Genomic DNA, 57,671 nt, shown 5'->3' on the forward strand with positions numbered 1-57,671 from the left:
ATCATCACCGCGACACTGCCGGAAGGCACGACCCAAGCCACTTATAAATCGACACTTTCTGCCAGTGGAGGCAACCCTCCTCTCCAATGGGCCGTCATTGAGGGAACTCTGCCCCCCGGGTTGGGATTGAACCCCGACTCAGGTATAATTTCAGGTAATCCCGTAGTGGCCGGATCATTTTTATTTGAAGTCCAGGTCACAGATGTCGATCACTCCAAAGACCAAAAGAGCCTGTCCTTGGAAATCAGCGCAAAAGAACCCCCATTGATTTTGCAAAGTCCGTCTGATACGACTGCTTGCGAATCTCAAATGGTTATTTTCCAAGTGACTGCCCGCGGCTCAGCGCCTCTTTCTTATCAATGGAGAAAGAACGGACTGCCTATTAACGCCGCGGATGGTCGGGAATTGATTCTGGGTGGGATCGAATCCTTCGATGCCGGCACCTACGATTGCGTCGTGACTAATCCGCATGGAAGCATGATTTCCTCTCCGACGTCTCTGACAGTGGTCGAACCCGTAACAATTACAGAGCAGCCCACGGGTCAGATCATTTGTCCCGGTGAAGATCTGGTTTGGTGCATCGGGGTGAACGGCGCCGACCCTTTCCAATACCAGTGGTACCACAACGATAGCCCCATACCCGGCGCCCAGGCCTCATGTCTCTCCATCGATGAGGTCTCTCTGGGAGATGAAGGCTCATATTACTGTGTAGTAACCAATCCTTGTGGCCAGGAAACTTCCGTTCAGGCAACGATGACCGTAGGCGGCCCTCTGAGAATCCGCATAAGCTCACCGGGGGCACGAGGTCTGGATCCCCCCGTGTTACAGGCATTTGCAGAGTGTGCCCAAGGTCCTGTGACGTTCACTTGGCAAAACCTGACAACCGGAGACACATCTAGTCTGAATCCTTTCGAACTCGATCCACCCCCCAAGGTAACTACGACTTACGGCCTATCCGCCAGTGATAAAACGGAAACGGTGACTGAGCAAACCACGATTCTGGTTGCCCTGAATGCTCTATATCTCGATCTAGATGGAGATGGTTGCAATACTCTTAGGGATCTTCATTTTCTCATCCTCAGTTGGCGTTCTCCCAATTCTGATGATGTTAATGGCGATGGTTTTATCGATGTCCGGGACCTGCTCTACATCAACACAAGTGAACCTGCGCCTTGCGATCCTAAACTAAAGTAACGGGGGATGACCAAAGATCGTGAGACCGGTAACACTGTGCAGCACCCACAGGTGCTTCAGCGGCGCCCGGATACATTTCAATCCACATCAACGGCATGAAGAACGTGGGAAAACCATTTGTGATCGGGCCATAGAATGAGGGTTTCCGTTTCCCCAGGGGTTCTCTTCATACCTTATGTTTTTCGCTCCAATTGATGGCTCTCCCGCACTTTTGGTGATGGTGAATGAGGTGTTGGTACTCATGGCCTTGATCATCGAAAAGCTTCAACCAAATGATCTCCGTTTCCGTATAGAGTGGCGCTCTCGCCAAGCAGTGCCGGAAAGACCCGACTAGTTTTCCACCCTGGCAATTCGCGGTCTCGCCTCAAGTCTCGTTAGGTCGGGGGAATAATCCTGAAAAATCAGTCAAATTGAGGGAAGAGTCAAAAACCCAGCACAAAAGCCTGCCAACACAAATGCCTGATAAATACTCTACTTAACGTCTCTTTCGAGCTGTTGGTTGAATCTGACGCAATTACCCGGCCGACATTTATTGGTTGCCTTGGCTATTCACAGGCCATTTGGTAAATGCATTCAGGAAGTCTACAAAAGCGCTGACTGGTGCAGAATTTTGAAATGCCGTTTTATTGAGTAATCCAGCTTGATCGATGATCACATTCAACGATCCGCCTGGTTTCTTTTTTTGACCCATGGTAGTCAAAATTGCTTTTTTCCGTTTGCAAGCTGCAGAGAAGGCTTCTTTCTCTTTTTCATTGTCGGTCTCCCAGGAAAACATGTCATCAATGATCGTTTCGGCTTTGGTGTAAAGTTCGTCTTTACTCTCCCTGAACATGGGTGAGACAAGATCCTCCAAGCTTCCACGATCCTGATTGTTCGCCCAAATATAGAATCCCTTGTTGTCTTTGAAGGTACCATGTTGTTGTTCTTGCAATGTCATCGTTTCCAGGGACCACAGGGTATCCTCGATATCTTCAATATTGGCCAAAGCCTGGCTCATAGTTCGCACTGTATCGGTTGCGGGTAAGTGATCAGCATCATAGGTAAACAAATAGTGAACTTCACCAAGAATCTCACCGGCCCCACTCGCAAAAGTAGCCGCATCTGGATGTAAGACTAGAAAATCCTTCAAAAACCCTTTGATAATTTCGGTTTTGTTTTTTCCGCCTGAATTGAACAACAAAATGTAACAATCATTTTTACGCAGCAACCTGTCAGGGAGAAAAAATTTGTGGGCCATGTCCAGCGAAAGGTCTCCCATGGCATGTTTTTCCATACTGGTTTTGAAGAGCTTGTCGAGTGGTGCCGGAAACTCACTAAAGGTAGGATCTTTTCCATTCGCGCCTTTTGCCCGAGTGACTCCGAAGCAGTATTTAAGAACTTGGCGGACGAAGGCCACATCGTGAGGGCCCTCGCAGAAAATGAAAAGGCCCGTCACATGTCGGGGATTCTGGTCCACCATCAGCGAGCCCTCCGCAGGTCTACATCACCCGCCTCCACTAGGCGGCGGAACCTCTCTCCACTGAACTCGCAGGCTTCGATTCTTACCGCTTTTTCGACGAGGGCGCAAGCCGAAAAACCAGTGCTTTCTGGTAGATTTTTAACAAAGGCATCGATACACTCTTTGCTGTGGGTGGTTAAAAATACCTGGACATTGAAGAGTAGGGAAAGCTCGGCAATGAACCCTGCGAAGCCTGTGATCAAATTTGCGTGGATGGCGTTCTCGAATTCGTCGATTAAAACCACACCGTTTCTCGCCGAAGCGAACAAGAGCGAAATGAAAAAGATGCGCTGCAAACCTTCTCCATACTCGGTAAGGTCGAGGGTACTTTCGAATTGGCTGTCGGTGACCAGGAATCGTTGCCATTCATCCACCAACCGCACATCGGTGAGTGTCGGCACAACCTTCTCCTCAATAAATTTTAGGATCATTGGCAGGGACTTGGACTGCACACTTTTGTGATAGAAGCCCATGTAGCGATGAGGTTCATTGAGAAAAAAAGGACTGCTAAAAATGGAGGCGCACAGAAGCTTGATACCATCGGCTCGCGTTTCCCGTTTTCGCCCCTTAAACATCCGTGTAACAGATTCCTGATTCCTACCACCGAAATTAGTAGTTATCTCAATGCTTTTAAGGTAATGAGCCCTGTCGATTTCGCTGTTTTCCTCCAAATAATTCCGAACTTCCACCGAGCATTTTGTGTTGTCGTAAACACCTGAAACGCAGATTTCGTCGGGCAAATTTTCGGCGAACCATTCGGCGTCGAGCTTGTCCTCCGGGATTTTTCCACGCCGTCGCTGGGTTTCCAACAACCCGCTGAAATCATTCTGGCGGCACAGCAAATAAATGGCCTCCAGTAGTGTCGTTTTTCCAGTGTTGTTCAGTCCGGCAACTAGATTGATACGCGAAAGCTTTTCCAGCGACAATCCCTGTAGACGCTTATAAGCTATGACCTTAATCTTCGAAAAATGTCTGTCAATTCGGTCATGAAAGACGGCACGTTGCTCGACACCTGTTGTATCAGTCGCTCGCGTTCGCTCCACGATTGACTGTAATCGGCCGAGATTCTGTTCCAGCTCGGGCACATGATCACCCGCCACATTCAATTGGGAAAGAGTCTCAATTGCTCTGGAAACTTCTTCAAGGGAGGCCTTTTGACGCTCTCTGAAGACCAGGTTGCTGGCACGGTAAGCGGCATTCAAGTCCCTAGAGTGAATGATTTTGTCCATTGCCCTGTCGTCATCCAGCAGTTCGGATAGAGTACGAAGGTCGTCCCGTTTGGTAATGGCGGGTTCTAGGTAATGGTCTGCATAGCTCGCACGACCTTCGTCATCGGTCGTCTCATCCGGCTCCTGTGACATTAGCGAGAACAGCAGGTTGCGGTGCTCCTCATTGTTCGCTTTGTAAGTTCTATCATCCCATTCGAGCCACTCTTTCAACTTTTGGAGGCGGACAGCTTCGCGAAAGATGGAAAACAATGATTCCTGAAATTGATCACCATAATCCGAGTCGCGGTACTGGGCGCAAAGGGATAGAGCTCTTAAACTGCGCCGAAGTTCCACTTTACTGATACCGATGCGGCTGCAGATTTCCTCTTCGTCAAGTTGATATTCATTCGAAAGTTTCTCTAGCAGCTTTGCTTGGTTCCACTCCGCCCATTTTTTATTACCACTGATATGTTTCAAGGCCATTAAAGTCAAATGATGAAGCTCGTTGCTGTCTTCGTAGATGACGACTGGCACATTCTGGAAGATCTCAGGATTGAGTTCGCCCAACTCAATCCCTTTTTCCTTTCGTTCGGTTTCCAAATGCTTTAGAGCGGCGATACGTCGGTTGCCTTCAACAATGACAAATCCGTCGCTGGGCAATCTTCGAATTTGAATTTGATCGACAGGAAGATAGCCGTTTTTCTTGAAGCTGTTAAGCAGGTCTTGAATGTGCTGGTTTTTGGGGCCGCAGAGCAGCTTAGCTGTTCGTCGTTGAACATCCCCATTTTGGATGTCTGCTTCTTGAACTTCAGTAAAATCGGGGTGGTTGATCAGGCGGTAGTTGTTGGGGTCCAGGTAAAGATCGTGGAGATCGTAACGCTTGGGCGCCGGGTCGAATGAGTCTATCTCTGACTCATGGATAGGAAATTCATCAGACATGAAAAACTCCTAGACTAGCTCATTCTGATGCAAACTTGCGAAGTGGTCAATGCGAATCCTGAAAGAATGAATTGGTGAAAAAGCAGAAACTGAGTGTGGGCTCATCTAGCCGTCGGGAGCCATCGTTGAAAAAAATCCATGGATTTATTGAGCTTCCTCAATCGAGATCGATGGAAGCGCCTCAATGGTGAGGCTGCCCCCTCTCTCACTTCAGCTTCGAGCTTGCGACTCACATGTATGATGAAGAAATGTATTCAACAACTCCTTCCCGCAATTGTTCCTCATAACTCTTGACCAACACCGCACCAAGCACGTTCATAAACTTGGGAAGTGCTGCCTTTCGTGCCGCTTCCGGCGTAGCGTATTCCATGGTGTGTCGATTGAAATCATGCGCCACTACCTGTCCAAACTGTCGGATCGTCCACGTGTACCCCAGTCCGAAAGGTATGACCACAATCTCCGGAAGTCCGGCCGCACGTCTGATGGGCTCACTCATCACGCCACCTCCCCAATACGCTCTGATTGGGAAGTGAGCATGTGCAGGGCTTCCACTGGCTCAAGTCCCAACTCCAAAGCGTATCGCTGCAATTTCCGCAATGCCTTGGTCTTGTCAAAGGTGACAGATTCCCGTTTGATTGCTCCAAGGTATTCGGCTCGCCGTTCAAGGATAAAGTCACACACCTTTTGGAAGTGAACCCGCTCTTTGGTGGGGTTGAAGTTGGGGGAAATGTAGCCACCGGTCACACCCCCTTCAAAGTGGTGATTGAGGAGTCTCTTGACTTTCAAAAAGCCCAGTCCCACTTCATTGGCAATGCTGGCAAAGGTTCTTCTGGTGGCATGGGGTGAGAAGGGAGAACCAACCAGATCAGCAATCACCGGAAACAACTGTTTGGTTCGGGAGATCGGTTTGTTTGCGTGATGAACGCCGGGGAGGACATACGGATTGGTTGAGGTGCGGTTTTGATGAAGCCGCTTGAGCAAGTCGAGTGGATAGGAACTCAACGGCACGATGTGGTCACATCCGTTCTTGGTCCCTCTGAACGCTTCCGGTGACCGATTCTCTTGGTCTGGGATGGTTCCCGGCAGACGAATCAATCCTTGTTCCAAATCAACGTATTCCCACTTGAGGTATCGAGCCTCAGAAAAACGAAAGGCACAAAACAGCGACAACAAGAGGAGATCACACGTGCGTTGGGTAAGTAGCGTGGTTTCTCACCACATCATTGGTGATGTCACTGGTGGTCATGCCACTGGCGGTGATGTCATCCTTGGTGATGACGCCGATGGCGGGACACTCGATGAGGGTATTGGTCTCGTTGTTTGCGTCAACCGAAAGAAAACCGTCTCGGAGTCGTTCCAGCGTCACCACAAATTTTCCCAACAGATGCGAGGGAATGACGGGACGGTTTGGACGGTTTTTTTGAACGCCGTCGAGTAATTCCCGCACTTCGGGAATGGGACTGGTTCCGAGCAATCTTTTTTCATTGGAGTCTTTGAAGATCGGCGCACAGGTCGTCCAGATATTGCCAAAGACCTTGAGCATCTCAAAACAACGCTCACGAGCCGTTTCCTGTACGAGGTAAAACTGGGCTTCGATCATCTCGGGAGTGATCGAACGGATATCTCGACTCATCCAGTTGGGAGCAAACTGGTGGGTGATGACGTTGCGATACTTCTTGAGGGTCATGGGAGCTAGTTTTTTCTTTTCTTTGATTGCAAAGAACTCATCAACAGCATCCTTGAGCATGATGCGTTGCGATGCTTTGGCCGCTTGACGTTGTTTTTTTTCTTCTCTCGGGTCAATGCCCCGCTCACAGAGGTTGGCGAGTCTCCGGGCTTCTTGTCTGGCTTCTTCGATCGAAACAGCCGGAAAGGCACCGATCGTCAAGGTAACCGGAGAGCCTTTGCGTCCGGATATCCGTTTCTCGAATTGAAACACTGATCGCTTCAACCCAACCCGGAACTTGAGACCCGACACTTCGGTGTCCTTCACGCTCGAATCAAAAGTTTCCCCATTGCCAAAATCACGCATAAAGCTGGAAAGATTGGTTTTGTTGAATCTGATTGCTTTGGTTTTCATGAGAACTTCTCCTTTTGTCTTCAGATTGCAAAAAGGAGAAAAGCGCTTTTCTCTGTCCGACTCATGTCCGACAAATCCAGTCTAATCCTTTGGATTTACCAAGATCAAATCAGCACTCACCGGTCTTCTTTACATAGCACAACTTACTTAAAACAATTGTGTTACCAGCAATCAGGAGACCATCCCCGAAACGGACGTATTTCATATCTGTGGCCCGCCCAGGGCGCCGGGCCGACATTTTTCGACGAACTCCCCGCACATCCGCCTCTTTATGTTTTCGTCTTCATCTTTGAACTTTACGTATTTTGCCACACAAGAGAAAAACCAAAAAAACAGGAACACCCCCCCAACCAAAAAACCAAGAAAAAAATACTCAAGTACATTTTTTTTAAAAACCACCCCACCAGCAAGGGCTGTCCCCCGAGCGATATAGGCTGAAAAGGAGGAATCCATTTACATCGGGGGTGCACCATGACAAAAGCCCGTTCGAGCATTGTGAAAGATGGCGTCGAGGGAATCTACCACTGCATCTCCCAGTGCGTTCGTCGAGCCTTTTTGTGTGGCAGAGATACTCATACCGACCGAAACTACGAATATCGAAAGCAATGGCTCCGCCACCGTTTGATCGACCTCACCGACATTTTATTAATCGATGTGTGTAGTTACGCGTTTATGGGCAACCATCTACATGTTATCTTGCGAAATCGCCCCGACCTTGCCACAACCTGCTCCGGACAAGATATCGCGCGCCGTTGGCTATGCCTGTTCCCCAAGCGTCGCAATGCTATAAATCAACCCGAGCAACAGAGTGCCGAAGAACTTGCAAGCATTCTGGTGGAGAATGGACGGGTTACCACCAGAAAAAGTGAGGTAATGATGCAAGTTACTTGGAGCGATCTGTATAAACAGATTGACACGGTGATTCCTTCGTTTTCAAAAAAAGCAGAGAATTCTTTTTTCTTCACTCCAGATCGGTTAGACGAAATACTCAAGTCCGAAAATTTCACTTGCTCACCATTAATCCCCACTTCAATAAACAACGACACAGATAATCAGTTATTCAGAAAGCACTTTAGCAAAATCTTCCCAAGTGGATTGATATACCTTGTAAACGATTCGTGTTTTTCTTCGGGTGGTTCACCTTATGCAACTGATGCAAATCAGATAGGTACTTTTTTTGAATACTATCTAAGTAAAAGGAAAAGATGTTTTTTTGACGGAGGGGACGTTATTATTCTCAACTTTGACACATTAAGAGTAGGTATATATCATCACTCGGAATATACATATCATTATTCAGTTTCTCCAAGCTAGACGCCAGCCGGAAAGGCTGGCGTCTTCCCGTGAACGTATTTCGTCATTTTCTTAAATGTTCGAATGCGAGTGTATTTCCGAGAGAAGCATCGCGGGATAAGGTATTCTCTTCGGGTCAACATCAATGTTCGCAGGTTGCTATCTCTCATGGACCCTATGACTCCCTTCCCACATCAACTCGAATTGATCTCCTTTCCCGATTCCGACTTCGCCTACGTGATTGACGAACTCCTCAATCTTCTCCATTCTTTCCCGGAGATCCTCGAACGGCTCGAAGCTGACCTCGACCGCCATGCACTGGTCTTGAAACAAGCGCGCCTCAATCACCGTCGCGCTTGTGCTGGAACCCCACATCTTTCCGGGCTCGACGATCCCAATTCCGTCGAGGCCATGACTCCCAGCGAACTGAAGCTGGGCATCGGGCGACGCCGAATGTCCCCCCAAGACGTCCTGTTCTGCTTGGTCTGCCGGTATTATCTCGATGGCGTGAAATCCGTTTCGGCCCGGGGTTTCTTTGCCGAATCCCGCACCGTTGCGCGCTATTTCTGGCAGCAGGGGCGGTCATGCCCGGCGGGATCGACCATCACGCACAACGTCAACCTCGTCAGTCAGGCCACGCTGGTTTTGGTTTTGGACCGGATCGTCACAACGATTCGATCTCGGAACCTCGATGACTTCGCCGAGGTCACCCTCGATAGCACTGCCGTTCGGGGCAACACGGCCTGGCCTGCCGATTCCGAGCTGATCGCCAAGATCGCCCGGCGCCTTCACCGAGGCCTCTGCCAGCCGATCCTGGAGAACGTCGCTACTTCGATGGCATCACGAATCGGCGTCCGGTGCGAAGACATCGAAGCAGCCCGCCGATCGATTGCCTTGGCTTCGGGTAAGGGCGCGAAGGTGGTTCGCCAACACCACTACGGGCTCATGATCGATGCGGCCGAGTACCTGTCCCAAGAGATGGGCGGGATCCTTGACCACCTTGCCACCTGGGAGCACGGCCACCGGCCTGGCAGCCGGGGCTATCAGCGTTGGATGGAATGGCAAGCGCGGATGACCGAAGATGTGTCCCAGCTCGATTCGTTGATTCACACGACGTGTCGTCGGGTGATCGAGCAAGAAAAAGTCGGGACTGCCGAACGGGTTCTCAGAGTGGTCGATCCGTCGATTGCGTGGATTGAGAAAGGGGGACGCGAACCCGAAGTGGGTTACCGAGTCCAGGTCGCCAAAAGCGCCCGTCAATTTGTCGTGGCGGGCTCGAAACCCCGACTACTGGCGCCGCCGCCCACCCCGGAAGCGCCCTCCGGCGAAGTTTGCACCAGTCCCCAAGCCGCGTAAACCAACCCAAGCAGGCCGACCGTCTCATCGCGATCGCAATGAGGACGCGTCAACACAGCAACTCACTGTGAATATTCAGGTTCTGGGACGGCAGGGCGACAGAATGCGCGTCAATGAGGACGTGTCGAGATGCCAACCTGCTGAAAGTGAACATCTTATACGGATCCACGTGAGCGGTATGGCAGCGGTCAATGAGGATGCGTGACTGCATGAATTCAACGCTATTACCGAATGTTGATCGACCAGCAACACGCCGGTGTCAATGAGGACTCGTGCCCATCCTCCGCCGCACCGTTTAGGCTGGGACGCATGACTGCCACCAAACCCCTTCACCGCGCATTGGAAGTCCATCAACTCCAACGACCCTTCGGCCATCACCGAATCTTCGATGGTGCCGCCATCGATGCACTTGCTCGCGATCTCGATCGCCGAGGCCAACTTGTACCGGTCTCGGTGGCTCGAGGCGCCGACGGCCAACTGGTGCTGTTGGACGGCTATCGTCGGTTGGCGGCACGCGACAAGCTGCGTCGTGACACGGTGCAGTGCGAAATCTGGCCGGGAGACCCGACTCAGGGTCTCCTGACCCTGCTGGCACGGATGGGCGGCCGTTGCTGGGACGCACTCGAAGAAGGCCTGACCCTGCGCTATCTCCACGAAGAACGGGGCATGACGGCTGAAGCGATCGCGCAGCAATCCGGCCGCAGTCAGAGCTGGGTGCGGAGTCGGTTGCGGTTGGTCTCGGAAGTGCCCGAGGAAGGCCGCACGGCGGTGATGCAGGGACGGCTTTCTCCCTGGGTCGCCGTTCGGGTGATGGCGCCGTTGACTCGCGCCAACCCGGCGCATGCGCGCCAGGTCATCGAAGCGGCGGCCAAGAACGGGCTCAGCAGCCGCGAGTGGCGTGATTGGTTCGAGGCCTACCGGGGCGCCAATCAAGTGGTGCGCCAACGTCTGGTTGACCAGCCGCGACTGTGGATTGAAGCCAAGCGAGAACGCGAGCTGGCTGGTGAAGGCCGTCAGCTCGCGGAAGGGCCCGAGGGAAAGTGGCGAACGACCTGTCGCCGCCTGGCGAATGGACTTCGCGGCTTGCGCCGGCAACTGCCGAGTCTGTGCCAGGGCCTGGACGAGACGGGTTGGGCCGCCGCGATGAGCGACGTCGCGAAGGTGACGCGGGAGTGGGAGGCATTGCAGAAACAATTGGAAAGGAGACAGCACGATGTTGTCAGAACCCATTCGGGAACAGATCAAGAAACTTCATCAGCAGGGCACGCCGCTGCGGGAGATCAGCCGTCAGACGGGTGTCTCGCGCAATGCGATTCGACGCCTGATCCGTCGCCGAGCGGAGGAGACCCCGCCTCCGGCCACGAGTCGACTCCATCGCCACAGCGAGCTGATCCACGAAATCTTCCAGCGCTGTCGCGGCAACGGGACGCGCGTGCACGAAATCCTCGAACAGGAACACGGAGTTCGGGTCGCCTACAGCACTCTGACGCGGTTTCTTCGCGAGGTTCACCTACGTAACCCGCCCGCTTGCAAAGGGGTGTATACCTTCCAGCCCGGCGAGGAAATGCAGTTCGACACCTCGCTCCACCGAGTCCTCATCGATGGCCGCATCCAAACCCTGCAGTGTGCCGCCTTGGTGCTGGCCTACTCGCGCACCCTCTTCGCCGCCTACTATCGCCGATTCCGAATTTTGATACCGACGCTGGAGGCGAGGGTCTTCGACCAAGGCTTTGAGTTGCTGGAGTCGGTCTCGGGGTTCTGTATTCTCGAAATACTGCTCCAACTTGGAGAAGAAGTCGATGTTGGGGTTTTTGATGAGTTCGGTTTCGGACACGGGGGCGATGCGGATTTTGTGGGACTCGATGTGGAGGACTTGATAGACCTCCGGTCTTCCTTCAAGAGTGATGAAGACATCATGGCCGCCGCGGAATTCTTTGCATATCTCATAATGGCCTGGCGACCTCACCGGCTCGAAGGGATAGTCCTGCACCCGGGATTCAATGTGATCGGCAGTGAGTATGCCGATGAGTCCCCAATTCGGGAATTCGCACTTCCATTCTTTTTCGACAATCATACACTGCCCTACCCATCAACAACCTGATTAGCCATATGGATGTGTATATGGCAATAGCCTTTTTTGGAGCTCCGATCAGAATTTCTCGGAGAATATTTTGGCGCGAAGTATAGCGTTATCCCAAGGCCTTGCATATCAGTTTTTAAGAACGTCCATAATTCCCGAAAGTCACACAACCCCAATAACATTTCAAACTACCGCCGACACAGATTTACCTGCCCTTTCATGGTCACCACTGCTAACATGCTTCCCCAAAAACGCAGCCATCTGATTCCCGCGGGCAGAGTTCCGCGCTGCGGCCTCTCGAGGTTTCGTCATTAAGGCGAGCATTACCACGAGTGGGGGATTGCACCGAAAATGACTCGATTGCCCCGCTCCTCAGCATTCTGAGTTCAAACAACTCACACCAGATAGCGGTGAGAGGGATTACAGCCAATCAAGACCACTTAAAGCAGTCTTTTTCCAAACACATTGACGCTATTTCGAGATATAATTCCAACATTGATTTTCCCTGGTGGGCACGCGTTGGTAAAAAACGGATTTGTCCTGTGCATTCTATTCTCGGTGGGATATCCCTCTTTTGGACGGTTCATCTCCGTGGATCCCGAAAGAGAACTGCACAATCCCTATAGCTATGTGGCAAATTCCCCGTTGAAGGCCACCGATCCCACGGGAAAATTGATCGAGCTGGTGTTCATCCTCAATGACGAGGATAAAAAAGCGTTTGCCAAACGAGGGATCTCCGAATACTCGGTCATAGAGGGGGTTCTTCAGGTGTACCAACAAGCCGGTGTCGATGTTCACGTCCGCATCAAGGAATCTTGGGATCCCTTTGAAATTGTCCCATTGAAATACGGAAGCATCGGATCGTATGACCTCCATAAGCAAACCGGACCGGACAAACCCTATGCCCGCGCTCTGATTGTATTTGACTGGGAAGGCCGGAAATCGGAAAGTTACTCCAGAAAGGTCGTGATCGCCCCTCGTGAAGCGGGGATTGGGCTTTCCAAAGAAAAGTTTGTGAACTGGCTGATCAATGTAGTCACCCATGAAACGGGGCATGAATTTTTGCCCGGGCACTCCGGCGATGCCTTAGGGCCCACTTATTGGTACTAGGAACCGGGAACGGTGATGGATAACGTTCAAGTCGGGCAAGAAGTAACCAAAGGCGAGAACAGAGAATACTTTTCCGAGAAAGATGCCGAACGCCTGAGACTGTTCAATGAAGATCAGTTCGAGCCGCCCAAACCCGTTCCTCAAAGTAAAGTGCAATGAGAGCACTCCAATTGAGAGACACGTTCGCCAGGACCACCAAGAGGAAGGTCTTCTTCTCCGTCCTCCTTCTGGGGCTTTGTGTCTGGGTGGGATCCGGGTGTATTTTTGGCGCTCGGGCTATCCAGCGATCATATCCGGAGGCCTTCACCGGGCAAATGGAACTCCTGGGGGAGCTGGCAGCAGACTACCGTATCGATACCTCTGCCCAAGAATACGGATTAAGTCCAGAAATACAGGAGCTTTTTCCGGATGAAAATGATCTGAGCAGAGTGCTTGCGGAGTCCGAACGACAAGGCTTTTCTATTTCTCCCGATCTGAATCCCTCCCGCCACATCATTATGAAACGCTATGAGGTTCCCATGCTCAATCTCTTTGTGGGAGGCGTGCAAGAGGGATTTGAAGCCAGCCAGGTTTCACAACTGTATGGCTGGTCGCCAATAGGATGGGTACGGCTCTTTTCGGCAAAGGAAAACGAGAGGAGCATTTTTAAAAACTGGATGATGGCGATGATTCGGCGATACGGAAAAGATGCAGGCAACTCCTAATTCCTCCAGCTTTCCGGCTGCTGTTTGATTGGAGAAACCTTTTGTGGCTCCTTATCCGGTGACTCCGGCTGCCACCCCAATGCCCTCGCCTGCTCGATGAGCTCCTGCCCTTCAGCACTGTACCAGGGGATGAGCTCTCTTTCCTTACCTGGCTGATTCAGCCCTTTTCGTAGTACCCAAGTGGAAAAAACCATGCTCTTCATACCAACTTTTTCCTCTTGGCGCGCCTCGCAACATTACAGCCCATCTCCCAGACTTCGAATATCGTCTACTGGACCCTGTTCAGCACTCTGGATACTGTATCAAATTCGGATGACCGGGGCGATCCACTGGAATCCTGTATCGAACATTTGACCGTTTCCGGCAGTCATCTTCAACTGGCCAAATAAAGGCCCAATCCAATCTCACCAACTCATACAAGTGCAGCGCAGCATTCGCCATCCCCACTCCAAAGGACAACCTCCATCCAGGGCTCAGGATCGGCAGTTCTATCGCACGCGCCGAGAAAAACGTAAAAACCACGCCGCTATTTATAAAACTTCGGTAATCCGCCCTGATGTCGGAAATATGTCGGACAACTAAATCGCCAAATCTACAATAGATTAATTTACAACAGCTTACACAAAAAAAGGCGCCCGCATGAGGGCGCCGGAAAGGTACTAAGGGAAACCCGAGGGCTCCCCTTAGGAGGATGAAAAAAGGTCCTAGGAGATTATTCCGCGGTTACCGGTACGGTGACGTACAGGAAGGCGGGCGACACACCCGGGTAGGTACCGCGCAGCAGCACGACGGAGGCGGGCTGGGTGCTGGTGACCTCGATCAGGGAGCCGGGGTTGTCGGACAGGTTTTGTGCGGTGAAGGTGTAGAGCTGCTTGGCGCCGGAGGCCAGGCCGTCGACGATCGTCGCGGAGGCCAGTTCGTTGCCCATCGCGTCGCGCTGCGTCACGGTGACAGTGGCGGGCTGCGGGCCGACGTTGATCAGGGCCAGGCCGTCGAAGACCAGGTTCCAGTCCGCGGCGTAGAAGCTGAATTTGGTGTAGGCGGCGCTGCTCTCGTTGAGTTCGGCGGTCGCTGCGGCGTCCACGTCGGCACGGTAGGAGGCGGTGACGGTCACGGCTTCGGAACCCTCGATGAAGAAATGGCTGACGTCTTCACCGAAAAGGTCGTTGTTGGAACTCACGACGATTTCACCGGCAGGTACGTTCGCGGTGCGCGGCGTCAATGCGGAACCGTCCAGGGCATAGGGATGCAAGGTCATCGAAGCATCGGCCGAACCAGTGTTGTACATGTGCAGGTTGGTTTGGAAACCGGCGTTCAGGCGGGTGACGTGACCCACCCAGCGGTCGGTGGTGACACCGGTGTTACCGCCGGCGCCAGTGTGGTCGTTGACGTCCAGAGCGGTCCAACCGTCGGTCCAGAGCGCGCCGGAGGGGCTGAAGGCACCGCGGTAGGAAACGGTGGTGAAGAAGGTGTCGTCGGGCTGGGTCGCACCGGAAGCGGCCGGACCGCCAGCGGAAGGACGCGGGTTCAGGCCTTCGTCCTGAGTACGGCTGATGCCGCCCAACTGGGGATCGGCGAAGCTGTTGCTGTTGTCGGTCAAGTGGGTGCGGAGGAAGTCCTGGGGTACGGCGGTTTCCACGGTGTTGCCCGCGGCGAAGCCCCACCACAGGTTGTTCTGCAGCGCCAGATCGCCACCTTCCAGGCGTTCGCGGCTGTCGGCACCCTCGATGTCTTCGACGCTCACGGCGTTGCCGCCGTTGGCACCGTTGTAGTCGGTGATGATGGAGCTCATGTAGATGCCGCCCGCGTTGTCGCGGAAGATGATGGCTTCGGAACCGTCACCGGAGGGGAAGGCGTTCACGCCGGGGCCGATGTAGGTTGCGTTGACGATGTAGGGGCGAGAGAACGGCTCGGCGGTTTCCTGAACGGTACCACCGTCGTGCTCACCGACACGACCAGCGGAATCGGCGGACTGAACGGCGAACCAGAACTGGTTCTTGCCGCGCCAGCCTTCGTCGTAGTCGAAGCCGTCGTCACCGCAGAACGCGGCGATCAGGTACTTGGTGTTGACGGTGCCGCCAAACCACTCGAAGCCGTCATCCAGGTTGGCGTAGACTTCGACGTACTCGATGGTGGTCCCGGAACCGACGGCACCCATGGTCAGACCGTTGATTTCGTCACCGGTACCCAATACGGAACCGGCGTGACGGATGGACACGTAGCGCAGGCTGCCGGAGTTGTCGGCATCGTTGGCGTCGGCGGCATCGGCCACACCGTAGGCGCCGCGCGCCTCGTCGGTGGGAATCCCTTCGATTTGACCTTCACGGCCACGGTTGGTGGAAGCGCGACCCAACAGGATGATGCCGCCCCAGAGGCCGCGGTCGGTGGGACCCAGGTCGGTGGGGTTGCTGATGTCGTCCAGGTTGGAAGTGAACACGATCGGGTTTTGGGCGGTACCGTTGGCGATAAGCTGACCACCGCGAGCCACGATCAACGCGGACGTGTTGTCGTCGCTGCTGGTCGGGGTTTGCAGGGCTTTGATGACGGTACCGGGTTCGATGGTCAGGGTGGCGCCTTCCTCGACGAAGACGAAACCGTCGAGCAGGTACTCGGTACCGGCGCTCAGGGTGCGGTTCTCACCGGCGTTGATGAACGCGTCGGTGATGGTGACGGTTTCGCCGGCGGGGGTGTGGCCGTTGTCGGACAGCGCGGTCCAGCCGTTGGTCCACAGGTCGGCGCTGGGCGCGAAGGCACCCTTGTAGTCGGTGGCGGTGAAAAAGGAGTCGCTGGGAGGCGCCACGGCACCGCTGGTGGCGGCGGCGTTGCTGGGACGGGGGTCGAGACCGCCGTCGTTGGTGCGGCTCACGGAACCGTAACCGGGATCGCCGAACGCGTTGTTGTTGTCGGCGAGGTGGGTGCGGAGAAAGTCCTGGGGTACGGAATCTTCCAGGGTGTCGCCGGCGGCGATCATCCACCACAGGTTGTTGGTCAGGACCAGGTCGCCCTGCTCCAGGCGCTCGCGGCTGTCGGCGCCTTCGATGTCCTCGACGGTCACGGCGTTGCCGCCGTTGGCACCGTTGTACATGGAGATGATGCTGTTGCCGTAGGTACCACCCGCGTTGTCGCGGAAGATGATGGCTTCGGAACCGTCACCCTGCGGGAAGGCGCCGGTGCCCGGACCGATGTAGGTGGCGTTGTAGATGTTGGGAGTGGAGAACGGCTCGGCGGTCTCTTGAACGGTACCACCGTCGTGCTCGCCCACACGGCCGGCGGAGTCGGAAGACTGAATGGCGAACCAGTACTGGTTGTTGCCGCGCCAGCCTTCGTCGTAGTCGAAGCCGTCGTCACCGCAGAACGCGGCGACCAGCCACTTGGTGTTGACCGTACCACCGAACCACTCGAAACCATCGTCCAGGTTGGAATAGACTTCGATGTGCTCGATCACGGTGGAAGAACCCACGGCACCGAAGGTCAGACCGTTGATCTCGTCGCCGGTACCCAACACGGCCCCGCCGTGACGGATGGACACGTAGCGCATGACACCGGAGTCGTCGGCATCGTTGGCGTCGGCTGCATCGGCCACACCGTAGGCACCGCGCGCTTCGTCGGTGGGAATCCCTTCGATCTGTCCCTCACGGCCGCGGTTGGTGGAAGCGCGACCCAACAGAATGATGCCGCCCCAGAGGCCGCGATCGGTGGGACCCAAGTCGTTGGGGTCGTTCACGTCGTCGGCCTTGGCGGTGAAGATGATGGGGTTTTGGGCAGTCCCCTCGGCCTGGATCTTGCCGCCACGCGCGACGATCAGGGCACTGGCGTTGTTACCGGTGGTGATTTCATTTTCAGGCAGAGCTTTAATGATCACGCCCGGTTCGATCACCAGGGTGGCGCCTTCTTCTACGAACACATAACCGTCGAGCATGTAGGTGTTGCCCGATTCCAGGGTTACGGTTTCGCCTGCATTGATGGAGGCGTCGTTGATCGTCTCCTGGGCAAAGGCCGAAATGGGTAACACGAATAGCCATAACCAGTAGGCTAACTTGGGTGACATGAAACTCTCCTTAAGGAATGTGAAATGAGTACATAAAGGGACTGCGTTTTTCCCAAGGCGACGTGGGAAATGGACATGGGAGAAGCCGGAACCGGCATCGACGAAATCATTCAATTTGAAAAATTGGGAAAAAGTTAAAGGGGAGAAAAAACGAAATTTACGAGATCGAGACGAGCCGGTGGCAGGACTTCTTCTCGCTGACCGCGATCGCCAGGAGCGCGATCCGAGAACAAGCCATGCTGGCGATGGCACATCCGATGGGCGATGCCCGGGCTCGAAAACAGGGAACGGGGGCCGGCCCATCCCGGGATGAGCCGACCGAATCGAAGTCGGGTCTTAGAAAGGCTTGAAGCTCAAGCTGAGCGAATAAGACCGACCGACTTTGTAGCGCGATTGAATGAAGTCCTGGCCCTTGAATTCCTGGACGATCTCGATCGGATCATCCATGAGGTTCTTGGCACTGAACTTGAGCTGGAGCCCACGCCCCAGGTCCTGAGAAAAAATCAGGTCGACCAAGCTACGCGGTTGTTCTTTGGCATCGGGTGCGGCACCAACACCGACCTGGTCCAGACGTTCGCCGAATACGTTGTAGTAGATGGACGCCGAGGTGTTGGTATTGAGGTTGTCGTAGTTGACGCTGAGGTTCACCAGGTAGGGTGACTGCCCCTGCAATTCACGGGTATCGTCCGCATCGGGATCGAAGTTGCGCAGCAGTGCCAGTTCGTCGGCCGGAATGTCGACGATCGATTTGATCAGCGAAACGTTGCCGCCGACGCTGACCCGGTTCGTGGCGCTGAGCGGGGTCACGACCTTGCGCGCTTCCAACTCGACACCGTAGACCGTGGCCTCTTCGACGTTGATGAAGGTCTTTTCCCCGAATTCGGAGGAAAAGGCGACGTTGTAGGCCTTCTCGATGGGATCCTGGAACTCTTTGTAGAACCCGCTGATCGCGTAGAGCTGACCGCTGTTGAGGAAGTACTCCCAACGCATGTCGAAGTTGTCGATGAGGGTGCGCTTCAGGTCCGGGTTACCGGCGAAGATACCGTCCGCGAGGAAGTCGAAGCTGGAGTAGGGCGCCTTTTCGCGGAAGGTGGGTCGCGCCAGGGTGCGGCCGTAGGAGATGCGCAGGTTCTGGTCGTCGGAAAGCTTGTAGATGAAGTGCAGCGAAGGCAACACGTCGTCTTCGTCCAACTGGCCGTCCTCCGCTTCGTTGGTCACGAACATGTCGGTCTGTTCCAGACGGGCACCGGTGATCACGCGCAGGTTGTCGTTGATGGGCACCTGAGCCATGACGTAGGCCGCGGTCACTTCCTGGTCGCCGCTGTAGTTGCCACCGCGAGAGTCGGGCGCCAACTGAATGACGTTGCCGAACGTGTACCGGCCCCGATCGGCGTCGAAGCCGATCACCCCGACGTTATCAGGGCTGAAGAACGTCTCGGGATCGCCCTGGTAGCGCACGTTGGCGTCCGACTGGTACTCGAACCGCAATTCGGTGAAATCGCGATCTTTCTTGTCGTAGGCGTAACCGAAGGAGAAGGTGCCGCGCTGGCCGTTCCACAAATTGAGGGGAATGTCGACGTCCAGGTTGAAGTTGCTACCGTCTTCCTGGAGTTCGCGCCAGTAGCGGGCGGGGTTGTTGTAGATCGAGCGGGTGATGCTGTAGATCAACACTTCCTCGCCGTTGAGGGTACGGCGCGAGAAGTTCGAGGTGAAGATCCGGGTATCGGGTTCGTCCAGATCGGTGGTGGACACCGCGCCGGTCCACTTCACCTTGGCATCCAGGAAGTTGGGGAAGTAGTGCTCGCCGCGAAGCTGGCTGGAGGTCAGGTTGCGCTCGGAATATTTGAGGAAGCGCGACTCCAGAAAGGCGTTGTCGGTGGAGAACTGTTCCGGCCATTGACCCACGTAATATTCGGAGGTCGACTCGCCGCCCTGGGTGTAGACGAAGGTGGCGCCCAACTCGTGGTTGGTGCCGGCCAGGTAGTTCAGGGTCACCAAACCACCCCAGTTGACCTTGTCCTTGCCCTGTTCGCTGTCGAAGGTGCTCTGGTTGTTCAGGGTGTTGGCCGAGGCTGCCGCTTCGGTCAACTTCCAACGCGCGCGCTCCCAGTCGTCGTAGTAGGTGCGCTTGCGGTTGTAGGAAAGGCTGGCCATGTAGCCGAGGCGGTTGATGCCGGACAACTCGATCTGGTCGCCCATGGACACCCCGAAGCTCTGGTTGATCGGCGCCTTGCTGGTCCCTGGCGACATGACCGGCTCGAAAGCCTTGGAAATCTCGTCGAGCAGTTGGGCCTTTTCCTCGTCGCGGCGCGCTTCGATCAGGGTGGGGATCTCGATGTCGCCGTTGTTGACGATGCTCGGAAGCTCCCGCAGCCCGTTGTCGCTACCGATCCAGTCGGTGCCGCTGGTGCCGTAATTGAGGTAGTCGTCGTTGAAGGTGGAGCCTTCGATGTAGTTGGTGCCGTAGTTGATTTTCAGCGTACGGCCGGGCGGATAGGCCTTGGTGCCCACGTCGATGATCCCGCCGGAGAAGTTACCGGGCTTGTTGGGCGTGAAGGTCTTCAGGGTCACGACGTTGTCGAGAATGTTGGCGGGCAGCAGGTCGGCCTGAAACGACTTGACGTCCGGATCGGGCGTCGGCATCTCGATGCCGTTGAGGTGGGTGCTCGTGTAGCGATCGCCGAGACCGCGAATGTACACGTGTTTGCCACCCACGACGGAGGCACCGGGAATCTTCTTGACGGCTTCCGCCGCATTGCCGCCGCCGGCGCGACTGATCTCTTCGGCACTGATGCCGTCGGTCACGTTGGGCGACTTCTTGCGCTTGTTGATGATGCCCAGTTCGTTGTTTTCGGCGACTTCGTAGACGACTTTGATGGTTTCCTGGAGGGATTCGCCTCCCAATTCGAAGTTGACGGTGGTGATCTGTCCGGCCTTGACCTCGACACCTTCGATCGTCATGTCGCTGAAACCGGCAAATTCGGCAATCATTTCATAAGTGCCTGCAGGCACGCCTCTTAAATTGTAAAAGCCATTGACGTCGGTAAAAACCACTTTGTCGGAGCCGACGATGCGAACCGATGCGGTCGGCAAGGTCGAGCCATCGTCTTTATTGTAAACGGTTCCGTTAACGGTTCCGGTGTCTTGAGCCAGGCCCATGCCGCCTGCCAAGAACAATATGAATAAAGCAGAGAAAATCTTGCTTTGGAGTGTCATTTTCCATCCTCAGGTTTTAAGCAAATCCCATTTGGGAAATCTTCGTACCGGCGCCGTTAGGCTAATGACGTAATATGGTGTGAAAATGAGGCATTTGTTAGCTTTTCGTTAGAGCGATAGAGTTGCATCAGGCATTGTGAATTTTCGATGAGATTACCAATACTTTTCCGTCAAAACCCCCGCAAACCAAGAGGTTTTACGGCTTATAGACCCACATCCAGGGTCTACACGCAACCCACCCGACGGGAGAAATCCACCTGTTTGAATGCCCCCCGACCCCGGGGTGTTTCGGCCACTTGGTGACGCGTCCCCTGTTGCTCTGGAAAGCGATTTGGGATAATTCAAGTCATAGGGCATATTTCCATACATTTTCCAATTCTGCCGGTCACGTTCCCGGCCATCCCGGAAGCATGGCCCCATTCCCAAACAGCGAGGTTTCCATGAGCGCCAAGTTCTCGCATCTCCACTATTTTCGCCAACGTGAAATTCCCCCCAGCTCGACGTCTCTACGCCCACTGCTCTTCGCTCTGGCGCTCGGCACCTGTGGTCTCTTCGGCCAAGGTCCCGAGGAGGCGGCGATGCACCACCCCAGTCCTGCCGAACAAACCTCGCTGGAACGCGGCGACGGGCCCAGCTTCGAAGAGCAGGTCGTGGAAATCGTGAATCAGGAGCGATGGACCAACGGGCAGCGACCGCCGCTCAAACACAACGCGATCCTGGACCAGAGCTCCGAGACCCACAGCGTCAACATGGCCACGCGGGACTTCTTCGCCCATTGCGATTTGGACACCGGCACCAGCGCCGGCCAGCGCATGACCCAGGCCGGCTACACCTGGAACGCCTGGGGTGAAAACATCGCGGCCGGGCAGCAGACCCCGGCCTCGGTCATGAACGGCTGGATGAACAGCCAGGGCCACCGCAACAACATCTTGAGCGAAACCTATCGCGAGATCGGCGTGGGTTACGCGTTTCAGACCGGCGACGGCAACAACGTCCGTCTCGATTCCGACGGGAACTGCAGCGCCGACGGCACCAGCGGCCCCTTCTTTCACTACTGGACCCAGAACTTCGGTCGCAACGGATCGACCTATCCCGTCGTGATCAATCGCGAAGCCTACGAAACCGAATTGACCGCGGTCGAACTGTACGTGTACGGCAGTGGCGAATTCACCGAAATGCGGTTCCGCAACGATGGCGGGACCTGGTCGGACTGGGAACCGTTCAGCACCGATGTGAACTGGATCCTCAATGCCGTGAACGGCGTACGCGAGGTGGACGCCGAGCTGCGACGGGGCAACGGCAGCACGGTGCAGGCTTCGGACACCATCGTGCTGACCCAGGCCTGCGTGACGGAAGCCGCCTGGTGGGGACAGGTCGCCGCCTGGCCGGTACCGAACGTCACGTCGGTATTGACGCTCATGCAGATGCAGGACAACCTCTGCGAGGTCGCGTTTTAGGCGGTGAAAGCACTTTGCCCGAACGAATGCGATGTAGGCGACTCGATTCAAAATGAGCACTGCTTCACTGAAGCACCTGAGAAAATGATACTTTTTACAAAATCTCGGTTCGTTTTTGACATGAGGATGTGATAAGTAAGGAGTGAGGGTTTCACCTTATCGATCTCGCATCGGCCACACCGGTTTTCGGCAGGCACGACGAATCTTTCGGGTAAGCCCGTTCTCTTGCAAATGCACTTGTCCACGGTAGGGATCAACGGGCATTGGGGGCTCCGCGATCCAGCTCCTGCCGTTGTCCGGGGCATTTGTCTGCCGATACCGAGCCTCTCGGTCCTTTGACCAAAAAAGCGACCGTGCGTGAATGTCACGCCAACACAACCGAATCGTCACCGACATAGCCCGGCCGACTCTGTCCGTCGGGTCATCACAGCGTACACGGAATCACGGCCTCGGTTCGCCGTGTGGGGGAAAGTGTCTCTGTCGCGATCCCTCACCCGCACCGAGCAGGGCCGTTTGGGGGGAGTAAGTATGTCGCTCGAACTCTATCTGGACTACAACGGATCCACACCCGTGCATCCAGAGGTCCTGGATACCTTCACTGCTTTCGTTGCCGGGTCCTACGGCAACACCGCGGCCGCCCACCACGAAGGACGCCGCGCCCGCCGCATTCTCGACACCGCCAAAGCCGAAATCGCCCTCGCGATCGGTGCCAAGCCGGAAGAAATCTGGATCACTTCCGGCGGCACCGAATCGAACAATTGGGCACTCACCGGCATCGCCCGCCAATACGGCCGTGGCGGCCACCTGATCACGACCGCCGTGGAGCATCGATCGGTGCTCAAGTCGGCGGAATTTCTGGTGGAGGATGGCTGGTCGGTTTCCTACCTTCAAGTGGACGAACAGGGCCGCATCGATCCCGGCCAATTGGACCATCTCTTTCAAGCCAATACCTGCCTGGTCTCGGTCATGCTGGCCAACAACGAGACCGGCACCATTCAGCCGGTAGCCGAAGTGGCGCACTTCTGCCGAGCCCGGCGCATCCCCTTCCACGTGGATGCGGTCGCCGCGCTGGGCAAGATGCCGATCGACGTCAACGACATCCCCTGTGACCTGCTGAGCCTGAGTGCCCACAAAATGTACGCACCCAAGGGGACCGGCATTCTCTACGTCCGCGAGGGCCTGCCGATTCAACCCCTGATCCAGGGCTGCGGACAGCAGGCGGGATGGCGCGGCGGCACGGTCAACGTGGAGGGCGTGGTGGCCCTCGCCAAATCGTTCGCCTTGATGAAAGCGGGAATCTACGGCAGCAAGGAACACATCGAGGACTTGCGCGAACAGATGATCGACGGACTAAGGCGCCTTGCTCCCGATCTTCGCATCAACGGTAACGCGCCGCGCCTCGCCAACACCATCAGCGTGACCTTTCCCGGGCGCAGGGCGATGGACCTGTTGCAGGCGCTGAACGGACACGGGGTTTCGGTATCGTCCGGCTCGGCCGCCACCAACGCCGCTCCCTCACACGTGCTCACGGCCATGGGATTTTCCGAGGAACAGGCGCGCAGCACCCTGCGCTTGACGCTGGGTGCCTTCAGCACCCGCGAAGGAATCGATCGAATCCTCGAGGCTTTCGCTACCGTGTTGCAAAAAGTGGCGGTACAGGATCCCGTGTGACCGCGGAAGGGCCACGTCGACGTCGGCAACCGGGTGATGCGTGCCCCGCGTCACCCTTTGTCCATCAAAGACGCCTTCGTTCTGGCCCTTTTCCGTGGTTGATTCCGCCGTGCAACCCAAGACTCGGATGGGGGGCCGTTCCCATGACTCCGGTTGAACCGGATCGAACCGCCAAGAGAAGGCCTGGCCCCACCGTCGACGACCGAATCGGGAGGACGCGAATGAGCGAGGAACGGAGACGGTGGCGACGTATCGACGCAATCTTGGGAGAGGCATTGGACATGCCGCGAGAAGCCCGCGCGGCGTTTTTGGATCGAGCCTGCGAGGGCGATTCGAGCCTCAGACGCGAAGTGGAAAACCTGTTGAACACGACCGAAGAAGACATCCCCAACCTATCCGAGCCGCTCAACCTCCTGTTCGAAAAAATCGCACGTCAGGACGAACGATTCGAGGGAGAACCCGAAACCGAAGATCAAACGTCGTCCACCACATCCGGGAACGATCGCTCGAGCTACGAACGGCCGGAATGGCTCGCAAACCTCTTCCCCGACGTGCAACTGGGGTTCATTTAAATAGTGAGCGATCCGAAACGGCGGTTTCGAGAATTATCGGGTCAGGGCTGGTTGGCCGGCACCGGCTGGGCGTTGGGATCGGCCTTGGTCTTGCCCTGGAAAGGCTCGACCGCGACGCCGTCGTAGTAGTGCGTGAGAATGCGGTCGAAGGCCCATCCCTGGGCAGCCAAACCGAAGGCACCCACCTGGCTCATGCCGACGCCGTGACCCCAACCGCGCCCGATCACGGTCAAATGCACCAACCGTCCCTTGCGATAACTGGGAATCAGGTCGATCAGGTTCTCGCGTACCCCCAGCGACCAACGAATGTTCAAGCCCTTGACGCGGAAGTTCCCCGCATCCGTGATGTACTCCAATTCGGTGACCCGACCCGTGTCCGAGCGCCGCAACACCTTTACGTCGCGTATGCCGCGAATGCCGCGCACGTAGCGACGGGCGCGCCGTTCGAGTTCGGAAACCGATTTTTTTTCCATCCAGACGTCGTAGGCGCTGAAGCGGTCGACCGAAGCCACTTTGAAATTTTCTTGGATGCGGATCATATCGCGGGAAAAAGGGCCGTCCAGCAAATAGACGCGATCCAACTCCTCCATGCGTGGCTGCTCGCGAAAGCTCAGCTTATCGCCGCGCTCGGTGAGGTAGTGCTTGATGCCCCCCAGGTTCAGCGTCCGCTGTTTGCTGCCCCGCTGCAGGGTGAGCACGTTGTTGTCCAGCGCCCGGATCTTATAGCGTTTCCATTCCGGCTCCGGACCGAACCGAACGGCCAGGGTCATCAAGGCCGTCAGCGCTTCCCGTACCGTGATCGGCGAATCGTCGGCGATGCGGTTCAGGGCGTCGCCGTCGACCAACTCGTAGCGCAACAAGAAGGCGGCGAGCGGCTGTAGCGACGAAGGCAGGTCGAGATCGCTCAAGGGCCGCACGAAATCGGCATCCTGGAACTGATGCTTTTCGACCGCCACGATCAAGGGGTAGTCGGCCACGAATTCCCAGAACGCGCGATGACTCAGCCCATTCGAGGACTTGGGAAGCGGGGGCACATCGCCCATGATCCAGGCGAGATCGCCCGTGATCGCCTTCAGGGTCTTGGCGTCGAGCGGGCCATCCCGCTCGGGTAGGTCGCGCACCCCATAGAGATAGGCGCGCACAGTGAGGTCCTCCCCCAGCGACGTGCGAATTCCGGGTGCGGGCCGCAGCGGCAACTGCCATGCCTGAAATTGGGCCAAATAACTGGATTTGCTTTTCAAATAAGGTTCGTTTCGTCCAGGAAACACGTGGGTCACGTCGTCCGTCATGCCGCCGCAGGTGGAGGTGTACAGGGCATCGATCAGGGTGTCGCCGTGATAGAGCACCAGGCCGGCCGTTTCCGCGACGGCCTGATCACTCAGGGGATGTTCGTTCTTGGTGCCTTCGTAGGCCTGGCAGGCGGGCGTATCGCAAATGTCGTAGCCGTATTTCTCGAAACGGCGCAGGTTTTTGAGCGCATAGGTTCGGGCCGCCACGGCCTGGGCCTTCAGCGCCTCGAGTTCGGGAAACGCATTGGGCCCCAACTCGGTGGGCACCACCCCGCGCAGGTAGGTTTCCATCGGAAGAACGTTGATGATCTTGATCTTTCCATTCACGATGCGCAGGCGGAGGATGCCGCGGTAGCCGACCCCGTCCAGGTGGATCGGTTGCTCGGGATTGGGATTCACCAAACCGACCTCCTGCGCGCGAAGATCGAGCTTGTCGAAATGGCGGTTGACCCATTGAAAGGGATAGCGGGTCTTGGCGTGAATCAGGTAGGCGTCCTTGAAGCCCAGGTTGACCATCGAGCGGCGCACCTGTTCGGCCTCTTTCTTGGCCAGGAAGGGGCCGCCGCGCAAGGCGTGATCCTTCTTGAGCTTGACGACCTTGAAGGCCATTTCCGGATGGTTGCGGGCCAGCGTCTCCGCCATCGCCTCGAGTTTTTCCCGGTGGGGACCCGTCTTGACCTGAACCCAATAGCGCGCGGCCCCCTTGCGCTGACGCGAGCTGACCACGAAAAACGAATCGCCGGGTTTGATGGTCTGCACCACGCGGTCGCCGTCCAGGACCAGCAGGGTGCCCTTGCTTTTCAGGCGGTGGTGGTCCTGGGGTTTGCCGATGCCGGCGCGAATCCACTGGACGTCCTGGGCGCGCCAATCTTCGTACTGCTGGTGCGGGCCGGCCACGGCCGTTCCGGTCCATCCCGAAAGGAGCAGCAAACCGACAGTCACATAGGGGAACGGCACGCCGAATCGCCGCGACGGGCGGCCCCACGTGGCACGGATACGAAAACGAATCGAAAAAAACATGGCCCCACTCCGCGGCAAGATGGCGTTGATGAACATGAATCTCGGCAGCGACTCCAGCCTCACCACAAGGATCGATCGGCACCCGCCCGGGTCCACTGGAGATGCCAGCGAGGAAGGTGGCCGTCTCGAAATCTTACACCGTGACCCCAAAGGTAGCGGATCGATTCGGCACCTTTCGGCGATCCCGGTCGCGACACGGCCGGGGTGATGGTGCACGAGGCTCGAAGCGCGTCAGATGGCGGTCAACGAGGCGATGATCCGGAGCGTTTGCCTACGGTAGCGAAGGTCAGTCCGGTGGCACCAGCCTTTTTGGCGGAATCCATGACCGAGATCACCAGTCCGTGCTCCACTGATTTATCCACGCGCAGCACGACCATTTTATTCTCGTAATCGGTCAATTTCTGCTCGACCGTCTCCACCAACGACTCGTACGCCACCGTATCGCCGTCGATGACGATGTTGGACGTGCCGTCGATCAGGATCGACAGGTTCTCCGACTGCCCGCTCTGGCGACTCTCGCTCTGGGGTAGATCCAAATCCAAACCGTGATCGTCCTTGAAGCGCGTGGATACCATGAAGAAGATCAACAGGAGGAAGACCACGTCGATCAGCGGCGAGAGGTCGACCAGGATCGAGTTCTTCTTGCGATCAGGACGAAACAGCATCGTGACTCCTGAGCAACAGCAGCAATTCGATGATCCGCTTTTCCATCCTCAGCATGATGATGGTCGCTCGGCGTTCGAAGTAACTGTGCAGGACGATGGTGGGGATGGCCACGGACATTCCGGCCGCGGTGGTGATCAGCGCCTCGGAGATGCCGCCGGACAGGTTGTGGGCCTGGCTCATGCCGGCGACGTTCAGGGTCTGGAAGACCTTGATCATCCCGGCCACGGTGCCCAGCAGGCCCAGCAGCGGGGCGATGGTGGCGATGGTGCGCAGAATCGTGAGGAAGCGCTCCAGGACATCCGCCTCCTGGCGAGATTGATCTTCCAGGAGCTGGCGCAACTCGGCGGCTTCCAGTTCGCGGTAGTTGATGGCGGTTTCCATCAAGCGGTTGAACATGATGTTTTTGGAGCGACAGACCTGAAGCGCGCCCTCGAATTCGCCGCGGCCCAGGTAACCACGGATTTTTTCCATGAGTTCGGTATCGAGATACCGGGAAAAGCGCAGATTGACCAGGCGCTCGATGGTGATGGCCAGGGTCAGGATCAGGCAGATCCCGATCGGCACCATCAGCCAGCCGCCTTTTTGGAGCATTTCCATCATATGTAAAGATGCCTTCTTCGTTTGATTCGGCTCATCAGGGCCGGATGCAGTGCATTGCTGGGGTAGGTGTACCCCAAAACCAGCGTTGCGGTTTCACGCCGTCACCCGAAACGCTTCCGGCCAGGTCATCCATCATCCGGGGCGGGAAGCGTCGCATCTCCGAAGCCGCACGGCACTCGAGTTTCGCCGATGACCCGGATGGGCGGCGGGATCACCGAGTCTCCGGGTGTAAGGGCTCATTCTAGCCCTGAACGGGTGGTCGCTCAATGCTCAATTGGAAGCGGGGCGCGGTTCCGCCCGCATCGGCCCGACGTGCGTTCGACCATTTGCCGAAGGCCTTTCCGGGGTCCGGCATGACCGGGTATGACCGTGCGCAGGCGCTTTTTTCGCGTTACAATAACGAGGCTTATTTGTTATGAGATCGAGAACTTGTTCCAACCCAAGTCGATGGACGTAACCCATCATCTCACGCGGGCCTCCTTATTTCGGGGCGCACGCCCTGGGTTCGAGGAACGAGCGCAATGACGAGGACATCCCTGCTCGGGATGAGGCTGCCATGGAGGTTTACATGAATGGTGGGCGTGGCGAGGAAACGCCGGCGGAGCCGTTCCGCTCAAGACGGCTCCCCACGATAGGGTTAATGCTTTGGCTCATGGTTTTCGGCGTGGGCGGGACGATGTGGTCCCTCGCCGAGGAATCGAAACAATCCGAGGATACACCGGTCGCGCGCGCCTTGGCGCTGGGTCCGGTCACCTTTTCGAAAGATGCCGCTTGGACCTCGGGCAAGCAGGGAGACATCTTTCGCAAGAATCTGATTGCGCGTTCGAATCGCGAACCGCTCCCCAAAGCCGGCGACAAAACGCGCCTGGCCGGCAAGTCCCTTTCCTGGCGCGAAATCGACCTGGGCGGCGGCGCAGATTGGTTTCCCACCGGTGAGCGAGGCGCGCTTCTGGTGTCGCTCAACCTGGAAGCCAACCGCTTTACCAAGGGCACCTTGACATTTCGATGGCCGGACAAGGTGTTCGCCTATTTGGATGGCGCCACCCTCGCCGTTTCGGGCGAGAAGGAAAAATCGATGAGCCTCAGCCTGACCACGGGTTCGCACCGGCTCTTGATGTTGGTGGTTCGCGGTGAAGGAGACCTTTCCGCCGTCGAGAACCCCGGCTCCCTCAGCCTGTCCGTGACGACCCCCTCGGCAGGCGGCTCCGTCGCGGTCCATACCCGACCCGAACGACGGCTCACCGGGGCCCGCACCTACGCTTCCCCCATCGTTCAGGACCTGCTCGTTTCGCCGGACGGCAAACGCGTGATGCTTCAGATCCGCGAGTGGGACGCGCTTCACGGAAAGTGGCACCGAAGCGTGGAAATCCGCTCCCTGGGCAGCGGAGCGGTGCAACGTCGCTGGCGCGGCGATACGCCATCCGCCTTGGCCTGGAACCAAAAGGGCGACCGTCTGGCCTACGTGGAACAAAAGCAACTGATCCTGGAGACCGTCGGGTCGGGTGCATCCCGAATCATCTGGCCCGATGCCGGAAACGTGACCGACATCCACTGGCACCCGGATCAGCGGCGATTGCTGCTGGAGATCACCACCCGGCCCGAGAAACGCAAAGACAACATGAAGCGCTACCAGGGACCCAACGATCGCTGGAGTTATTTCCGCAGTCGCAAACAGCTCGTTCTGATGGATTTGGATAGTGGCTGGCCGGAGCCCTTGACCGGCGCCGAGCAGGACGCGTCCTTCCACGGCCTGGATGCCGAGAACCTGCTCTATTCGGTCGTCTACCAAGACCACTCGGAGCCCAACCACTTCCGCGCCGAGCTGCGCATCAAGCCGCTCGGTGGTGGTGAGGAACGCGTCGTGGCCAATCTGACCACCTTCGACGGCGCCTGGTTCTCCGGCAAGGACGTGATCGTCGCCGCCGGTCCCCTGGCCTTCGACGGTCTCGGCGCCGCGGTTCCCGACGGCATGACGCCCAACAACTACGACACCCAGCTCTACCTGATCGCCAATGCCGGTACCGAGGTCACGCCACTCACCAAAGATTTCGATCCCCAGGTGGACAAGGTCCGCGTGGCGGGGAACGGCGACCTGGTGCTGACCGCCGTCGACGGCGAGAAAACCAGCCTGTTCCACTGGAAGAAAAGCAGCAAAACCATCGCCCCCATGGAAAGCGGCGTCGAGGAGATCACGCTCGTCGACGTGGCGACCGGCAAACGCCCGGTGGTGGTATGGGCCGGAACTTCCTCCAAGACGCCGCAAAAGGTCCTGGTCGGCGGGCTCGACGGACGTCGCCCGGCCGAGGTCTTCGATCCCGGTCGCGAATCCTATGGCCAGATCGTGTGGGGCGACATCAAACCCTGGCGTTTCAAGACGGAAGACGGCACCGAGATCGACGGTCGCTATTACACGCCGCCCGGTTTCGACGCGTCCCACACCTACCCGCTGATCGTGTACTACTACGGCGGCACGGTTCCAGTGGGCCGCTCCTTCGGCGGGCGCTACCCGTTCAATCACTGGGCCGCCCAGGGGTACGTGGTCTACGTACTGCAGCCCTCGGGCGCGACGGGCTACGGCCAGGAGTTTTCCGCCCGCCACGTCAACGCCTGGGGTAAGGGTACCGCCGAGGACATCATCGCCGGAGCCAAGGCCTTCCTCGCGGCACACAGCTTCGCGGATGCGGACCACGTGGGCATCGCCGGCGCATCCTACGGCGGCTTCATGACCATGTACCTCACGACCCGCACCGACATGTTCAGTGCCGCCATTTCCCACGCCGGGATCAGTTCCCTGACCGAGTACTGGGGCCACGGTTGGTGGGGTTACCTCTACAGCGGTGTCGCCAGCCGCAACAGCTTCCCCTGGAACAACGCCGAACTCTACACCCAGCAGAGTCCGGTATTCGCGGCGGACAAGGTGAACACGCCGCTGTTGCTGCTGCACGGCAACGTGGACACCAACGTCCCGCCGGCACAGAGCCACGTCATGTACACGGCCCTGAAGATGCTGGACAAGGAAGTGGAGTTGATCGAAGTGGACGGCGAAGACCACCACATCCTCGGATTCGACAACCGCCTGGTGTGGTGGAACACCATCCTGGCCTGGTTCGACAAGCATTTGAAGGAACAGCCCGAATGGTGGCAGGACCTCTATCCGGAACCCTGAATCGAGGAACCGCCAAAGGAAGAACCGCACGGAACCGCGCCCGAGCCGCTCTGCGGCGCGGGTCACGGTCCCGTGCGGCACTCTGGTCGCTCGCTGTGTTCGGTGAAGCGGCTCTGCGAAGGGCTCCTCGAAGGTGACGGGAACTCCGCGAGGGACCGCATAGTTCCGCCCCGTTGGGGCTGGTGCTCGGGAACCCCCGACAACCAGGGTTACGGCGCCTCCGGCCCCTCACCGGATCGCCGGACCGCCTTCGCTGTACTGTGTCGTCCCTTCAGGACGCCCGCTGGTGGTGGACCTGCGGTCCACGTTTTTATCTATGGTGGTCCAAACATACGGCCGGCCATCCTTTCAGGATTGGCCGCGAACGGTGAGCCATCGAACATTCGGTTAACCGCGATGATGCCCACCCCAACATACCGCAAGGTTGGGTTGGGCCTGTCCCGGCTCGCGCTGAAGGTGCGAGCGGACGTCACTTTGGACCACCATTTATTTAAAACGCGTGCCGAAGGCGCGCCACCAGCAGGGACCCTGTAAGGGTCACACATTACAGCGAAGGCGGTCCGGCGATCCGGTAAGGGGTCGGAACGACCCCGCAACCCTGGTTGTTCGAAGAACCCGAACTCCAGCCCTGAAGGGGCGGCTCCGCGAAGGGCTCCTCGAAGGTGACGTCAACTCCGCGAGAGCAAGGGGATGCGCCGAGCGCATCCCCTGCCCGCTTCCCGAGGATTATAGTCCCGCGTTGGCTTGGATCACCGGGGCCTGCCAACCACCGCCCAACGCCTTGTAGATGCCGACCAGGCTCAGCGCCACCTCGGTTTCGCTGCGAGCCAGTCGCTCCTGGGCGTCCAGCAGGGTCCGCTCGGCATCGAGCACGTCCAGGAAGTTGTCGATGCCGGCGTTGAACCGGAGCTTCGCGTACTCGGAAGCCTGGGCGCCGGCCCGCGCGGCCAACAACAGCTTGGCCCGGCTCTGCTCGCGTTTGTTGAAATCCACCAGCGACGTTTCGACTTCTTCCAGCGCCAACAGCACCGTCTTCTCGAACGACGCCAGACTCGCGTCCGTCCGGGCATCCGCGGCCTCGATCCCGCGCCGCACTCGACCCAGGTTGAACGCGGCCCAGCGAATGCTCGGCCCGAAGCTGTAGACGGAGGTCCCGGAGGAGCCCAAGTTGTCGAACGCGGTCGCCGAAAACCCGATGCTGCCGCTCACCCTCACCTCGGGGTAGAGTTCGGCCACCTGGAGGTTGTATTGAGCGGTGGCCAACGCCAGTTCGCGCTCGGCCCTGCGGATGTCCGGGCGCCGCGTCAGCAGCCCCAGGGGGTCGCCGACATCGACCGCATCCGGCAAGGACGGCAGCGCCTTGACCTCCTGCAGCCGGGCGAACAGCGCCGTGGGCAGGGCCCCGGTCAACACGCCCAGGCGGTGCAGCACCGCATCGCGCTGGGCTTCGAGCAACGGAATGGTCGAGCGGGTCAGCTCGAGCTGGGTCTGGGCCCGGGCCACGTTCAACTGATCGCTGCGACCCGCGTCGGCCAGGTCCACCGTCAGGCGGTAGGTCTGCTCCTGGTTGTCGGCGTTGCGCTGGGCCACCTGCAGGCGGTACTGCAAGCCGCGATACTCGATGTAGGTGCTCGCGGTTTCGGCGGCGACACTCACGTAGACGCCGTGCAGGTCGGCCTCGCGAATGTCCAGGCTGGCCGAGGCGGAAGCGATTCGCTGCGACACACGGCCGAACAGATCGGCTTCCCAGATCGCGTCCAAGCCCACCGCGTAGGTTTCCCAATTGCGATCGGGCAGGGTGCCCGTCCCCGAATCGGCGCTCACCTGTTGGCGCGAGCCGCTCGCCTGCGATTCCACCGTCGGCAGCCGGTCCAGCTTGCGACTGCGGAGCAACGCCCGAGCCTCGCGCAAGTTGGCGAGCGCGGCCCGCACGTCGTGGTTGTGGGCCAGGGCGGTGTCCACCAGGTCCGCGAGTTGCGGATCGTCGAACTGGTGCCACCAGGCGGCAACCGGTTCGGCGGTTCGAAACGCTCGAGCCGCCGAATCCTCCTGGCGTTCGACTTCACCGAAGGTCCCGGTGTCGAAATTTTGCACATCCGGTTCGACGTACTTTCGACCGACGGAACAGGCCGACAGGAACAGGGTGAACACAATCGTGACCCATGCCATACGACGATTCATGACAGCACCTCCAGGGCTTCGTTCGGCAGGTTGCCGCCATCGCTGGGCGTGGCGGCCGGGCGGTTTTTGCGGAACAGGCGCATTTCCAAGTGCCGCACGAGCACGTAGAACACCGGCGTCAACATCAACCCGAAGATCGTCACGCCGAGCATGCCGGCGAACACCGTGATCCCCATGTCGTTGCGCATTTCCGAACCGGCACCGGTGGACACGGTCATCGGGAACACACCCATGATGAAAGAGAACGAGGTCATGAGGATCGGCCGCAGGCGAAGTCGGCTGGCCTCGATGGCCGCCTTGATGACGTCGCGCCCCTCGCGTTCCAGCTCGCGGGCGAACTCCACGATCAGGATGGCGTTCTTCGTCGCGAGCCCCATCAGCACGAACAGGCTGATTTGGGTGAAGACGTTGTTGTCGCCGCCGGTCAGGTGCACACCCAACAGGGCCGACAACATGCTCATGGGTACGATCAGCACGATCGCCATCGGCAGCGAGAGACTTTCGTACTGGGCCGCGAGGACCAGGAACACCAGCAGCAACACCAGCGGAATGATGTAGATGGTCGAATCACCGGCAAGCACCTGTTGATACGTGAGTTCGGTCCACTCGTAGCGATAGCCGGGCGGCAGGGTTTCGTCGAGGATCCGGGAAATGGCGGCCTGCGCCTCACCCGAGGAGTAACCCGGCGCGGCGTTGCCGTTGAGGTCGGCGGCCCGGAACCCGTTGTAGCGGGTCGCCGTGGCGGGACCGAACGTCTCGCTCACCGAGATCACCGAACCCAGCGGCACCATTTCGTTTTGGCGGTTGCGGACCTTGAGGTTGAGGATGTCTTCGGGTTGATCGCGAAACTCTTTCTCGGCCTGGGCGATGACCTGGTAGGTCCGCCCGAAGCGGTTGAAATCGTTGACGTAGAGCGAGCCCAGGTTGATTTGCATGGTCTCGAAGATCTCGTTGATGTTCAGACCCAGTTTCTTGGCCTTGGTGCGATCCAGATCGGCGTAGATCTGCGGCACGTTGATCTGGTAGCTGGAGAACACGCCCGCCAGCTCCGGCGTTTGGTAGGCCTTGGCCATGACTTGGCCCAAGACCGCGTTCAAGGCCTCGTCGCCCTGGTCGGTGCGATCCTGGATCTGCAGTTTGAAACCACCGATGGTACCCAGGCCCTGGACGGGCGGCGGCGGGAAGATGGCGATGAAGCCCTCCTCGATGGCGTTGTACTGCTGCTGCAGGGTCTGGGTGATCGCGAAACCCGACAGCGCCGGATCCTTGCGCTCGGAGAAGTCCTTCAGCGAGACGAACACGATGCCCGCACTGGAGCTGTTGGTGAACCCGTTGATCGACAGGCCCGGGAAAGCCACCGCGCTCTCGACACCCGGCGTGTTCATCGCGATTTCGGTCATTTCCCGAATCACGTCCTCGGTCCGATCGAGCGTGGCCCCGTCGGGCAACTGCGCGAAGCTGACCAGGTACTGCTTGTCCTGGGTCGGGATGAAGCCGGTCGGAACCGTGCGGAACATGAAGGACGTCGCGCCCAGCAGGATCACGTAGACCAACATGCCCACGCCGCGGTGTTTGAGAACGCCGCCGACGCTGCGTCCGTAATTTTCCGAACGACGGTCGAAAAAGCGGTTGAACCAGCGGAAAAACCAACCGAACAGGGTGTTCATCACCCGCGACAACCAGTCCTTTTCTTCACCGGCGGGTTTGACCAGGTAGCGCGACAAGGCCGGGCTGAGGGTCAGGGAGTTGAACGAGGAGATGACGGTGGAGATGGCGATGGTCAGCGCGAACTGGCGGTAGAACTGGCCGGTCAAGCCGCTGATGAACGCGATCGGCACGAACACCGCGACCAAGACCAGCGTCGTGGCGATGACCGGGCCGGTCACCTCGCGCATGGCCTTGAGGGTCGCTTCACGCGGCGGCAGTCCGTTGGAGATGTTGCGCTCCACGTTCTCCACCACGATGATCGCGTCGTCGACCACGATCCCGATCGCCAGGATCAGGCCGAACAGGGTCAGCACGTTGATCGAGAACCCGAACAGGTACATGAAGGAAAAGGTACCCACGATCGAGACCGGCACCGCCAGCAAGGGAATGATCGCCACTCGCCAACGCTGGAGGAACAGAATGATCACGATCACGACCAGCAGGAGCGCTTCCAACAACACGCGCAGCACCGACTTGATCGAGTCGCGCACGAAGATGGTCGGGTCGTAGACCACGCTGAAATCCACACCATCGGGAAAGTTCCCGCTGAGCTCCTGCATGGTGGCGCGCACGTTGTCGGAGATGTCCAGCGCATTGGCGCCCGGCGAAGCGAAAATCGGCAGGGCCACCGCGTTTTTGTTGTCCAGCAAGGAGCGCAGCGCGTATTCCGAAGCGCCCATGTCCACGCTGGCCACGTCCTTCAGATAGGTGATCTTGCCTTGCTCGTCGGTGCGGATGATGATGTCCTCGAACGCTTCGGGCGTCTCCAGACGACCGGCCGCGTTCACGGGAAGTTGAAAGTCGATGTTGTCGCCGTAGGGGGCGCCACCGATCATGCCGGCGGCGACCTGAATGTTCTGTTCGCGCAACGCGGCGACCACATCCCCGGCGGTCAGGTTGCGCTCGGCGATCTTTTCCGGATTGAGCCAAATGCGCATGGCGTAGTCGCCCGCACCGAAAATCTGCACCTGACCGATGCCCTTGATGCGCGCCAACTCGTCGCGAATGTTCAGAATCGCGTAGTTGCGCAGGTAGAGCATGTCGTAGCGGCCGTTGGGCGAATGGAGGTGAACGACCATCGTCAGGTCCGGCGAGCTCTTGACCGTGGTGACGCCCAGCCGGCGCGTGACCTCGGGCAGGCGCGGCAACGCCTGACTGACCCGGTTCTGCACGAGCTGCTGGGCCAGGTCGGGATCGGTGCCGATCGCGAAGGTCACCGTCAGCGTGAGTCGACCGTCCGCGGTGGACTGGGAGCTCATGTAGAGCATGTTCTCGACCCCGTTGATTTGCTCCTCCAGCGGGGTGGCGACGGTTTCGGCGATGACTTGCGGGTTCGCTCCCGGAAACGAGGCGTTGACGACGATCGAGGGCGGTGTGACTTCCGGGTACTCGGAAATCGGCAGTTGGAACATGGCGACCAATCCGGCGAGGAAGACCAGCGTCGAAAGGACTCCTGCGAAAATCGGTCGGTCGACGAAGACCTTGGAAAAATTCATGACGGTACTCCTTGACTAGCTCGGCCGACTCAGTTTGCGGCCAGCTCGCCGGTATCGGACGACTCGATTTCGAGAGGTTCCACGGTCATGCCCGGGCGAACCCGTTGCAGGCTGTTCACCATGACGCGGTCACCGGATTTCAGGCCGTCCAGCACCAGGCGCCGCCCGTCGATGAAACGACCGAGCCGTACCTCGCGGTAGGTGACCAAGCCGTTCGGGTCGACGACCATCACGAATTTCTGGTCCTGATTGGTGCCCACCGCGCGATCGTCCACCAGGAGCACTTCCTCTTCGGTCGCTTCGCCGACGCGGACACCGGCATACATGCCGGGGACCAGGAGGCCGTCGGCATTGGCGAACAGGGCCCGGGCGCGAATGGTGCCGGAGCGCGTGTCGATGCGGTTGTCGAAGGCCACCAGCTCACCGCGGTAAAAGGTCTCGTTGTCCTCGCCGAGGGTGAGCCGCACCGGCAAGGTTTCCTGGCGATTGCTGCGCGCGAGTTTCAGGTAGGCCTGTTCGGAGACGTCGAATTCGGCGTAGATCGAGTCGTTGGACACCACGGTCGCCAGAACCGGCGCGTTGGGACCGGCCTCGATCACGTTGCCCTGGGTGATTTCCGCACGGCTGATGCGACCGGATACCGGAGCGTGGATGTGGGCGTACTCCAGGTTGAGACGGGCGCGCTGAATGCTGGCTTCGGCGCCGTGAATCGCGGCGACGGCCACCTTGTGATCGTTCTGGGCGGCCTCGTAAATGCTCTTGGACACCGCTTTTTTGGCGAGCAGCCCCTCGAGGCGGCTCAATTCGTCCTTGGCGAGATGGGCCCGGGACTTGGCCGATTCCAATTCGGCGATCGCCATGTCCAGTTCGGCTTGATAGGGTCGAGGATCGATCACGAAAAGGCCATCGCCCTTGGCCACGATGGAGCCTTCCTCGAAAAGCACCTGGGTGATGGTGCCGCCGACGCGGGGGCGGATCTCGACGAAATCGACGGCGGCGAGACGACCGGAAAAGTCGTGCCAGATGCGGATCTTTTGAGGCTCGATGGTTTCCACTTGAACCTGGGGCGGCGGGGGTGCCGGGGCGGGCGCCTCGGGGGACTCATCGGCGCGGGCACTGAAGACGATGGAAGCCGCGGTGGCGGCGAGAAACAAAAGGAAGGTAAAGCTGAAGGTGAGCGGCTTGCGACGAGCGGTGCGAACCAGAGTCAACATGTGCGGTCTCCTTAGATGTGAAAGGCGGTCGTGAAGCGAAGCGGGAGTTCGGTATGCGACGACGCCCGAAGTTGGTGGAGGCAATATAAACAAACCGGTCGGTATGTGTCAAATCAAAAACAGGTATCCCCGTTGATTTATTGAGTAATTTTACTGATTTAAAACGAGTTATATAAAATTAAAAAATGACCAGTCAGTCGATTCCTTCAAAAGAAACCGGTCGACATTTTGCTGCTTTCACAGGTTTACAAACGTGAATTTTGTGGATCGCGATCTTTTTCACCTTGCAATTGTACCGACCGGTTTGTATTTTAAAAATCAATCGAACGCCGAGGAGGACGCCATGCGCAACGCCGCTGAAACCCGAAAGAAACTGCTCGATACCGCCATGCGCCTCATTTTCAACAGCAACTATGCCGCCGTCGGCGTCGCCGAAATCTGCAAACAGGCCGGGGTGACCAAGGGTAGCTTTTACCACCACTTCGAAACCAAGGCGGACCTCTACGTGGAGGCGTCCCGCACCTACTGGGAGGATTTGCGCACCGATTTCGACAGCGTCCTCTCCCCCATCCACGAGCCCTTGGACCAACTGGAACGCTTGATCGACCTGATCCTCAAACCCGAACCCAAATTCGCCGAAGACGACAATCCCGTGCCCGCCTGCCCCTTTTTCACACCGGGATGTCAGATTGGTTCCGGCGAAGAGAAAGTGCGTCAGGTCGCGATCGACATGGCCGAGCGAGCCAACAGATACGACACGGCCCTGGTTCGCAACCTCCAGGCGGCGGGCGTGTTGGCCAGTGACGGCGATCCCGAGCAATTGGGCCGCCTGATCCACTACCACATTCACGGGTTGATGATTTACGGACGCATCCACAAGGATATCGAAGTGGTGCGCAAGGATATTCGGGAAGGGCTGTACCGCCTGCTGGACGTGAAGCCCGAGTACCGCAAAACCCAAGTGGAAGCCTGAGCCCCAGGCCGGCTTACCGCCCCTGCCGACGTTTCGAAGGGCGCATGCAGGCAGTTCCCGCATCCCGATGAGTGTTGCCATTGCAGTAGGTTGGCCGGCCCGGCCGACATTTCGAAGGGCGGCCGTGCGCAGTTCCAGTATCTGAAGAGAGCGACCAAGCCTGTAGGCGAGGGGGCCGCCCAGGCCAGCCTGCTCCACCCATCGAAGCAACTCCCGTAGCAACAACCGATTACGTCCAAGAGCGAAGCGCAGATTTTCCCGTCGAGACGCCCCAACGAAATCGTTGAGTTCAAAGTCCCTGTATTAATAAAGACAAGGTATCCCTCTCTGAGATGCGAATGCTCCGGATTCGAATTGTATCGAAATGTCGGCCCGACCTGCTTACTGACCTTGACCGATTCAACGGCAATAGCAGCCCTCTCCAGGATGCGGGAACTCCTGGATAACGAGCTTCGATTGGTGGAGCAGGCTGGCCTGGGCGGCCCCCCTCACCTACAGGCCCCCAGCCTCTCTCTCGATGCGGGTACTTCGGGTAATGATCGCTCCGACGTGTCGGCCGGGCCGGCCAACCTGTACCATAGAGTTCAAGCTCTATGGTTAATATTCAGTTCGTCACAGCCGTAGCCTTTTTCTTTTTTTGCTTCTTTTTTTCTTTTTGTGGAAACTGTGAATCTTGTGGAAAACTTTTTAGGTAGACGGTTAGGCGACTCCGGCCGGCCGACCAGAGTCGCCGGGTGAGATGAAGCCTTCGACCAACCTGAGCGCCCTGGTGGGTAGCTCGTCTGTAGGATTTTGCTCATCTCACCCTTTCCACACCGTTGAAAACCGCAGACTATCTGGGATTCTTCAAGTCCGTGTTTTTGCAGGTTTGGCTTTTGCGGTGTGTACCGTCCTTCACCTCTTCGGCATTGTGGAGGCTCTTCATGACCAAGACCCTAACCGCCTGGACCGGCATTGACGTTAGCAAAAACACCTTCGATATCGCTTATGTTTCCACCGAGAAAGGCGTCCCATTCGAGAAAGACATCCCATTTCACCGCATTCCCGCTCGTAAATTCCCAAGGACTCTCACAGGGGCAGAAGATGCCTTGACCTGGCTTGATGAGGCTCTTGGGTTTCCCGAACCTTTCAAAGAGCATGTCTGGGTCGTGATGGAGGACTGTGGAAGATACGCCGAGGAATTACGTTTGTGGCTGTCGATGAACAAGGGGCCATCCATCTGTATGATCACCCCCTCGCTCACGGCCGCTTACGCAAAAAGCCGAGGTCTTCGAAATAAAACCGATCGGGTGGATGCTCGATTGCTTGCCCTTTTCGGTCAAGAACGCAAACCTAAAATTCAAACGATTCCGAGTCGGACCTATCAGATTCTCAAGGACTTGTGGCGATGCAGGCAGGAGTATGTCGAACTCCAGGTAGCCGAGGGGAATCGGGCAGGTCAGCCGCTGCAAATCGAAGCGGTTCAGAAGATTCGAAAAAAACATCTCAAGGAGCTACAAGACCATATCGATCGGGTCGAGAAGGAAATCAAAAAGCTTCTCAACCGGACCCCAAAACTCAAGAAGGATGTGGACTTGTTATGCACGATAAAAGGGATCGGTTTCCTCACTGCTGTAATGGTCATCGCTGAAATGGGAGATCTCCGAAGATTTGCGCGAAGCCGCCAAGTCGGTGCATTTGCAGGGTTAAACCCGTCAAAGTTCGAATCGGGGACCTCGGTGAAAAAAACGACGATTATAAGTCGCAAAGGCTCAGCGGTACTGCGAGCGGGGCTTTACATGCCTGCGCTGACAGCCTGCCGTTTTAACGAACAAATGAAAACATTCTACGAGCGGTTGATACGCAAAGGAAAGTCGAAAAAGGCCGCTGTCGTGGCGGTCATGCGCAAATTGTTGGTGCTCATGCGGGCAATTCTAAAAACAGGAGTTCCGTACCAGGAGGATTTTCAAAAGTGTGCGTCTGCGGAAAAGATGTGCAAAACCTGACAAGATTTCCGCATTCCTCCCCCAATTTTAGGGTTGACACACAACAGACTATCCTACAGCCGCGCCGCCCCTCACAGCATGCGGGAACTCAACACATGGATCGCTTCGAAAAGTTCAGCCGGCGGGCTTACCGCCCCTGCTGAACCTACCTGGCCTTACCGGCCCTGCACGACGAATCTCTCGGCATTCGGGTACCCCGAGCAGGTACGTTTCGAGGCGGGCGCCACGAGAAGCCCGGCTCAGGGCTCCATCGAGCCGACGACGAACAGATAGTCACCCCAGGGATCGCTGGCCATCAAGGTCGGCTGAAAATCTTCGAACGCCTGCACCGTCTCGACCAGGATCCCGCGCCCACCCACATCGAGAGCCCCGATCAAACGGGATTTCGGCGCACTGAACCAAAATCGATCGGTCATGGGCACCGGCAGGATCGAGCGCAGGTCCATCGCCACTTCGGTTCGATCCAGAACGGTCATCTCGCCCTCGCCCAGGTCGACGAGGAACAGGTCGGTCTTGGCCTGGCTCGGGAAGGTCGCGATGACCGCAAGATCCTGATTCCGGTTGAGCTGTAGCGTGCCCCGGCTCCACAGGTCCAGAATGCGGCGCTTGGGATCGCCATTCTCGCTCAAGGAGAGCCACTGGGTGTTGGCCCCGATGGCGCGGTCGACACGGTAGCGAACCAGCTCGTCGGAGGGTTCGCGCCGCATCAACAAGGTGTTGTGGGACTCGCGATAGGCCAGGGCGGTAATCTGAATCCACTTGCGATCGGAAACGGGCACATCGATGAAACGCAACAGGTTGAGCACCTCGCCCTGTCGGCGGTAGGCGAGCACCCCGAGCGCGGAGCCGTCCCTTCGCGGCAACCCGGTTACACCCACGAACAGCGTGGAACCTTCGGTATCCCAAACGGAACAGAGCCCGTTCCGCACGTTGGTCGGCATTTTCTCGACGGTCACGAGATTCAAATCGTCCAGGTCCAGCAACACCATTCGCGGGGTCTTGGGATCGGCGGGCAGGTGTTCCAGGGCGATCGCGAACCGACCGGAGGGATCGATTTTCAAAGCACTGGGGTTGAAAGGCTTTTCCAACAAGGGGTGACGACTCAAATCGCGCGAACGCGTATGGGTCAAATGATGCCCATCGAACCGAAACTCGCGAATCAGACGCGCGCCCTCGTCGGCGACCAATAGGCTGCCCGAACGCTCGCGAAAGGCCAGACCGGAAACGGACCCACCGATGCGGAACTCGTCCAACAACACCAGACCCAAACGGTTTCGCGAAAACACCCGAATCCACTGATGCCCCTGTGGGTAAACGGGATGAGTGGCCTCTGAGGGGGCGATGTCCAGCAATTTGGACTTGGCGACCGAGGCCTCCCAGTCGCCGATCATTTCGGCCAGGAAATCGCGCAGCTTGGTGGGTTCCTGAAACAGCCGTACCGGGAACAGCGATCGCGGCCCGACGACCCGCAGGCTGTCTTCACTCATGGAGAACTGAAGCGGCGGACCCTCCTGGTGTTCTTCGAGCAGTTGGATCCGGCGCTGGCGGGCATCGGAATCGAGCAAGCGGTCCACGGCCCGCAGGTCGATTTGGAATCGGTCCTCGCGAAATACGAGGTCGAAACGCCCGTAACCCTGCAGCAGCGTGGCGTTGCTGTCGTACGGCTCGAACCTGGCCTGCAATCGAAACCAATCGGCATTGCTGGAGAACGCCTGTTCTTCGAAACGGGCCAGGTGATCGACGGGCAACACCAAAAAGCCGCGATCGTTGAGACCCAGCCAGACCCACTCCCCATCGGTCATGGCCAGCCAACCCTTGGCCGTCGGCGCGTACTCCCATCCGAGCTGGGCCATTCGGGTCCCGAACCGCGTGGGCGGACGCACGAACTGGAGCCCGCAAAAGAGCAGGCGATCCTGTTCGTCGCGAGCGATCACGAACTCCTGTAAATCCTCCCTGGAAAGGTCGCGGAAGACCTCGCCACCGGGAAGATCCACCAGGGAGGGCGCGTGTTCGTGGAGGTACCGGGGCACCTTCTCCATGTCGGCGTACAGACGATACCCCTTGTCGGCGGCCAGGAACTCCGCGGCCAGGCCGGCCAGCGGCACCTGCGCCTGATGGTACTGGGTTCGAAACAGGTAGACCCCGAACAACACCGCCAAAATCAACAGCATGTAGGCGTAGTTGCGGCGTTTGACCGGTGCCTCGCCGTTGAATTCGTAGTCGGACGTCGATTGGCGGACACTGTGGCTGAGGTCCTCGCGCAGTTCGTCCAGCTTGGTGTATTTGTCGCCGTAAAAAAATTCGTCGCGGCGGGCGTGATAGAAATTGTAACCGAGATCCTGGAGCCGCTTCTTGCCGGCAAAACTCAGGTGCTCCTCTTCCTCCTGGATTTTGCGAATCCCCTGATCCAGTTTTTGGAGTCGCAGATCCAGCGGGTCGGTCTGCTCTTTGACCGCCTCGATTTCCTCGTTTCTTTTCTTCTCGAGTTGGGCGATGCGCCCACCCAACTCGCCGGCCTGGGTCTCCCAGGACGCCACTTCCTGATTCTGCCGACCCCGTTTCGGAGCGTCGGCGGCCTGGTCCTTGGCGACTTGAATCTTCAGGCTCAGCTCGTCGCGGTCGTGCTCCAGGGGCGCGATTTTCTTGCGAAACTCGCTCTCGATCTTGGCCAGTTGGTTGACGAATTCGGAGTAGTCGAGATGGACCCGGTCGCGCTCTTCCTTGAGCACCCGATAGCGATCGCGCAGTTGGTTGACCAGGATCTCCATGCTGGAGAATTCGCGCGGTAGGTTGCGAAATTCGCCGGGAAGGTCGCCGCCCATGAAAATGGTCAACCCGATATCCTCGAGGATATCGTCCCTTTGGGCCAGCAATTGCTTCTTTTGGTAAAACGAATTCGGCAAACGTTCACCACATCATATAGAGGCCGCACCCAAAAGGTGGGTACGCGTAGGAAAGGTCCACAAGTCGTTCAGTCCAACGAGATCGCATCAGTAGGGCTCGACGCGGAAATCTTAGCAAACCCGTGGTTCATTCCAAAGGAGTTATTGGAGCGCGCACGCCGGATTCGACCCTGCCGGGGATGGCCTCGCAGATCGGCGGGCGATCGCGGGGCCGAACTCCGAGACCCGACATCTGGAAAGAAACCCATCCAGCGGACCCGGACTGCCTTTCGGCGGCTTCCCCGGCGCTGGATGGATCCCGTTCTCTGCGTCTACAGCCGAATTTCCAGACTGCGCCGGTGGAACGCGAGTCCCTCCAACTCGGCCAGATGAATCCCGGTCTTGGCGAGCTCGCCGAACGACTTGGGGTCCACCTCTTGAAAGGTCAGGACCTTGAGGAAGTCCCCCACCGACAGACCGCCCTTGCGCCGGGCCACGGCCAAAGTGGGCAAGGTGTGGTTGGGACCGGTGCAGTAATCGCCGAGGGCCACCGCACTGTGGCGCCCGATGAACAGCGAACCGAAATGAGCCAAACGCTCGATGTCCACCAGACCGGGATCGCAAGCCAGGTGAAGGTGTTCGGGAGCCATGCGATTCGACAGGTCGATCATCTCGTCGACCGAGGCGCAATGGACCAACTGAATGACGCCGGCATCCTTGTCCGGGTGGGCCGCCAACTCTTCGCGCACACGGGCCTCGATCGCCGCGAGCAGCGCGCGATCGGTCGTGGCCAAAACCGAAAGCGCCATCGGGTCGTGTTCCGCCTGAGCCAGCACGTCCAGCGCCAGCCAATGCGGGTCGGTGCTGTCGTCACAAAGCACCAGGATCTCGCTCGGACCGGCGAGGGTGTCGATCTTGACGCGGCCCTGGACCAGGGCCTTGGCGGCATTGACGTAGGCGTTGCCCGGCCCCACGATCATGTCGACGGCCTCGTGCCAACGCGAGCCGTAGGCCAGCGCGGCGACGGCCTGGGCGCCACCCATGTGCAGAAAAGCGGTGGCGCCGCCCAGGCTGGCGGCGGCCAGAATCGCCGGGTCGTCGGCGGGCGAGCAGGCCAGCCGAATCGGAACGCCGGCGACACGCGCGGGGATCAGGGTCATCAGGGCCGTGGACACCAGCGGAAACCGGCCGCCGGGAATGTAGGCGGCCATGCTCGGCAGGGGTCGCACCACCTGGCCGAATCGGCCGTGGCGATCTTCGCGGGATTGGTCGCCGTACATGTCGCGCTGCATTTTCGCAAAGGCCCTGATGCGTTCGGCGGCCACCCGCAGATGCGCTTTGGTTTCCTCCGAAATCGGGTAACTGGCCCAGGGTTTCAGCTCGATCAGGCGCGGTTCGAACCCGTCGATGTCGCGGCTGAGCCGGATCAGGGCATCATCGCCCTCGGCGGCGACCTCGGCCAACATGGCCCGAACCCGTTCCAACACTTCGTCGCCCGTCGTTTGAGCCGGGCGACGCCATTCGCTACATTCAAGAATTTCCATGGCGGCTCCTCAATTCGGCGATGATGTCGTCCAGCCCGACGCCGCGTGCGCGGGCCGAAACCAGGGTGAAGTACAGCAGGTCGGCAGCTTCCCAGCGCACGTCCTCGAACGATTCGGCCTCGATCAACTCCTCGGTTTCCTCGCGAAGCTTTTCGGCCTGCAACGCCGAATCCGCGAACAGTTTGGCGGTGTAGGAGCCCTCGGGCATCGCCGCACGACGATCGGCCAGGGTGCCGTCCAACTGCCGCAGCCCCCATTGGCGGCGCACCCGCGGGAAACAGCTCCAGCGGTCCAGGTGACAGGCGGCAGCACCTTTCTGGCGGACCAGGAACAACAGGGTATCGCCGTCGCAATCCACGTCCACGCGACACAACTCCTGCGTGTTGCCGCTGGTTTCACCCTTGCGCCAAAGCTCGCGCCGCGACCGGCTCCAATAGATGCCGCGCCGTTCCTGCAGCGCGGTCCGCAGCGAGGCCTCGGTGCTGTAGGCGACCATCAGCACGTCGCCGCGATCCGCGTCCTGCACCACCGTGGGGACCAGGGGCGCCTTGGTGAAATTCACCCGGCGCAGCATGCAGTCTTCCAAGGAGAGTTCGCCGGTGTAGAGCGCCATGCCGATCTGACCGCCGACACCCAGCTCCTGGAGAAAACCGATGTCGTCGAGTGTGGTGATCCCGCCGGCGATCGTCACCGGCACGGGACTGCGCTCCACGATGCGACGCACCCGCTCGCGATCGAGTCCCTGCATCATGCCTTCCCGCTCCACCTGGGTGTACAGGAACTCCGAGCAGTTCGGCGCCAGGGTCACCAACTGATCCTCGGTCTTTTCACCGGTCTCCTCGCGCCAGCCGTCGCGCAGAAGCCGGTCGCCCTTGGAGTCCACCGCAAAAATCAGGGATTCGCGCGGCAGTTTGCGAACCCAGTCTTCACGGGCCGCGGTGCCGATGATGATGCGGTCGGCGCCGGCTTTCAGGTAGGTGCGGGCCGTTTCCAGGTCGCGGATGCCACCACCGACCCGGCACCGGTACCGTTTCAACATTTCTTTGATCAGGGCCTGGTTGTTGCCTTTACCGGTGGCGGCGTTGAGGTCGATGACGGCCACCTCGCCGTAGAGACTGAAGGAATCGAGCAATTCGAAGACATCTTCGCGTTCGAGCACCGGGTCGCGGCCCTGACGCCATTGGACGGCTTTTCCGTCAAACAAATCGATACTTGGGATGAGCATGGAGGTACCTCTCAATCGGGGGCTGACTTGAATTCGTGGGTTGGGGGGTGTGCCGGGAATGGGGGAAGCGGTCCTCGCCTCCCCGACCGGCGTGCGACCTCATGACAGGCGAACCGGAATGCCGGCCTCGGCCAGGAACCGTTTGGTGTCGTCGATGCGATAGTCGCCCGAGTGGAACATGGTCGCGGCCAGCACGGCATCGGCACCGCCGGCGAAGGCCAACCGCAGGTGCTCGGGTGTCTTGGCGCCGCCGGACGCGATCACCGGTACGGGCAGGGAGCGGCCCAGCGCGCCGGTGATCTCCATGTCGAAACCGATACCGGTGCCGTCGCGGTCCATGCTGGTGAGCAACAGCTCACCGGCACCGCGATCCGCCAATTCCCGCGCCCAGGTGCGGGCTTCGAGTCCCGTGGCGTTACGTCCGCCATGGGTGAAGACCCCGTAGGACCCGTCCTCGCGGCGCTTGATATCGATCGCGACGACGATGCACTGAGCCCCGAATTGGCGGCTCGCCTCGTCGACCAGATCGGGATTCTTCACGGCGGTCGTGTTGAGCGCAACCTTGTCGGCGCCGGCTTCCAGGAAGCGGTAGATGTCGTCCATCGTGCGCAAGCCACCACCGACGGTGTAGGGAATCGAAAGCGCGCGCGACACGTTGCGCACCATTTTCAGCGCGGTCGGTCGCGATTCGGCCGAGGCCGAAATGTCGAGGAAGACCAGTTCGTCGGCGCCTTCCGCTTCGTAGCGCACGGCAAGTTCCACGGGATCGCCCATGTCGCGCAGGTTCTGGAAATTGATGCCCTTGACGACGCGACCGCGGTCGACGTCCAGACAGGGAATGATGCGTTTGAGCAGATCGCCGGACGCCGTCACGGCGTTCGTGGCGTCACTGCCGGGCTGGGACGTTAAATCAGACATGTGGCCAACAACTCCTTTCCCCAGGCGCCCGATTTCTCGGGATGAAACTGGAAGGCGATGGTGTTGCCGCGCGCGACGGCGGCGGCGAAGGGCGCACCGTAGGTCACGGTGGCGATGGCGTGCTCGCTCTCGTGCACGACGAAACTGTTGACGAAGTAGGCGGTTCCGGGTGGCAGGTCCCCTTGGCGCCACGTGATCGGCACCCACCCCATCATCGGGCGTTTGGGTGCACGCAGCAGTTCGACCCGACCCGGGAAGATGCCGAGCCCGGGATCCTCGTCTTCCTCGCTGGAGGCGAAGAGCACCTGCATGCCCACGCAGATCCCCAGCAGGGGTCTGTCGGCGGCAACCCAATCGCGCAGTACCTCCACCCAGCCGTGGCGGTGGAGAAAGCGCATGACCGCGCCGAATCGGCCCTGCCCGGGTAGCAGCAGTTGATCGATGCCGTCCATATCGGGCTCGCGCATGAGCCGGTAGGGACGATCCAGGCGCGCGAGCGCATCGCAGATCGAGGTGATGTTGCCGGAATCGGGATGCAGGACACCGATGGTCCCGCGTTGACCTTCTGGTGACGTCATAAGACCCCCTTGGTACTGGCACCGGGTCGCCCGGAAGGCGACAGGGCCTCGCGGAACGCGTAGGCCAGGGCCTTGAACGAGGCTTCGATGATGTGATGATGGTTTTCGCCGCAGACCCGCCGCAGGTGAAGCGTCAGGGCGCCGGACATGGCGAGGGAGTGATAGAAGTGGGGTACCATCTCCGTGCTCAGCTTGCCGACCGACTCGCGGGTCAAGCCAAGTTCGGTGCGGCAGTAGGGCCGACCGCACAGGTCGAGGGCACACATGACCAGGGTTTCGTCCATCGGCAACAGGCGTTGCCCGTAGCGGTGCATGTCGCCCCGTGCGCGCCAGGTCTCCTGCAGGGCCGCGCCGAGGACCAGCGCCGTGTCTTCCACCAGGTGGTGATCGTCGATGTGCAGATCGCCCTCGGCGGTCAGTTCCATGTTCCACCCGGCGTGATAGGCCAACTGGTGCAGCATGTGATCGAAGAAACCGTGCCCGGTTGCGACCCGAACCCGCTGGGTCCCGTCCACGTTCAGCTTCAACCGAATGTCGGTCTCTTTGGTGCGGCGGTGCTTCTCCACCGCGAAAGGCACCGCCGGTGCCGGCGTTGAAGGATCCGTCATAGTAACTCCTCGATCTGGTCGATATGGTCGAAGAAGGCGCAGGCGCCCGCCTTTTCCAGCGCTTCGCGGTTCTCACCGACTCCGATTGGCACGGCACCCGCGGCGACCGCGGCGCGGATGTCGTCCAGATTGTCGCCAACCATCCAGACACGGCGGCAACCGGTGACCTCGGAAGCGGCGCGGATGCCCTCGGGATCGGGTTTGGGATGGGTCACGTCGTCGACCGTGTAGCAGGGCGTGCCCGCGTCGAGACCCAACAAATCGATGCCGGGTGCCATTTCGCGACGGTTGCGGCCGGTGACCAGCGCGATGCGGAACTCCTTGCGCATCCGGTCCAGCAACCTGGCATCGATGAGTGGCGTTTCGCGCGTGACCGTGCCCGGCGTCGTGCCATCGCCAAAGTACAGGGTCTCGAAGACCGCCTTGACCTGTTCCAACGGCACGTCGGCGCCGTGACGTCGGATCAGCTCACGGGAGAGCACGTGATCGTCGTTGAACCCGCCGGCGGCGCGAAGAGCCAGAATCTCGTCGCGATCCGGCCGCAAACCGCAAAAGTGGAAGACCGTTCGAAGCACCGTTTCGTCGAAGCTGGCACGGACGTCGATCAGGGTGCCGTCCACGTCGAGGCAGAGCAGCTCCGGCTTGAAGGCCAGGGTCAGGGCGGCTTCGAGCGCCGCGGTCTCCACCGGAACCGAGAACCGCACACAACCCGTGATGCCCGGACGTTTGAAGGTCCGTACCGCGAAGCCCTGCATCGCCATCACCTTACCGATGAAGTTGGCGCGCCGATCACCCAGGTCGAGCATCAGGAAGTTGGACTCGCTGGGCAGGACGCGAATGCCCCAACCGCTCAGCAGCGTGAACAGACGGCGCCGATTGGCGACGACCTTTTCGCAGTAATCGGTGATTTCTTTCTGGGCCTGGGGCTTGAGCGCCTCGCGACCCAGGTGGAGGCTGACCGAGCTGACGTTGTAGGGCATCACCCGGCGACGTAGCCGGTTGAGCAGCTCGCCGTCGGCGAGCAGGTAGCCGAGGCGCAGGCCCGCCAGACCGTAAGCCTTGGAAAAAGTGCGCAGGATGATCAGGTGGGGGTTGTCGGCCAGCAGGTCCAACAGGTTGTCGGAAGCGAATTCGGCGTAGGCTTCGTCCAGCAGGACGCGGGTGTCGTGCTGGCCACACCAGGCGATCAATCGTTGCGCCGTTTCGCGCGGAATGGACTCCCCGGTCGGGTTGTTGGGCCGAATCAGGATGAAGATCCCACCGGGATTGGCGGCGACCGCATCGAAGGCGGCCTCGATGTCCAGGGTCAGGTCGTCGCGAACGGGCAGGGTGACCGGCCGCACCGGCCAGACATCGCATTGCTCCAGGTAAAACCCGAAGGTGGGCAGCGGCGCGATGATCGGCGTGTCGGCGGGCAAATCGGCGAACAGGTACTGAATCGCCTCGTCGCCGCCGTTCGAGACCAGGACCTGATCCTCGCGTAGCCCGTAGAAATCCGCCAAATCCGCTTCCAGCGCGCGGCGGTCGGGATAGCGCCACAGATCCGGATCGGGCAATGCGTTCAGGGCGGCCCGCAACCAGTGGGGCACGCGCTCGCTGCGTTCGTTCTGGTCCAATTTCCGGCCGGGCAGGTCGGCGGCACGAAACGAGGGAGACGAGGGCGCCAAAGGCATGATGGCGGGCGCCTGGGGCCTTGGTGAAGAAGCGTCACTCACGGGATCACCTTCCGAACCGGGGTTTCCAGAATGTCGGTGGCGCCGGCCTTGCGCAGTTTCGGCAGCAGGTCACGCACCTGATCCTTGAGCACCGCCGCTTTCACCGCGAACCCCGACTGGCGGTAGAGCTTGGACACGGTAGGCGATTTCATGGCCGGCAGGGCGGCGACCAGCTCTTCCAAGCGATCTTCCTCGCAGTTCATCTCCAAAAGTACCCGGCGCCGCCCTTCCAGCACGCTGCGGAACACCAGCACCATGTGTTCGATCTTGTCACGCTTGGCGGGATCGTCCAGTGCGCGCGGATCGGCCACGAAACGGGTGGTCGAGGTGAGCAGCGTATCCACGATCTTGAGGCGATTCTCCTTGAGGGTCGTGCCGGTGCTGGTGTTGTCGACCACCAGGTCGGCATCCTCGGGGGGGAACACTTCCGTGGCGCCAAAGGCCCGAACGAAGGTGAAATCGATGCCCTGTTTCTCGAGGTAGGAGCTGCACAACTGGCGATACTCCGATACCGCGATGATCTTGCGCGCCCGCACCTGGTCCCAGTCCCAATCTTCGGGAATGCTGGCGACGATGCGTACCGGGTCGAAACCCAGATCCAGCAAATCCTCCACCTCGGACCTCTGCTCGGCGATCCAATCGGCGCCGGCGAAGCCGCAATCGTGTTGACCCAGGGCCAGTAATGGGGGAATGTTCTGGCTCTTCAACATCTTGATTTCCAGTTGGGGATCGTTGCATCCCGGTCGATAGTTGCGTTCGTTACCCTGGAGGTGGATGCCACTGTCGGTCAGCAACTCGGAAATCTTCTTGAATTGGCGCCCTTTGGGAATGACTAACTTGAGCTTCATGGGACGTTCTCCTCGTCGTGGGGGTCTCGGATGGGGGAAACCGGAATGAGACCGGGGTTGGGGGGTGATGGGTTGAGGTCGGGAAGGCGCCCTGCCGGACTCGGGAACCAAAGAGGCCAAAAAGAAAAAGCCCCGCTGGTTCCGGAAGGATACCAGCGGGGCTTTGGGTCAATCGTCGTGCGCGTTTTGCGAGCAGCGCGACGCCATCACACGGGCATCTTCCTCCCTTGGGGGTAGCTATGATGCACATGGTGATGATGGTGTTGAGCTGCCAACAGCATGTTCGGAAACACTCCGCACTGAGATGGTTCTCATTCAAGTCGAGGGCGAAAAGGAAGTCAAGTTAAAAAAGAATGAGATGCGGGATAAATCCAGCCAACTCCCCGGTGTGCCGCGATCCGTTTGCGATACGCCACCGACTCATTTCCCCGCTTTGCGGTGACCGCCCGCAGCGGTTCTCGGAAACGAATCGGATACGGGTCCGTTCTCACGTCACGCCGCCCACCGGAGGGGACGAGCGCGACCGCCCCGTTCCCCTCCCTCGACGGGGAACCGCTCATGTCACCGGTGATTCGGGAGAAGCGGAACCGCTTCCCGAAAGAAATCCACGAGGGCGAGTTCGCCGCCTCGGACTGGTGATGTTCCCCTTTCCGGCATGGGGCTCGGCACCCGCCTAAGCGAAAATTCGCGAGAATCTCGCGCGCTCCCCATTGACCCCGACACCCTCTCCTTCTTATGATTCTGTATTCAGCTCGAAGTCGGCGCCAGGTCTTCTCCGCTATATTTTTCATGCCCGCCGAGCCGTTACTTTATCGCCAATAAAATGGTTATCTGTCCTCAATTCAGTATGTTCGAGTATTGATTATCGTATCGCGACGCGCGCAATTGGGACAAAACCGCCCTGAAAAGCGAGGTCATAGTGGCAATTCACCCGAATCGCACCATTCGTTCCGCGTACTTTATTTCCCTTTGCCTGGTTTTGACGTCGATCGGTGCCTGCCAGCAAAACCGGCAGCCGGAAACGTCCGAGGCAGCCGCATCACCGCAACCCTGTCGCCTCGATCTGAGCGCGCCCAGCGCCGTACACCAGGCCGAGGCCGGGAACGGATCCCTAAAGGTGACCGCCGAGGGTGATTGCGCCTGGACGGCGGAAGTGAGCGATTCGGAGTGGATCGAACTCCAACAACCGCAAGAAAACGAACTGACCTACGAGATCACCGCCAACACCAGCGGCAGCGCCCGCAGCGCCGCGATCAGTTTCAAGGGCGAGGGCCGCATCCTGCGCACCTTCTCGGTTTTCCAGGAAGGCGCCCGCTGCGACTTGGCGGTCGACCCGCTTTCGGCCAACGTTCCGGCCGACGGCACCACCGGCAGCCTGCGCATCACCACCGACACCAACTGCCAGTGGACGGCCGAGCGCAAGGTGGACTGGATCCAAATCGATTCGTTCGACATCGATCGCATCAGTTACAAGATTCAACCGAACACGGGCGCCTCGGCGCGGGCCGGCGCCATCCAGTTCCTGATCGATCAAAAGGAAATGGGTTCCTTCTGGGTGTTCCAGGAAGGTGTCGCCCAGCCTTCGACGGGTTGCAATTTCAGCCTGGATACCGCGCCGATCAGTTGGCGGGCCAAGGGCGGCAGCGCCGAAATCGCGCTTCGCAACGAAGACAAGTGCCTACTCCAGGTCACCAGCGACGTGGACTGGGTGGAACTTCCGGCGGAAGGGCTGGTTCCTCCCGGCGCTTCCTCGTTCAGCTACCGCGTATTGCCCAACAGCGGCTCTCGCGCCCGTACCGCCGTCCTGAGCATCGCCAAGGCAGGCGAGGCCGAACCGCAATTCGCAGCCCGTCTGGTGCTCGTCCAGGACGCGCGTACCTGCTCGGTCCGCCTGGGCCAATCGCGCTTCGACGTGTTGCCCAACGGATCGCGTCTGTCCCTTCTGGTGAAGGCCGATCCGGGCTGCCGCTGGAAAGCCGAGAGCGACGCTTCCTGGATCTGGCTCGGCAAGGCCGAAGGTGACGGCGACGGCGAAGTGAGCCTGGAAGTGACCGCCAACCAGACCGGCGGCTCGCGCATCGGCACGATCCGCGTGGCTGACCGGGCCCTGGTCATCATCCAGCGCGGCCAGCCGAGCTGCAATCTGGCCCTCAAGCCGGAGAGTTCGGCGTTCGGGATCGGCGGCGGCGGTGGCACCTTCGCCGTCAAAACGCAGGACAGTTGCGATTGGAAAGCCCAAAGTCAGACCGACTGGATCACCATCGACGAGGACTCGCGCGGCCTGAGCCCGGAACGGGTTCACTTCACGGTCGAAGAGAATCGAGGCATCGCGCCCCGTACCGGCACGATCCGGGTGGGCGAAAACATCTTTTCGGTCACCCAAAACGGCGTGACGCCCTGTTTCTACGCGCTGCGACCCAGCCACGCGGAATACGACAGCCACGGCGGCGAAAACTCCTTTCGGGTGTCCACCCGCGACTATTGCGATTGGCAGGCTCGAAGTGACGTGTCCTGGATCCAGGTCGCGGCCACCGCCGATTCGGCCGGTGAAGCCTTCGTGCGCTACGTGGTGGAACCCCACGAAGGCACCGGTTCGCGAACGGGCACCATCACCGTCGGCGACAGCAGTTTCGTCGTGATCCAGGCCGGGCGCCTGCCCTGCTCGGTGGACCTGGACCGCGAGCTGATCGACATGGAAGCGGCCGGCGCGACCTTCTCGGTATCGGTCACGACCCGGGCCAATTGTGTCTGGAGCGCGGGATCTCCCGAGCCCTGGATCCAACTGGACCAAGGGGCGGAAGGTTCCGGATCGGGTCCCCTGAAGGTGACCATCGCCGCCAACCCCAACGCCGAACCGCGCGAGGGTACGCTGCGCATCCTGAACAAGGCGCTGATCGTGCGCCAGGCCGGTACCGGACGCTACCACTACAACGTGGTCGTGCGCGATCGCGACGGCAATTTCCTTTCCGGCACCAAGGTCACGTTCCACAACGGCGGCCACAAACTGACACAAACCACCGACCAGCGCGGCAGTGCGTCCGCGACCTTCGAGGAGAACTCGGGCATCGCCTACAGCGTGAACGGCACCAAGCGCTCCTTCGGCGACAACCGCAAGCTGGTCCACCTGATGGAGACCGAATACCCGGTGGCGTTGAGCCTGGTCATCGACGAAGAGAACCGCATGGACGGCACGATCTGGATTCGCTCCCAGGCGGCCGGCATCGAGATGAAGACCACGCCGGGCACCACGGTACAATTACCCTACGGCACCTATTACATCTCCTATGAGAACGAGGAGCTGATTCATACCGAAGTCCACACGGTCCGCGGGATTTCGCGCATCGTGATCGACATCGCCACCATGCCCAACGTCTACTACCGCAACCTGTACCGCAAGAACAACGAGTTGGGCCTGCGGGACAAGGTAGTCGCCACCGGCGATGCCCGACGCGACGGATTCCCCTACTTCCTGGCCCGTTACTGGCTGGCCCGCCTGTACTGGGACCGCGACGACCGCAACGCGGCCACCGATCTGTTGGAAGACCTGTTCTCCCACCGCGACCTGTGGATGTCCATGAACATCAAGCCGCACTACGTGGTCGCCTACCTCAATTGTTTGGAGTACCGCGGCGCCCACGAGCTGATCGCCGACATTTGCGAAGAAGAACCGTTGATCCAGCAGTTCAACCAGCTCCGCAACGGCGAGCGCGACGCCTACTGGCGCTTCCAGTTCCTGTACCACCGCATCAAGGCACTGGATCGGATGGCCGAGCAGGCCCGAGAATTCAAGAAGCGGCGGTACCGCAAGCGCATCGATCGCGCACTGACCTGGATCGCGGAACTTCCGGTGGAAACGCTCAACAGCAATCCCGTCCGCTATCAAGAGCTGAAAGAGATCAAGGCCCGACTGGACAAGCGTTCATGAACGAACACCACCCGCTGTATTTTTTTCACGGGCTGGAGAGCAGTCCCGAGGGCTTTCGCGCCAACTACCTGCGCGAACGCTACCCCGAGATTCGCGTGCCCGCGCTGCCGAAAGACCCGCGCGAACGCCACCGCATCCTGCTCGCGGAGCTGACCGAACCGGCGCTGGTGGTGGGCTCCTCCCTGGGCGGCTTGAGCGCCCTGATGATGGTTCGCGACGTCCCCCGACGCATCGCGGGCATGGTGCTGCTGGCACCGGCGGTGGGTTTTCACGATGCGACCTACCGCACCCCCGAGGTGCTGGCCCTGGTATCCTCGCTGGCGATTCCGCCCGGCATTCCCACGGTGATCATCGCCGCGACCCGCGACGAGGTGATCCCGCTGGAGGCCATCGAGCGCCTGGTGGCGCGTTCTCCGGAAGCCGCGGTCCGCGATTTCGTCAAGGTCGACGACCAGCATCGACTACACAGCGAAGCGGCCTTGTCCGCCATGCTCGCCGCGATCGAACAGGTTCGCGCGGAAGTCCAGGACGTGCCCGCGAACCTATGATCGAGACGCCCGACAAGGTCGTGTTCGAACTCGGTTAAAAACGCGTGCGGGTCAATTGGACCGCGCCCAGACGCGTCAACCGGTGCGATCACGAAATTTAGCAGTGCCGGCTTTACCAGGTTCAGGCATTCCCGCTAGAATAGGAGCTTTGAGTTTTGTTTCGGGATAGATAGGAGAACAAAGGTGCCGAAGTACGACCACTTAGCGATTGAACCCAAATGGCAACGATATTGGGACACACATCAGACCTTCAAGACACCGGAAACGCTCGAGGGTCCCAAGTATTATGTGTTGGACATGTTTCCCTACCCCTCCGGCGCAGGCCTGCATGTGGGCCACCCGGAAGGCTATACGGCCACCGACATCGTGGCCCGCTACAAACGCGCCAACGGGTTCAACGTGCTACACCCCATGGGCTGGGACGCCTTCGGTCTTCCCGCAGAACAATACGCCATCAAAACCGGAACACATCCGGCGACCACCACCGCCAACAACGTGGCCAATTTCAAGCGTCAGTTGAAATCGCTGGGGTTCAGCTACGACTGGGCCCGCGAGATCAACACCACCCACCCCGATTACTACAAGTGGACGCAGTGGATCTTCCTGCAACTGTACAAAAAGGGCCTGGCCTATATCGCCGAGGTCCCGGTCAACTGGTGCCCGGAACTGGGGACCGTTCTGGCCAACGAAGAAGTCATCAACGGCCTCAGCGAGCGTGGCGGCCACCCGGTCATCCGCAAGCCGATGCGCCAGTGGATGCTGAAAATCACCGAGTACGCCGATCGTCTGTTGGAAGATCTGGAAGACCTGGACTGGCCGGAATCGATCAAGATCATGCAGCGCAACTGGATCGGCCGCTCCAAGGGCTCGGACATCGTCTTCGAATTGCCCGACCGCAAAGAAACGATCCGGGTCTACACCACCCGCCCGGACACGCTGTTCGGCTCCACCTACATGGTTCTGTCGCCGGAGCACCCGCTGGTGGACGTCCTGACCAGCGAGGATCATCGCGAAGCCGTGAAAGCCTACCGCGAGGAAGCGGCCCGCAAGTCGGACCTCGAGCGGACCGAACTGGACAAGTCGAAAACGGGCGTATTCATCGGCGCCTACGCGATCAATCCCGCCAACGACAAGCAGATCCCGATCTGGATCGCCGATTACGTCCTGATGTCCTACGGCACCGGCGCCATCATGGCGGTCCCGGGTCACGACAGCCGTGACTGGGAATTCGCCACCAAACACGGCATCGAGATCATCGAGGTCGTCAGCGGTGGCGACATCACGGTGGAAGCCTATTCCGGCGACGGGAAAGTGGTGAACTCGGGCTTCCTGGACGGGCTCGACGTGCCCGCGGCCAAGGAAAAGATGATCGCGTGGCTGGAAGCCCAGGGTAAGGGTCAAGCGACGATCAACTACAAGTTGCGCGACTGGTTGTTCAGCCGTCAGCGCTACTGGGGCGAGCCGTTCCCGATCATGTTCGACGAGCAAGGCAACCACCATCCGCTGCCCGAGGAGAAGCTGCCGTTGCACCTGCCCGAGGTGGAGGATTACCAACCGCCCAAGACCGAAAACCCGCAACCGCCGCTGTCCAAGGCGACCGATTGGGTCCAATTCGAAGAGGATGGAACCAAGTGGCGCCGCGAGACCAACACCATGCCCCAGTGGGCGGGATCCTGTTGGTACTACCTGCGTTTCGTCGATCCACGCAATCCGGAAAAGGCCTGGGACGCGGCCAGGGAAAAGTACTGGATGCCGGTCGACCTGTACGTGGGCGGTGCCGAGCACGCGGTACTCCACCTGCTCTACGCCCGCTTCTGGCACAAGGTGCTGTTCGATGCCGGTTTCGTCTCGACCGAGGAACCGTTCACGAAGCTGATCAACCAGGGCCTGATCACGGCCTTCAGTTTCAAGGACGACGAGGGTCGCTACGTACACGCCGACCTGGTGGATTTCGACGGCAACAAGGCGATCCACAAGGAAACCGGCGCCAGCCTCAAGTTCCAGATCGAGAAGATGTCCAAGGCCAAAGGTAACGTGGCCAACCCGGACCACATCATTCACGAATTCGGTGCGGACGCCTTCCGTCTGTACGAGATGTTCATGGGTCCGCTGGAGGCCTCGAAGCCGTGGAACACCAAGAGCATCGAGGGCGTGCGG

The 57,671-nt window shown here is 59.0% G+C and carries 37 protein-coding genes and 1 pseudogene (2 of these 38 cut by a window edge); 17 read left to right on the forward strand and 21 right to left on the reverse strand.

Features of this window, described 5'->3' with window-relative positions; translation table 11 throughout:
• Nucleotides 1-1,194 carry the 3' end of a S8 family serine peptidase gene (locus J3U87_RS34545; RefSeq protein ID WP_237380700.1) on the forward strand. Its footprint begins 5,604 nt before the window's first position, so only the last 1,194 of its 6,798 coding nucleotides appear in the window; its start codon lies beyond the left edge, outside the window; the stop codon is at nt 1,192-1,194.
• Nucleotides 1,195-1,723: 529 nt separating this feature from the next.
• On the opposite strand, the gene J3U87_RS34550 is transcribed toward J3U87_RS34545, so the two are convergent.
• From J3U87_RS34550 to J3U87_RS34570, 5 genes are all read right to left on the reverse strand, one after another.
• Nucleotides 1,724-2,653 (reverse strand): DUF3226 domain-containing protein, encoded by a 930-nt coding sequence (locus J3U87_RS34550; protein ID WP_237380702.1) that lies wholly within the window; start codon nt 2,651-2,653, stop codon nt 1,724-1,726.
• A complete protein-coding gene (locus J3U87_RS34555; RefSeq protein ID WP_237380713.1) occupies nt 2,653-4,839 on the reverse strand; it encodes an AAA family ATPase in 2,187 nt (728 codons plus the stop codon). The genes J3U87_RS34550 and J3U87_RS34555 overlap by 1 nt, the downstream gene beginning before the upstream one ends.
• A 229-nt stretch (nt 4,840-5,068) precedes the next feature.
• Nucleotides 5,069-5,335 carry a hypothetical protein gene (locus J3U87_RS34560; RefSeq protein ID WP_237380715.1) on the reverse strand — a complete coding sequence of 89 codons (267 nt, stop codon included), beginning with the start codon at nt 5,333-5,335 and terminating at the stop codon, nt 5,069-5,071.
• Entirely contained in the window at nt 5,335-6,012 is a 678-nt protein-coding gene (locus J3U87_RS34565; protein WP_237380717.1) for a tyrosine-type recombinase/integrase, read from the reverse strand. The genes J3U87_RS34560 and J3U87_RS34565 overlap by 1 nt, the downstream gene beginning before the upstream one ends.
• A gap of 7 nt (nt 6,013-6,019) precedes the next feature.
• Nucleotides 6,020-6,919 (reverse strand): Arm DNA-binding domain-containing protein, encoded by a 900-nt coding sequence (locus J3U87_RS34570; protein WP_237380719.1) that lies wholly within the window; start codon nt 6,917-6,919, stop codon nt 6,020-6,022.
• Nucleotides 6,920-7,390: 471 nt separating this feature from the next.
• Here J3U87_RS34570 and J3U87_RS34575 point away from each other — a divergent pair, with 471 nt between their 5' ends.
• The 7 genes and pseudogenes from J3U87_RS34575 (at nt 7,391) to J3U87_RS34605 (ending at nt 13,462) form a co-directional block, all read left to right on the forward strand.
• Nucleotides 7,391-8,233 (forward strand): hypothetical protein, encoded by an 843-nt coding sequence (locus J3U87_RS34575; RefSeq protein ID WP_237380721.1) that lies wholly within the window; start codon nt 7,391-7,393, stop codon nt 8,231-8,233.
• Between the two features lie 147 nt (nt 8,234-8,380).
• Nucleotides 8,381-9,568 carry a hypothetical protein gene (locus tag J3U87_RS34580; protein WP_237380723.1) on the forward strand — a complete coding sequence of 396 codons (1,188 nt, stop codon included), beginning with the start codon at nt 8,381-8,383 and terminating at the stop codon, nt 9,566-9,568.
• A gap of 309 nt (nt 9,569-9,877) precedes the next feature.
• Nucleotides 9,878-10,417 (forward strand): annotated as a pseudogene (locus J3U87_RS35530) (ParB/RepB/Spo0J family partition protein); the annotation flags it as partial.
• Nucleotides 10,418-10,781: 364 nt separating this feature from the next.
• A complete protein-coding gene (locus tag J3U87_RS34590) occupies nt 10,782-11,669 on the forward strand; it encodes a helix-turn-helix domain-containing protein (protein ID WP_237380727.1) in 888 nt (295 codons plus the stop codon).
• A 570-nt stretch (nt 11,670-12,239) separates the two neighbouring features.
• A complete protein-coding gene (locus J3U87_RS34595) occupies nt 12,240-12,758 on the forward strand; it encodes a hypothetical protein (protein WP_237380728.1) in 519 nt (172 codons plus the stop codon).
• A gap of 15 nt (nt 12,759-12,773) precedes the next feature.
• Nucleotides 12,774-12,917, forward strand: coding sequence for a hypothetical protein (locus J3U87_RS34600; protein ID WP_237380730.1), 144 nt, complete (start codon nt 12,774-12,776; stop codon nt 12,915-12,917).
• A gap of 155 nt (nt 12,918-13,072) precedes the next feature.
• Nucleotides 13,073-13,462 (forward strand): hypothetical protein, encoded by a 390-nt coding sequence (locus tag J3U87_RS34605; RefSeq protein ID WP_237380732.1) that lies wholly within the window; start codon nt 13,073-13,075, stop codon nt 13,460-13,462.
• 712 nt (nt 13,463-14,174) lie between these two features.
• Here J3U87_RS34605 and J3U87_RS34610 read toward each other — a convergent pair.
• Nucleotides 14,175-17,510, reverse strand: a complete 3,336-nt coding sequence (locus J3U87_RS34610; RefSeq protein WP_237380734.1) for a hypothetical protein — start codon at nt 17,508-17,510, stop codon at nt 14,175-14,177.
• Between the two features lie 336 nt (nt 17,511-17,846).
• Nucleotides 17,847-20,726 (reverse strand): TonB-dependent receptor, encoded by a 2,880-nt coding sequence (locus J3U87_RS34615; protein WP_237380736.1) that lies wholly within the window; start codon nt 20,724-20,726, stop codon nt 17,847-17,849.
• Nucleotides 20,727-21,166: 440 nt separating this feature from the next.
• Here J3U87_RS34615 and J3U87_RS34620 point away from each other — a divergent pair, with 440 nt between their 5' ends.
• The 3 genes from J3U87_RS34620 to J3U87_RS34630 all read left to right on the forward strand — a co-directional run bounded on the left by J3U87_RS34620 (nt 21,167) and on the right by J3U87_RS34630 (nt 24,426).
• Nucleotides 21,167-22,183: a CAP domain-containing protein gene (locus J3U87_RS34620; protein ID WP_237380738.1), complete on the forward strand. Its 1,017-nt coding sequence runs from the start codon at nt 21,167-21,169 to the stop codon at nt 22,181-22,183.
• Between the two features lie 528 nt (nt 22,184-22,711).
• Nucleotides 22,712-23,854, forward strand: a complete 1,143-nt coding sequence (locus J3U87_RS34625; RefSeq protein ID WP_237380740.1) for a cysteine desulfurase family protein — start codon at nt 22,712-22,714, stop codon at nt 23,852-23,854.
• A 221-nt stretch (nt 23,855-24,075) separates the two neighbouring features.
• A complete protein-coding gene (locus J3U87_RS34630) occupies nt 24,076-24,426 on the forward strand; it encodes a hypothetical protein (protein WP_237380742.1) in 351 nt (116 codons plus the stop codon).
• 41 nt (nt 24,427-24,467) lie between these two features.
• Here J3U87_RS34630 and J3U87_RS34635 read toward each other — a convergent pair whose 3' ends face one another.
• From J3U87_RS34635 to J3U87_RS34645, 3 genes are all read right to left on the reverse strand, one after another.
• Nucleotides 24,468-26,735: a SpoIID/LytB domain-containing protein gene (locus tag J3U87_RS34635; RefSeq protein WP_237380743.1), complete on the reverse strand. Its 2,268-nt coding sequence runs from the start codon at nt 26,733-26,735 to the stop codon at nt 24,468-24,470.
• A gap of 242 nt (nt 26,736-26,977) precedes the next feature.
• Complete coding sequence (locus tag J3U87_RS34640) at nt 26,978-27,400, reverse strand: ExbD/TolR family protein (RefSeq protein ID WP_237380745.1); 423 nt, start codon at nt 27,398-27,400, stop codon at nt 26,978-26,980.
• Nucleotides 27,384-28,001, reverse strand: a complete 618-nt coding sequence (locus J3U87_RS34645; RefSeq protein ID WP_237380747.1) for a MotA/TolQ/ExbB proton channel family protein — start codon at nt 27,999-28,001, stop codon at nt 27,384-27,386. Before J3U87_RS34645 ends, J3U87_RS34640 begins: the two co-directional genes overlap by 17 nt.
• Nucleotides 28,002-28,641: 640 nt before the next feature.
• On the opposite strand from J3U87_RS34645, the gene J3U87_RS34650 reads away from it, so the two are divergent.
• Nucleotides 28,642-31,167 (forward strand): alpha/beta hydrolase family protein, encoded by a 2,526-nt coding sequence (locus tag J3U87_RS34650; RefSeq protein ID WP_237380749.1) that lies wholly within the window; start codon nt 28,642-28,644, stop codon nt 31,165-31,167.
• 726 nt (nt 31,168-31,893) lie between these two features.
• On the opposite strand, the gene J3U87_RS34655 is transcribed toward J3U87_RS34650, so the two are convergent.
• Genes J3U87_RS34655 through J3U87_RS34665 form a run of 3 tightly spaced genes read right to left on the reverse strand, consistent with a single transcriptional unit; the run spans nt 31,894 to nt 37,765 of the window.
• Nucleotides 31,894-33,348: an efflux transporter outer membrane subunit gene (locus tag J3U87_RS34655; RefSeq protein ID WP_237380751.1), complete on the reverse strand. Its 1,455-nt coding sequence runs from the start codon at nt 33,346-33,348 to the stop codon at nt 31,894-31,896.
• Nucleotides 33,345-36,551 (reverse strand): efflux RND transporter permease subunit, encoded by a 3,207-nt coding sequence (locus tag J3U87_RS34660; RefSeq protein WP_237380753.1) that lies wholly within the window; start codon nt 36,549-36,551, stop codon nt 33,345-33,347. The genes J3U87_RS34655 and J3U87_RS34660 overlap by 4 nt, the downstream gene beginning before the upstream one ends.
• 29 nt (nt 36,552-36,580) lie before the next feature.
• Nucleotides 36,581-37,765 (reverse strand): efflux RND transporter periplasmic adaptor subunit, encoded by a 1,185-nt coding sequence (locus J3U87_RS34665; RefSeq protein WP_237380755.1) that lies wholly within the window; start codon nt 37,763-37,765, stop codon nt 36,581-36,583.
• Between the two features lie 343 nt (nt 37,766-38,108).
• On the opposite strand from J3U87_RS34665, the gene J3U87_RS34670 reads away from it, so the two are divergent.
• Nucleotides 38,109-38,738, forward strand: a complete 630-nt coding sequence (locus J3U87_RS34670) for a TetR/AcrR family transcriptional regulator (RefSeq protein WP_237380757.1) — start codon at nt 38,109-38,111, stop codon at nt 38,736-38,738.
• A gap of 923 nt (nt 38,739-39,661) precedes the next feature.
• Entirely contained in the window at nt 39,662-40,723 is a 1,062-nt protein-coding gene (locus J3U87_RS34675; protein ID WP_237377302.1) for an IS110 family RNA-guided transposase, read from the forward strand.
• A 239-nt stretch (nt 40,724-40,962) separates the two neighbouring features.
• Here the strand turns inward: J3U87_RS34675 and J3U87_RS34680 are convergent, their stop codons facing one another.
• The 8 genes from J3U87_RS34680 to hisG form a co-directional block, all read right to left on the reverse strand.
• The gene (locus tag J3U87_RS34680; RefSeq protein WP_237380759.1) at nt 40,963-43,626 is read right to left on the reverse strand and encodes an AAA family ATPase; all 2,664 of its coding nucleotides are present in this window, start codon (nt 43,624-43,626) and stop codon (nt 40,963-40,965) included.
• A 311-nt stretch (nt 43,627-43,937) separates the two neighbouring features.
• Nucleotides 43,938-45,149: a histidinol dehydrogenase gene (gene hisD / locus J3U87_RS34685; RefSeq protein WP_237380768.1), complete on the reverse strand. Its 1,212-nt coding sequence runs from the start codon at nt 45,147-45,149 to the stop codon at nt 43,938-43,940.
• Nucleotides 45,136-46,374: a phosphoribosyl-AMP cyclohydrolase gene (gene hisI, locus J3U87_RS34690; RefSeq protein ID WP_237380771.1), complete on the reverse strand. Its 1,239-nt coding sequence runs from the start codon at nt 46,372-46,374 to the stop codon at nt 45,136-45,138. The genes hisD and hisI overlap by 14 nt, the downstream gene beginning before the upstream one ends.
• A 99-nt stretch (nt 46,375-46,473) precedes the next feature.
• Nucleotides 46,474-47,292, reverse strand: a complete 819-nt coding sequence (gene hisF / locus J3U87_RS34695) for an imidazole glycerol phosphate synthase subunit HisF (protein WP_237380773.1) — start codon at nt 47,290-47,292, stop codon at nt 46,474-46,476.
• A complete protein-coding gene (gene hisH, locus J3U87_RS34700; protein ID WP_237380775.1) occupies nt 47,280-47,870 on the reverse strand; it encodes an imidazole glycerol phosphate synthase subunit HisH in 591 nt (196 codons plus the stop codon). Before hisH ends, hisF begins: the two co-directional genes overlap by 13 nt.
• Nucleotides 47,867-48,478 (reverse strand): imidazoleglycerol-phosphate dehydratase HisB, encoded by a 612-nt coding sequence (gene hisB / locus J3U87_RS34705; RefSeq protein WP_237380777.1) that lies wholly within the window; start codon nt 48,476-48,478, stop codon nt 47,867-47,869. Before hisB ends, hisH begins: the two co-directional genes overlap by 4 nt.
• The gene (locus J3U87_RS34710) at nt 48,475-50,193 is read right to left on the reverse strand and encodes an aminotransferase class I/II-fold pyridoxal phosphate-dependent enzyme (RefSeq protein ID WP_237380779.1); all 1,719 of its coding nucleotides are present in this window, start codon (nt 50,191-50,193) and stop codon (nt 48,475-48,477) included. The genes hisB and J3U87_RS34710 overlap by 4 nt, the downstream gene beginning before the upstream one ends.
• On the reverse strand, nt 50,190-51,041 hold the full coding sequence (gene hisG, locus J3U87_RS34715; protein ID WP_237380782.1) for an ATP phosphoribosyltransferase: 852 nt from the start codon (nt 51,039-51,041) through the stop codon (nt 50,190-50,192). The genes J3U87_RS34710 and hisG overlap by 4 nt, the downstream gene beginning before the upstream one ends.
• Before the next feature lie 919 nt (nt 51,042-51,960).
• Between hisG and J3U87_RS34720 the strand changes: the two genes are divergently transcribed.
• The 3 genes from J3U87_RS34720 to leuS all read left to right on the forward strand — a co-directional run.
• The gene (locus tag J3U87_RS34720; RefSeq protein ID WP_237380784.1) at nt 51,961-54,966 is read left to right on the forward strand and encodes a BACON domain-containing protein; all 3,006 of its coding nucleotides are present in this window, start codon (nt 51,961-51,963) and stop codon (nt 54,964-54,966) included.
• Nucleotides 54,963-55,514, forward strand: coding sequence for an alpha/beta hydrolase (locus J3U87_RS34725; protein WP_237380785.1), 552 nt, complete (start codon nt 54,963-54,965; stop codon nt 55,512-55,514). Before J3U87_RS34720 ends, J3U87_RS34725 begins: the two co-directional genes overlap by 4 nt.
• 183 nt (nt 55,515-55,697) lie before the next feature.
• A protein-coding gene (gene leuS / locus J3U87_RS34730; RefSeq protein WP_237380787.1) for a leucine--tRNA ligase crosses the window boundary here: on the forward strand, nt 55,698-57,671 show its 5' portion. It continues 561 nt past the right edge of the window; the window shows 1,974 of its 2,535 coding nt (coding positions 1-1,974); it begins with the start codon at nt 55,698-55,700; its stop codon lies beyond the right edge, outside the window.

The organism is Sulfidibacter corallicola, assembly GCF_017498545.1.
Classification (GTDB): Bacteria; Acidobacteriota; Holophagae; order Acanthopleuribacterales; family Acanthopleuribacteraceae; genus Sulfidibacter; species Sulfidibacter corallicola.

What these genes read in the sequence shown, in the direction of transcription:
- J3U87_RS34550 (WP_237380702.1), bottom strand. Translation starts at nt 2,653, where the DNA reads ATGGTGGACCAGAATCCCCGACATGTGACGGGCCTTTTCATTTTCTGC.
- hisB (WP_237380777.1), bottom strand. Translation starts at nt 48,478, where the DNA reads ATGACGGATCCTTCAACGCCGGCACCGGCGGTGCCTTTCGCGGTGGAG.
- J3U87_RS34605 (WP_237380732.1), top strand. Translation starts at nt 13,073, where the DNA reads ATGGAACTCCTGGGGGAGCTGGCAGCAGACTACCGTATCGATACCTCT.
- J3U87_RS34610 (WP_237380734.1), bottom strand. Translation starts at nt 17,510, where the DNA reads ATGTCACCCAAGTTAGCCTACTGGTTATGGCTATTCGTGTTACCCATT.
- J3U87_RS34625 (WP_237380740.1), top strand. Translation starts at nt 22,712, where the DNA reads ATGTCGCTCGAACTCTATCTGGACTACAACGGATCCACACCCGTGCAT.
- J3U87_RS34670 (WP_237380757.1), top strand. Translation starts at nt 38,109, where the DNA reads ATGCGCAACGCCGCTGAAACCCGAAAGAAACTGCTCGATACCGCCATG.
- J3U87_RS34630 (WP_237380742.1), top strand. Translation starts at nt 24,076, where the DNA reads ATGAGCGAGGAACGGAGACGGTGGCGACGTATCGACGCAATCTTGGGA.
- J3U87_RS34580 (WP_237380723.1), top strand. Translation starts at nt 8,381, where the DNA reads ATGGACCCTATGACTCCCTTCCCACATCAACTCGAATTGATCTCCTTT.
- J3U87_RS34560 (WP_237380715.1), bottom strand. Translation starts at nt 5,335, where the DNA reads ATGAGTGAGCCCATCAGACGTGCGGCCGGACTTCCGGAGATTGTGGTC.
- J3U87_RS34675 (WP_237377302.1), top strand. Translation starts at nt 39,662, where the DNA reads ATGACCAAGACCCTAACCGCCTGGACCGGCATTGACGTTAGCAAAAAC.
- J3U87_RS34645 (WP_237380747.1), bottom strand. Translation starts at nt 28,001, where the DNA reads ATGATGGAAATGCTCCAAAAAGGCGGCTGGCTGATGGTGCCGATCGGG.
- hisI (WP_237380771.1), bottom strand. Translation starts at nt 46,374, where the DNA reads ATGCTCATCCCAAGTATCGATTTGTTTGACGGAAAAGCCGTCCAATGG.
- J3U87_RS34570 (WP_237380719.1), bottom strand. Translation starts at nt 6,919, where the DNA reads ATGAAAACCAAAGCAATCAGATTCAACAAAACCAATCTTTCCAGCTTT.
- J3U87_RS34655 (WP_237380751.1), bottom strand. Translation starts at nt 33,348, where the DNA reads ATGAATCGTCGTATGGCATGGGTCACGATTGTGTTCACCCTGTTCCTG.
- hisD (WP_237380768.1), bottom strand. Translation starts at nt 45,149, where the DNA reads ATGGAAATTCTTGAATGTAGCGAATGGCGTCGCCCGGCTCAAACGACG.
- J3U87_RS34600 (WP_237380730.1), top strand. Translation starts at nt 12,774, where the DNA reads ATGGATAACGTTCAAGTCGGGCAAGAAGTAACCAAAGGCGAGAACAGA.
- J3U87_RS34650 (WP_237380749.1), top strand. Translation starts at nt 28,642, where the DNA reads ATGCTTTGGCTCATGGTTTTCGGCGTGGGCGGGACGATGTGGTCCCTC.
- hisH (WP_237380775.1), bottom strand. Translation starts at nt 47,870, where the DNA reads ATGACGTCACCAGAAGGTCAACGCGGGACCATCGGTGTCCTGCATCCC.
- hisG (WP_237380782.1), bottom strand. Translation starts at nt 51,041, where the DNA reads ATGAAGCTCAAGTTAGTCATTCCCAAAGGGCGCCAATTCAAGAAGATT.
- hisF (WP_237380773.1), bottom strand. Translation starts at nt 47,292, where the DNA reads ATGTCTGATTTAACGTCCCAGCCCGGCAGTGACGCCACGAACGCCGTG.
- J3U87_RS34640 (WP_237380745.1), bottom strand. Translation starts at nt 27,400, where the DNA reads ATGCTGTTTCGTCCTGATCGCAAGAAGAACTCGATCCTGGTCGACCTC.
- J3U87_RS34635 (WP_237380743.1), bottom strand. Translation starts at nt 26,735, where the DNA reads ATGTTTTTTTCGATTCGTTTTCGTATCCGTGCCACGTGGGGCCGCCCG.
- J3U87_RS34620 (WP_237380738.1), top strand. Translation starts at nt 21,167, where the DNA reads ATGAGCGCCAAGTTCTCGCATCTCCACTATTTTCGCCAACGTGAAATT.
- J3U87_RS34575 (WP_237380721.1), top strand. Translation starts at nt 7,391, where the DNA reads ATGACAAAAGCCCGTTCGAGCATTGTGAAAGATGGCGTCGAGGGAATC.
- J3U87_RS34660 (WP_237380753.1), bottom strand. Translation starts at nt 36,551, where the DNA reads ATGAATTTTTCCAAGGTCTTCGTCGACCGACCGATTTTCGCAGGAGTC.
- J3U87_RS34665 (WP_237380755.1), bottom strand. Translation starts at nt 37,765, where the DNA reads ATGTTGACTCTGGTTCGCACCGCTCGTCGCAAGCCGCTCACCTTCAGC.
- J3U87_RS34615 (WP_237380736.1), bottom strand. Translation starts at nt 20,726, where the DNA reads ATGACACTCCAAAGCAAGATTTTCTCTGCTTTATTCATATTGTTCTTG.
- J3U87_RS34590 (WP_237380727.1), top strand. Translation starts at nt 10,782, where the DNA reads ATGTTGTCAGAACCCATTCGGGAACAGATCAAGAAACTTCATCAGCAG.
- J3U87_RS34555 (WP_237380713.1), bottom strand. Translation starts at nt 4,839, where the DNA reads ATGTCTGATGAATTTCCTATCCATGAGTCAGAGATAGACTCATTCGAC.
- J3U87_RS34725 (WP_237380785.1), top strand. Translation starts at nt 54,963, where the DNA reads ATGAACGAACACCACCCGCTGTATTTTTTTCACGGGCTGGAGAGCAGT.